This is a genomic window from Litorivivens sp., from assembly GCF_057445395.1.
In genome coordinates, this window is sequence record NZ_JBVBUV010000009.1 from 1 (window position 1) to 57671 (window position 57671).

54 protein-coding genes and 3 tRNA genes (1 of these 57 running past the window's edge) are annotated in these 57671 nt (G+C 54.9%); 41 read left to right on the forward strand and 16 right to left on the reverse strand.

Annotated features, from left to right (window positions below; genetic code table 11):
- Both AC222A_RS04510 and rpoS read left to right on the forward strand, forming a co-directional pair.
- Positions 1–739 (forward strand): peptidoglycan DD-metalloendopeptidase family protein (locus tag AC222A_RS04510; RefSeq protein WP_486774677.1); only part of this gene is annotated, 739 nt, incomplete at its 5' end.
- Between the two features lie 75 nt (positions 740–814).
- Positions 815–1774 carry an RNA polymerase sigma factor RpoS gene (rpoS, locus tag AC222A_RS04515; RefSeq protein ID WP_486774678.1) on the forward strand — a complete coding sequence of 320 codons (960 nt, stop codon included), beginning with the start codon at positions 815–817 and terminating at the stop codon, positions 1772–1774.
- An 89-nt stretch (positions 1775–1863) separates the two neighbouring features.
- Here the strand turns inward: rpoS and fdxA are convergent, their stop codons facing one another.
- Together fdxA and mutS are read right to left on the reverse strand one after the other, a co-directional pair.
- Positions 1864–2187, reverse strand: a complete 324-nt coding sequence (gene fdxA / locus AC222A_RS04520) for a ferredoxin FdxA (protein WP_372748209.1) — start codon at positions 2185–2187, stop codon at positions 1864–1866.
- 115 nt (positions 2188–2302) lie between these two features.
- On the reverse strand, positions 2303–4879 hold the full coding sequence (gene mutS / locus AC222A_RS04525; protein ID WP_372748210.1) for a DNA mismatch repair protein MutS: 2577 nt from the start codon (positions 4877–4879) through the stop codon (positions 2303–2305).
- Positions 4880–5094: 215 nt separating this feature from the next.
- Between mutS and recA the strand changes: the two genes are divergently transcribed.
- A complete protein-coding gene (gene recA, locus AC222A_RS04530) occupies positions 5095–6138 on the forward strand; it encodes a recombinase RecA (protein ID WP_372748211.1) in 1044 nt (347 codons plus the stop codon).
- A 127-nt stretch (positions 6139–6265) separates the two neighbouring features.
- Here the strand turns inward: recA and AC222A_RS04535 are convergent, their stop codons facing one another.
- The 5 genes from AC222A_RS04535 to AC222A_RS04555 form a co-directional block, all read right to left on the reverse strand.
- The gene (locus tag AC222A_RS04535) at positions 6266–8254 is read right to left on the reverse strand and encodes an SDR family oxidoreductase (RefSeq protein WP_372748212.1); all 1989 of its coding nucleotides are present in this window, start codon (positions 8252–8254) and stop codon (positions 6266–6268) included.
- Between the two features lie 82 nt (positions 8255–8336).
- Entirely contained in the window at positions 8337–9725 is a 1389-nt protein-coding gene (locus AC222A_RS04540; protein ID WP_372748213.1) for a wax ester/triacylglycerol synthase family O-acyltransferase, read from the reverse strand.
- Between the two features lie 236 nt (positions 9726–9961).
- Positions 9962–10732, reverse strand: coding sequence for a TrmH family RNA methyltransferase (locus AC222A_RS04545; RefSeq protein WP_372748214.1), 771 nt, complete (start codon positions 10730–10732; stop codon positions 9962–9964).
- Entirely contained in the window at positions 10732–11814 is a 1083-nt protein-coding gene (locus tag AC222A_RS04550) for an AraC family transcriptional regulator (protein ID WP_372758214.1), read from the reverse strand. Before AC222A_RS04550 ends, AC222A_RS04545 begins: the two co-directional genes overlap by 1 nt.
- An 85-nt stretch (positions 11815–11899) precedes the next feature.
- Positions 11900–12814 carry an IclR family transcriptional regulator gene (locus AC222A_RS04555; protein ID WP_372747968.1) on the reverse strand — a complete coding sequence of 305 codons (915 nt, stop codon included), beginning with the start codon at positions 12812–12814 and terminating at the stop codon, positions 11900–11902.
- A gap of 433 nt (positions 12815–13247) precedes the next feature.
- Here AC222A_RS04555 and AC222A_RS04560 point away from each other — a divergent pair, with 433 nt between their 5' ends.
- The 3 genes from AC222A_RS04560 to AC222A_RS04570 all read left to right on the forward strand — a co-directional run bounded on the left by AC222A_RS04560 (position 13248) and on the right by AC222A_RS04570 (position 15722).
- Positions 13248–14510, forward strand: coding sequence for an ammonium transporter (locus tag AC222A_RS04560; protein ID WP_372763630.1), 1263 nt, complete (start codon positions 13248–13250; stop codon positions 14508–14510).
- A 125-nt stretch (positions 14511–14635) separates the two neighbouring features.
- Positions 14636–15472: an FHA domain-containing protein gene (locus tag AC222A_RS04565; protein ID WP_372747969.1), complete on the forward strand. Its 837-nt coding sequence runs from the start codon at positions 14636–14638 to the stop codon at positions 15470–15472.
- A 1-nt stretch (position 15473) separates the two neighbouring features.
- Positions 15474–15722 (forward strand): glutaredoxin family protein, encoded by a 249-nt coding sequence (locus tag AC222A_RS04570; protein ID WP_372747970.1) that lies wholly within the window; start codon positions 15474–15476, stop codon positions 15720–15722.
- 18 nt (positions 15723–15740) lie between these two features.
- On the opposite strand, the gene AC222A_RS04575 is transcribed toward AC222A_RS04570, so the two are convergent.
- Entirely contained in the window at positions 15741–16175 is a 435-nt protein-coding gene (locus tag AC222A_RS04575; protein ID WP_372747971.1) for a universal stress protein, read from the reverse strand.
- Positions 16176–16256: 81 nt separating this feature from the next.
- Between AC222A_RS04575 and AC222A_RS04580 the strand changes: the two genes are divergently transcribed.
- The 5 genes from AC222A_RS04580 (at position 16257) to AC222A_RS04600 (ending at position 20655) form a co-directional block, all read left to right on the forward strand.
- Positions 16257–16757, forward strand: a complete 501-nt coding sequence (locus AC222A_RS04580; protein WP_372747972.1) for a hypothetical protein — start codon at positions 16257–16259, stop codon at positions 16755–16757.
- Positions 16750–16962: a DUF1653 domain-containing protein gene (locus AC222A_RS04585; RefSeq protein WP_486774688.1), complete on the forward strand. Its 213-nt coding sequence runs from the start codon at positions 16750–16752 to the stop codon at positions 16960–16962. The genes AC222A_RS04580 and AC222A_RS04585 overlap by 8 nt, the downstream gene beginning before the upstream one ends.
- Before the next feature lie 145 nt (positions 16963–17107).
- Complete coding sequence (topA, locus tag AC222A_RS04590) at positions 17108–19813, forward strand: type I DNA topoisomerase (protein ID WP_372758216.1); 2706 nt, start codon at positions 17108–17110, stop codon at positions 19811–19813.
- Between the two features lie 3 nt (positions 19814–19816).
- Positions 19817–20296 (forward strand): hypothetical protein, encoded by a 480-nt coding sequence (locus AC222A_RS04595; protein ID WP_372780899.1) that lies wholly within the window; start codon positions 19817–19819, stop codon positions 20294–20296.
- 92 nt (positions 20297–20388) lie between these two features.
- A complete protein-coding gene (locus tag AC222A_RS04600; RefSeq protein ID WP_372747975.1) occupies positions 20389–20655 on the forward strand; it encodes a hypothetical protein in 267 nt (88 codons plus the stop codon).
- 26 nt (positions 20656–20681) lie between these two features.
- Here the strand turns inward: AC222A_RS04600 and AC222A_RS04605 are convergent, their stop codons facing one another.
- From AC222A_RS04605 to AC222A_RS04615, 3 genes are all read right to left on the reverse strand, one after another.
- Positions 20682–21116 (reverse strand): hypothetical protein, encoded by a 435-nt coding sequence (locus AC222A_RS04605; RefSeq protein WP_372747976.1) that lies wholly within the window; start codon positions 21114–21116, stop codon positions 20682–20684.
- A 1-nt stretch (position 21117) separates the two neighbouring features.
- Complete coding sequence (gene lexA, locus AC222A_RS04610; protein WP_372747977.1) at positions 21118–21720, reverse strand: transcriptional repressor LexA; 603 nt, start codon at positions 21718–21720, stop codon at positions 21118–21120.
- A 156-nt stretch (positions 21721–21876) separates the two neighbouring features.
- Positions 21877–22188, reverse strand: coding sequence for a DUF6763 family protein (locus tag AC222A_RS04615; protein ID WP_372747978.1), 312 nt, complete (start codon positions 22186–22188; stop codon positions 21877–21879).
- A 277-nt stretch (positions 22189–22465) separates the two neighbouring features.
- Between AC222A_RS04615 and AC222A_RS04620 the strand changes: the two genes are divergently transcribed.
- Together AC222A_RS04620 and AC222A_RS04625 are read left to right on the forward strand one after the other, a co-directional pair.
- Positions 22466–23605, forward strand: a complete 1140-nt coding sequence (locus tag AC222A_RS04620) for a mechanosensitive ion channel family protein (RefSeq protein WP_372758944.1) — start codon at positions 22466–22468, stop codon at positions 23603–23605.
- Positions 23602–24342: an S-methyl-5'-thioinosine phosphorylase gene (locus tag AC222A_RS04625; RefSeq protein WP_372749387.1), complete on the forward strand. Its 741-nt coding sequence runs from the start codon at positions 23602–23604 to the stop codon at positions 24340–24342. The genes AC222A_RS04620 and AC222A_RS04625 overlap by 4 nt, the downstream gene beginning before the upstream one ends.
- Here AC222A_RS04625 and AC222A_RS04630 read toward each other — a convergent pair.
- Both AC222A_RS04630 and mfd read right to left on the reverse strand, forming a co-directional pair.
- Complete coding sequence (locus AC222A_RS04630; protein ID WP_372758942.1) at positions 24332–25522, reverse strand: CsiV family protein; 1191 nt, start codon at positions 25520–25522, stop codon at positions 24332–24334. The genes AC222A_RS04625 and AC222A_RS04630 overlap by 11 nt on opposite strands.
- Positions 25523–25533: 11 nt before the next feature.
- Entirely contained in the window at positions 25534–28968 is a 3435-nt protein-coding gene (gene mfd, locus AC222A_RS04635; RefSeq protein WP_486774679.1) for a transcription-repair coupling factor, read from the reverse strand.
- 225 nt (positions 28969–29193) lie between these two features.
- Here mfd and AC222A_RS04640 point away from each other — a divergent pair, with 225 nt between their 5' ends.
- The 9 genes from AC222A_RS04640 to nqrM all read left to right on the forward strand — a co-directional run bounded on the left by AC222A_RS04640 (position 29194) and on the right by nqrM (position 37932).
- On the forward strand, positions 29194–30666 hold the full coding sequence (locus AC222A_RS04640) for a glyceraldehyde-3-phosphate dehydrogenase (RefSeq protein ID WP_372749457.1): 1473 nt from the start codon (positions 29194–29196) through the stop codon (positions 30664–30666).
- A gap of 164 nt (positions 30667–30830) precedes the next feature.
- Complete coding sequence (locus AC222A_RS04645) at positions 30831–32165, forward strand: Na(+)-translocating NADH-quinone reductase subunit A (protein WP_486774680.1); 1335 nt, start codon at positions 30831–30833, stop codon at positions 32163–32165.
- A gap of 2 nt (positions 32166–32167) precedes the next feature.
- Positions 32168–33364 (forward strand): NADH:ubiquinone reductase (Na(+)-transporting) subunit B, encoded by a 1197-nt coding sequence (locus AC222A_RS04650; protein WP_372749458.1) that lies wholly within the window; start codon positions 32168–32170, stop codon positions 33362–33364.
- Positions 33357–34139, forward strand: coding sequence for a Na(+)-translocating NADH-quinone reductase subunit C (locus AC222A_RS04655; RefSeq protein ID WP_372782983.1), 783 nt, complete (start codon positions 33357–33359; stop codon positions 34137–34139). The genes AC222A_RS04650 and AC222A_RS04655 overlap by 8 nt, the downstream gene beginning before the upstream one ends.
- A gap of 8 nt (positions 34140–34147) precedes the next feature.
- The gene (locus tag AC222A_RS04660; RefSeq protein WP_372782997.1) at positions 34148–34801 is read left to right on the forward strand and encodes an NADH:ubiquinone reductase (Na(+)-transporting) subunit D; all 654 of its coding nucleotides are present in this window, start codon (positions 34148–34150) and stop codon (positions 34799–34801) included.
- On the forward strand, positions 34802–35410 hold the full coding sequence (gene nqrE, locus AC222A_RS04665; protein ID WP_372760975.1) for an NADH:ubiquinone reductase (Na(+)-transporting) subunit E: 609 nt from the start codon (positions 34802–34804) through the stop codon (positions 35408–35410).
- 49 nt (positions 35411–35459) lie between these two features.
- Positions 35460–36653 carry an NADH:ubiquinone reductase (Na(+)-transporting) subunit F gene (gene nqrF, locus AC222A_RS04670; protein ID WP_372750407.1) on the forward strand — a complete coding sequence of 398 codons (1194 nt, stop codon included), beginning with the start codon at positions 35460–35462 and terminating at the stop codon, positions 36651–36653.
- Positions 36646–37668, forward strand: a complete 1023-nt coding sequence (locus AC222A_RS04675; protein ID WP_372764674.1) for an FAD:protein FMN transferase — start codon at positions 36646–36648, stop codon at positions 37666–37668. The genes nqrF and AC222A_RS04675 overlap by 8 nt, the downstream gene beginning before the upstream one ends.
- A gap of 27 nt (positions 37669–37695) precedes the next feature.
- Positions 37696–37932 (forward strand): (Na+)-NQR maturation NqrM, encoded by a 237-nt coding sequence (nqrM, locus tag AC222A_RS04680; protein WP_372748925.1) that lies wholly within the window; start codon positions 37696–37698, stop codon positions 37930–37932.
- Between the two features lie 56 nt (positions 37933–37988).
- On the opposite strand, the gene AC222A_RS04685 is transcribed toward nqrM, so the two are convergent.
- Positions 37989–38900, reverse strand: coding sequence for a hypothetical protein (locus tag AC222A_RS04685; RefSeq protein ID WP_486774681.1), 912 nt, complete (start codon positions 38898–38900; stop codon positions 37989–37991).
- Complete coding sequence (locus AC222A_RS04690) at positions 38872–39975, reverse strand: 3-deoxy-7-phosphoheptulonate synthase (protein ID WP_372748927.1); 1104 nt, start codon at positions 39973–39975, stop codon at positions 38872–38874. Before AC222A_RS04690 ends, AC222A_RS04685 begins: the two co-directional genes overlap by 29 nt.
- A 141-nt stretch (positions 39976–40116) precedes the next feature.
- On the opposite strand from AC222A_RS04690, the gene AC222A_RS04695 reads away from it, so the two are divergent.
- From AC222A_RS04695 to AC222A_RS04705, 3 genes are read left to right on the forward strand one after another with little or no spacing between them, the layout of a single operon-like run.
- Positions 40117–41367, forward strand: coding sequence for a lipoprotein-releasing ABC transporter permease subunit (locus AC222A_RS04695; RefSeq protein WP_372748928.1), 1251 nt, complete (start codon positions 40117–40119; stop codon positions 41365–41367).
- An 8-nt stretch (positions 41368–41375) separates the two neighbouring features.
- A complete protein-coding gene (gene lolD / locus AC222A_RS04700) occupies positions 41376–42080 on the forward strand; it encodes a lipoprotein-releasing ABC transporter ATP-binding protein LolD (protein ID WP_372748929.1) in 705 nt (234 codons plus the stop codon).
- 4 nt (positions 42081–42084) lie between these two features.
- A complete protein-coding gene (locus AC222A_RS04705) occupies positions 42085–43299 on the forward strand; it encodes a lipoprotein-releasing ABC transporter permease subunit (protein ID WP_486774682.1) in 1215 nt (404 codons plus the stop codon).
- Between the two features lie 3 nt (positions 43300–43302).
- On the opposite strand, the gene AC222A_RS04710 is transcribed toward AC222A_RS04705, so the two are convergent.
- Positions 43303–43827: a DUF2062 domain-containing protein gene (locus AC222A_RS04710; RefSeq protein WP_372748931.1), complete on the reverse strand. Its 525-nt coding sequence runs from the start codon at positions 43825–43827 to the stop codon at positions 43303–43305.
- A gap of 103 nt (positions 43828–43930) precedes the next feature.
- Between AC222A_RS04710 and AC222A_RS04715 the strand changes: the two genes are divergently transcribed.
- From AC222A_RS04715 to AC222A_RS04790, 16 genes are all read left to right on the forward strand, one after another.
- Positions 43931–46186 (forward strand): DNA internalization-related competence protein ComEC/Rec2, encoded by a 2256-nt coding sequence (locus AC222A_RS04715; protein WP_486774683.1) that lies wholly within the window; start codon positions 43931–43933, stop codon positions 46184–46186.
- 71 nt (positions 46187–46257) lie between these two features.
- Complete coding sequence (locus AC222A_RS04720; RefSeq protein WP_372749814.1) at positions 46258–46881, forward strand: MotA/TolQ/ExbB proton channel family protein; 624 nt, start codon at positions 46258–46260, stop codon at positions 46879–46881.
- Positions 46878–47297, forward strand: coding sequence for an ExbD/TolR family protein (locus AC222A_RS04725; protein WP_372749813.1), 420 nt, complete (start codon positions 46878–46880; stop codon positions 47295–47297). The genes AC222A_RS04720 and AC222A_RS04725 overlap by 4 nt, the downstream gene beginning before the upstream one ends.
- Positions 47297–48295 carry a tetraacyldisaccharide 4'-kinase gene (gene lpxK, locus AC222A_RS04730; RefSeq protein WP_372749812.1) on the forward strand — a complete coding sequence of 333 codons (999 nt, stop codon included), beginning with the start codon at positions 47297–47299 and terminating at the stop codon, positions 48293–48295. The genes AC222A_RS04725 and lpxK overlap by 1 nt, the downstream gene beginning before the upstream one ends.
- Positions 48295–49074, forward strand: a complete 780-nt coding sequence (gene kdsB / locus AC222A_RS04735; protein ID WP_372758580.1) for a 3-deoxy-manno-octulosonate cytidylyltransferase — start codon at positions 48295–48297, stop codon at positions 49072–49074. Before lpxK ends, kdsB begins: the two co-directional genes overlap by 1 nt.
- Complete coding sequence (locus AC222A_RS04740; protein WP_372758581.1) at positions 49071–49544, forward strand: low molecular weight protein-tyrosine-phosphatase; 474 nt, start codon at positions 49071–49073, stop codon at positions 49542–49544. The genes kdsB and AC222A_RS04740 overlap by 4 nt, the downstream gene beginning before the upstream one ends.
- Complete coding sequence (gene murB / locus AC222A_RS04745) at positions 49541–50560, forward strand: UDP-N-acetylmuramate dehydrogenase (RefSeq protein ID WP_372797997.1); 1020 nt, start codon at positions 49541–49543, stop codon at positions 50558–50560. The genes AC222A_RS04740 and murB overlap by 4 nt, the downstream gene beginning before the upstream one ends.
- Positions 50561–50564: 4 nt before the next feature.
- Positions 50565–51170: an alpha-ketoglutarate-dependent dioxygenase AlkB family protein gene (locus AC222A_RS04750; protein ID WP_372748942.1), complete on the forward strand. Its 606-nt coding sequence runs from the start codon at positions 50565–50567 to the stop codon at positions 51168–51170.
- A 113-nt stretch (positions 51171–51283) separates the two neighbouring features.
- The gene (locus tag AC222A_RS04755) at positions 51284–51928 is read left to right on the forward strand and encodes a response regulator (RefSeq protein WP_372748943.1); all 645 of its coding nucleotides are present in this window, start codon (positions 51284–51286) and stop codon (positions 51926–51928) included.
- 13 nt (positions 51929–51941) lie between these two features.
- Positions 51942–53768: an excinuclease ABC subunit UvrC gene (gene uvrC, locus AC222A_RS04760; protein ID WP_372783644.1), complete on the forward strand. Its 1827-nt coding sequence runs from the start codon at positions 51942–51944 to the stop codon at positions 53766–53768.
- A 69-nt stretch (positions 53769–53837) separates the two neighbouring features.
- Positions 53838–54395: a CDP-diacylglycerol--glycerol-3-phosphate 3-phosphatidyltransferase gene (pgsA, locus tag AC222A_RS04765; protein ID WP_372748945.1), complete on the forward strand. Its 558-nt coding sequence runs from the start codon at positions 53838–53840 to the stop codon at positions 54393–54395.
- A 126-nt stretch (positions 54396–54521) separates the two neighbouring features.
- Positions 54522–54597 (forward strand) — tRNA-Gly (locus tag AC222A_RS04770).
- 140 nt (positions 54598–54737) lie between these two features.
- Positions 54738–54811, forward strand: a tRNA-Cys gene (locus AC222A_RS04775).
- 257 nt (positions 54812–55068) lie between these two features.
- Positions 55069–55156: transfer RNA gene (locus tag AC222A_RS04780), tRNA-Leu, on the forward strand.
- A gap of 271 nt (positions 55157–55427) precedes the next feature.
- A complete protein-coding gene (locus AC222A_RS04785) occupies positions 55428–55874 on the forward strand; it encodes a BLUF domain-containing protein (protein ID WP_372748946.1) in 447 nt (148 codons plus the stop codon).
- Between the two features lie 411 nt (positions 55875–56285).
- A protein-coding gene (locus tag AC222A_RS04790; RefSeq protein WP_486774684.1) for an amidase crosses the window boundary here: on the forward strand, positions 56286–57671 show its 5' portion. The gene runs 540 nt beyond the window's last position; only the first 1386 of its 1926 coding nucleotides appear in the window; it begins with the start codon at positions 56286–56288; the stop codon falls past the right edge of the window.

Here is a 57671-nt window from a genome sequence, read left to right on the forward strand (position 1 = left end):
CGCGCCTGTTGTTGATTTGCATTCGCCGCCTGAACGAACCCCGGAAAACTATGTGGTGCAGCGAGGTGATACCTTGTATTCCATCGCCTTTCGCTACGGTCTGGACTACCGGGGGTTAGCGTCTGCTAACGGAGTCAGAGGTGGAGCGTCAATTTTCCCGGGTCAGACATTGCGCCTTGTCGACAATGTGGTTGGCAATACGGCGCCGGTAACTAGTACGATTACACAAGCCAGCACCCCGTCGGTTTCAAAGACCCCGTCCGCGCCGAAAGTATCGTCGTCGCCGCCGCGCTCCGCACCTGTTCAGAAGAAATCTACTGTTGCTTCCACCATGCCTAAGCCAGTGCCTGAGAGCTTCACTGGGGAGTGGGTGTGGCCAGTCAAAGGTAAGCTATTAAGAGGGTTCAGTGCTTCCCAGTTCGCTCATAAGGGTATTGATATCGCCGGTAATATGGAGCAGCCTGTAAGTGCTGCTGCAGATGGGGTTGTAGTGTACGCGGGCAGTGGCTTGGTGGGTTATGGCAAGTTACTTATTGTGAAACACAATGAACGGTTCCTGAGCGCATACGCCCATAATAACCGTTTGTTAGTTAAGGAGGGCGATCAGGTAAAGCAGGGGAAGGTGATTGCTCGTATGGGCGACACCGGCACAGACGGTGTGAAACTGCATTTTGAAATTCGAAAAGATGGTAAGCCGGTAGACCCGGTGGCGCTGTTACCAAAGGAAGGAAGTAGGTAGGGGGAAGGACTTGTGCTAGCCGGGCGATAGACTTGTCGGCACAAATAAGAAGGCACGGAGTAGAAGGATGCTGTCATGAAAGCAGACGCTGACGATTTTGCCGTAGATAAAACTGTAAACCCCGTAGAAGTTCTCGCAACACAGGATTCTGATCGCAAGGAGTGTACCGACGGCCCGAAAAAACGTCGTCGTGTAAGTCAGGGAGAGCTAGATGCGACCCAGCTGTACCTCAACGAAATTGGTTATTCTCCATTATTGACCGCTGAAGAAGAAGTGTACTACGCGCGCTTAGCCCGGAAGGGTGACGCCGCGGGTCGCAAGCGCATGATTGTGAGCAATCTTCGGTTGGTGGTTAAAATCGCACGCCGCTACTCTAATCGCGGGTTGACCCTTTTGGATCTGATTGAGGAGGGTAACCTGGGGCTTATTCACGCCGTAGAAAAATTTGATCCGGAACGCGGGTTTCGTTTTTCAACTTACGCCACGTGGTGGATTCGCCAGACCATCGAGCGGGCTTTGATGAACCAAACCAGAACAATTCGTCTGCCCATCCATGTTGTGAAAGAGCTGAATATCTATTTGCGCGCTGCGCGTGAGTTGACCCAGCAGCTAGATCACGAGCCAACGCCGGAGGAAATAGCAGAGCATGTCGACAAGCCGGTCGAGGTAATCCAGAAAATGTTTGGTCTGAACGAGCGAGTCGGCTCTGTAGACGTGCCGATGGGCTGGGATTCTGACCGCCCCTTACTCGATTCGCTGGCAGACGACAATGCACGAGATCCCGCTGACTGGTTGCAGGACGATCATCTAAAAGTAGCCTTGGATAGCTGGCTGGAAGAGCTTAACGAAAAGCAGCGAGAGGTTTTGGCAAGGCGCTTTGGTTTACGCGGCCATGAGCCGGCAACGCTTGAAGAAGTTGGGGCTGAAATAGGCTTGACTCGCGAGAGGGTGCGCCAGATTCAGGTGGAAGGGCTGAAAACCCTGCGTACCTTGTTCGAATGTCGGGGCGTTGACCAGGAGGCAATATTCAGCTAGCGGCTTGTACCGGAAAAACGGAGCCGGGCGAGAGTTGCCGGGCGAAGACGAAAAAAGCGGCGCTAGCGCCGCTTTTTTTATGTGGGGGGTTAGCGTTCCAGGTACTTCAGTTTCCCTTCCACGCCAGCCCACTCTTCGGCATCCGCCGGGGGTTCTTTCATTTCAGTGATGTTCGGCCAGATTTCTGACAGCTCGGCATTCAATTCCAAAAACACCTGCTGGTCTTCGGGCAACTCATCTTCCGAGAAAATAGCGTCTACCGGGCATTCGGGCTCGCACAGCGCGCAATCGATGCACTCGTCGGGGTGAATGACCAGAAAGTTTGGGCCTTCATAAAAACAATCCACTGGACAGACTTCTACACAGTCTGTGTGCTTGCACTTGATGCAGTTTTCCCCAACTACAAATGTCATACGCCGCCTCTTTAATCCTGTCTGAAAATGACCGCAGGTCTTTGAAGGCGGCTATTCTACCACCTCAAATGGAAATGGGTACCACTCAATACCTAACAATCAGTAACAAAAGCGGTCAGCTTTTTTCGAGTGTTTTTAGACGATAGAGCACATCCAGTGCCTGCCGGGGCGAAAGGTCGTCCGGATCCAGTTCCTTCAAAGCTTCGAGGGCCGGGCTCGGCTCGGGAGCCGCCGAGAACAGATCCGGCTGGGCCGGGCTGGCGCCGTTGACGGGTACGGGTGATACCTTCTGCTCCAGCTGGGCAAGTTTGCGCCGGGCATTTTGAATCACGCTGGGCGGTATTCCTGCCAGTTTGGCGACCTGCAAGCCATAGCTCTGATTAGCTGGACCATCCTGTACCGCGTGGAGAAAGACAATGTGATCTTCGTGTTCTGTTGCGTCCAGGTGCACGTTGACGGCCGTCGGGTATTGCTCTGGCAGGGCCGTCAGCTCGAAGTAGTGGGTGGCAAACAGGGTGAATGCACGGACTTCTTCAACTAGCCTGACGGCGCAGGCCCAGGCCAGCGACAGGCCGTCAAAGGTGCTGGTGCCTCGGCCGACTTCGTCCATCAGTACCAGACTGCGCTCTGTCGCATTGTTCAGGATATTCGCGGTTTCGGTCATTTCCACCATAAACGTGGAGCGACCACCTGCAAGGTCGTCGGATGAGCCTATGCGGGTGAAAATTTGGTCAACCATGGGAATGCGAGCGGCTTTTGCCGGCACAAAGCTGCCAATATGGGCAAGCAACACGATCAAGGCCGTTTGCCGCATATAGGTTGATTTACCGCCCATGTTGGGGCCAGTGATCACCAGCATGCGGCGCTGTGCGTCAAATCGGGTGTCGTTGGCGATAAAGGGGCTCTCCAGCACCGACTCCACAACCGGGTGGCGACCACCCTCGATATGAATTTCGCCCTCCGCCATCAATTCGGGTTGGCAGAGATCCAGCGCGATGGCGCGCTCCGTGAGGGTCGCCAGCACATCCAGCTCGGCAACCGCCTCAGCGCATGTCTGCAGTGGCAGCAGGGCCTCGTTCAGGGTTTCCAGGAGGTCTTCGTAGAGTCCTTTTTCTCTGGCCAGAGCCCGGCTTTTGCTGCTCAGGGCCTTGTCCTCAAATTCCTTAAGCTCTGGGGTGATAAAGCGCTCTGCATTTTTCAGGGTCTGACGGCGGGTATATTCAACCGGAGCGTCGGTAGCTTGGGAACGGCTGATTTCAATGTAGTAACCGTGTACACGGTTGTAGCCAACTTTGAGAGTGCTGAGACCTGTGCGCTCACGCTCGCGGGTTTCCAGCTGTACGAGAAAATCACCAGCGTTGGTGCTGATGTCGCGTAGCTCGTCTAGCTCGGCGTCAAAGCCAGGGGCTATCACGCCGCCGTCGCGGATGACCATTGGCGGATTATCGACCAGCGCGCGCTCCAGCAAATCAGTAAGTTCCGGAAACTCGCCGAGGCGATCGGCCAGTTCCTGCAAATGCTGGTTGTCGATGGCGCGCAGTTGCGAAACCAGGGTGGGTACGGCCGTCAGCGATCGGCACAGGCGGGTCAGGTCACGCGGGCGCGCAGAGCGCAGCGCAACCCGGGCGAGTATTCGCTCCATGTCGCCGATCTGCTTGAGTTCCTCACGCACCGGATCGAAGCGGAAATCCTGCAGCAGGCTGGCAATGCTTTGTTGGCGACCTTGCAGTGTGTGGAGGTCGCGCAGTGGGCGGTGCAGCCAACGTCGCAGCAGGCGCCCGCCCATGCTGGTGCGGGTGGTTCCGAGCACCGAATAAAGAGTGTTGTCTTCGCTGCCGTTAAGGTTGATGTCGAGCTCGAGATTGCGGCGGGTGGCGGCGTCGATGGCAACGCTGTCGCTGCGGTTTTCGTGCTGAATGCCGCGAATGTGGGGGAGGTCAGTGCGCTGGGTCTCGCGGGCGTACTGTAGCAGGCAGCCGGCGGCCCCCAGAGCGACGGTCAATTCGCTGCAGCCAAAACCCTGTAGATCTTTAGTGCCAAACTGCTGGTTCAGTAGCCGGTTGGCTGTCTCCAACTCAAACTCCCAGGGCGGGCAGCGGCGAAAGCCACTGCGGGATTCCAAGCGGCTTAGGGATAGCGACTCATTAACCAGCAATTCAACGGGGTTAAGCCGCTGGATTTCTGCCAGCAGGGCGTCTTCGCCGTCGGCTTCCAGCACGACAAAGCGGCCGCTACTGATATCCAGGCAGGCGATACCAAAGATGTTGTTATGGGCGTGAACAGCCACCAGCAGGTTGTCGCGGCGGGCTTCGAGTAGGGCTTCATCGCTGACGGTGCCCGGAGTGACTACGCGCACCACTTGTCGGTCCACCGGCCCTTTGCTGGTGGCCGGGTCGCCAATCTGCTCTGCAATGGCTACCGACTGGCCTTTGCGAACCAGGCGCGCCAGGTAGGACTCGGCGGCATGGAAAGGTACGCCGCACATCGGAATTGGCTCGCCGGCTGACTTGCCGCGGGCGGTCAGGGTAATATCGAGCAGTTCGGCTGCCTTTTTGGCATCATCGAAAAACAGCTCGTAAAAATCCCCCATGCGGTAAAACACCAGCTCGCGAGGGTGCTCTGCCTTGATCTTGAGATACTGCTGCATCATGGGGGTGTGCTGTTCTTGGCGGCTGGCCGTGGCGCTACTCATGGATTTTTATACTGATGATGGTTGGTTGCTGAAGGGTGCGATTGTACGGGCCGGCCGGCTGCAGGGCAAAGGTCTGGGCAGGAATTGTGGTGCGGTGGGTACGCTGCAAAAAAGTTACTGTCAACGGTTGACAGTGTCGCCGGATATACTGATTATATATACAGGTTGAATACTGTATACCAAATCACTCTATTGCTTAAACTTCGGGGGCCACTATGGATGATAACAAGCAGAAAGCGCTGAGTGCAGCGTTGTCGCAAATCGAGCGTCAGTTCGGCAAGGGCTCAATCATGCGCATGGGTGAGCAAGAGCGCGTGGCAGTGCCTGTTATCAGCACAGGGTCGCTGGCGCTGGACGTCGCGCTGGGCGTGGGCGGCTTGCCACGTCGTAAAATTATCGAGATCTACGGGCCTGAGTCCAGTGGTAAAACCACCCTGACGCTGCACGCGATTGCTGAAAGTCAGAAAAAAGGCGGCGTGTGTGCCTTTATCGATGCTGAGCACGCGTTCGACCCGAGCTACGCAGAAAAGCTGGGTGTGGACCTGGATAACTTGCTGATGTCTCAGCCCGACACTGGCGAGCAGGCGCTGGAAATCGCGGAAACGCTGGTGCGCTCCAGTGCGGTAGACCTGATTGTAATCGACTCGGTCGCGGCGCTGACACCCAAGGCGGAGATTGAAGGCGAGATGGGCGATAGCCACGTGGGTCTGCAAGCCCGTCTCATGAGCCAGGCTCTGCGCAAACTGACCGGCACCATCAACAAGTCCAACAGCACAGTGATCTTTATTAACCAGATCCGGATGAAGATCGGCGTGATGTTCGGCAATCCAGAAACCACGACCGGGGGTAATGCCCTCAAGTTCTACTCGTCGGTGCGGCTCGATATCCGTCGCATTGGGGCGATCAAGCAGGGTGAGGAAGTGGTCGGTAACGAAACACGGGTAAAAGTCGTCAAGAACAAAGTGGCGCCCCCTTTCCGGCAGGCGGAATTCCAGATCATGTACGGTCAGGGTATTTATCGCATGGGTGAAATCATCGATTTGGGTGTGCAACAAGGGCTGGTCGACAAGTCTGGTGCTTGGTATGCCTACAAAGGCGATAAAATCGGTCAAGGTAAAGCCAATGCGGCTAACTATCTGAAAGAGCACCCTGAAATTGCCAATGAAATTGAAGCAGGTATTCGCGCAGCGTTACTGCCCAGTGCCAAGCCGGTTGAAAATGGCGAGGCTGCGGCGGCGGTAGAAGAAGAGGACGCTTGATTTCTCGACAGATCTCCTTGGAGATCGCATCCTTTGGGCGCCGTATGGCGCCTTTTTTTTGTTGGCGGTTTGAGAAAAGAAAGGAGAGAAGGACGGGTGACTAGCCCGTCCTTCCGAGAGTGCTGGGTTAAACGTGGATACCCTTGAGCACCGCAGCCAGTGCCACCTGCTCCGATGAGGGCTCGGTGCCAGTCTCGGTACCATCTCCTTTGGCAGCAGCAGAATCCGGGAAGGTTTTGAACACCATGTTCATGATGATCTCGGTTGCTTTTGGCATCAAGGCATTGAGCACTTGCATGGTAATGCCCAGTGGCGTGGCGATCCGTTTGGGGCGTTTCACGATGGCTTCGCCAATCATATTGGCCGCCTCCTCGGGCGTCAGGGTTGGCACGGCCTGGTAGATCGAGGTTGGCCCGATCATGGGCGTGCGTACCAGCGGCATGTTGATTGTGGTAAAGGCAATATTGCGGTCCGAAAACTCTGCTGCCGCGCTGCGCGAGAACGCGTCCAGTGCTGACTTGGAGGCAGCGTATGCTGAGAAGCGCGGTGACGTGCCGACAATAACAGCGATAGAGGAAATGTTGATGACATGCCCTTGTTTGCGTTCCAGCATTGAGGGAGCAAACCCCATGATCAGACGTATTGCGCCGAAATAATTGAGCTGCATAGTGCGCTCAAAGTCGTGAAAACGGTCGAAGGTCAGCTCCAGTGAGCGACGGATGGAACGCCCGGCATTGTTGATCAATACATCCACGTGACCGTGGTTTTTCAGTACGGTCTCAACCAGGTTGTCACAGGAGTCCAGATCAGACACATCGCAGCTGTAAGCAAATGAGGTGCCGCCCAGCGCTTTGATTTCAGACTGGGTTTCTGCAAGCTTTTCGGTACTGCGGGCAACCAGCACCACTTGGGCGCCGGCTTCTGCCAGTTGCAGCGCGGCAGCCTTGCCAATGCCAGAGGAGGCGCCAGTGATGACAACCACCTTGCCTGAAACGTTCCCCTTCAGAGTGCGGTCTTTAAAGAGACCCGGGTCGAGGTGGCGTTCCCAGTAATCCCAGATGGCCGGGGCATAATCTTGAAGGCGGGGCACAGTGATACCGCTGCCTTTCAGAGCGCGTTCTGTTTCCCGTGTATCGTAACGGGTGGGCATATTGGCAAAGCGCAGGGCGTCAGCCGGAATGCCGAAATCGCCGAGTACCGCTTGCATGATGCGTTTTATGGGTGGCAGATTTCCAAGCATGCCGCGGATGCTATCCGGTATAAACGCAAACATGCGGGTGTCGATTCGCAGCGCCATTTTTGGTGCGTGTCCGGCTTCGGCAAATATGTTCAGTACCTCGCCCACGCGCGCCCCGTTGGGGTCGGTCAGGTGAAAGCAGGTATTGTCGAGCTTGGGTTTGTGGGAAATGTGATCCAGTGCGTCGGCCACGAAATCTACGGGCACGATATTCATCTGACCGCCTTCAATGCCAATCAGAGAAACCCAGGGCGGCAGCATGCGGCGGAATTTCTGCAAGACCTTGAAGAAGTAATAGGGGCCGTCGATTTTGTCCATTTCGCCGGTTTTCGAGTGCCCCACCACCATTGATGGACGATAGACGCGCCAGGGGATCGAGCACTCATTGCGGACAATGCCTTCGCTGACATGCTTGGTACGAAAATAGGGGTGTGACAGACCTTCGGCTTCTTCAAACATGTCTTCGCGGAAGGTGCCTCGGTACATGCCGGCGGCGGCAATCGAACTTACCAGATGGAAACACTTTGCCTGCATTTGTTCGGCGCAGCTTACGGCGTGGCGGGTGCCTTCGACATTGGCAATTTCTTGGCTCTCGGCGTCGGCCTTCAGGTCGTAAATGGCGCCCAGATGATAAAAGTGGTCAATATTGCCTGTGAGGTTTTTCATGTCTTTGGGGGTAATGCCGAGACGCTTCTTCCCCAGATCACCAGTAACCGCAACGATTTTGCTTTTATCGACGCCGCATTGTTCTATCAGTTTTTCGATTTTGTGTTTTGAACTTTTGCGCACTAACACGTAGATAGTGCCGTCGCGCTTGCACAGGTTTTGAATCAGGAATCGGCCGATAAATCCGGTTCCGCCGGTAACAAAGTAGTTCATGCGCTGCTCCTCGGTACTGAATGTTGTTGTTACTGTTTATATTCCATCGCGATTCGCTAACGATCAGTTGTTCGGTTCTGATCTAGCGGTAGGCATTTACTGCATCTTCTAATTCTTTGAATGCGTCGTGTATATAGCCGCCGAGTGTGTCCAGGTTGGGCAAGGCGTGTGACGCCACCAGTCCAAAATGTAAGTGCTGGTCGTAGCTGTACAGGGTGATATTCATATGGTTGCTCGGCGTAAGCGCACTGATCGGGTAGCTTTCTTCGAGTTTGGCACCCCGCATATACAGTGCCTTTCTTGGGCCGGGTACATTCGACACCAAAGTGTTTCCTAACGGAGGAAGTACATCGCTCATCTTCAGCAATTCTGCAAGCTGTGCAAATATTCCCAGCGTTAGTGTATAAGCGATTACAGAAGAAGCTGCAACACCGTCAACCTGATAGCGAACATTGCGTAGGGTAAAGCCGATTTCGCGCAGCCGCTCATAGGGGTCAGTGGTTTTACGCGCCAGATCCACCAGGACAATGCCTATTCTGTTGCCGCCTTCTTCGTCGCCTTCTGCGCGCAGGTTGACAGGCATTTGTATGGTGATCGGTTCTTCGAGGTCACTGCCGCATTCCTCGAGGTAGCGGTGTAAGGCGCCATCAATGCAAGTTAGAGCAATATGATTAAGGGTGGATCGTGTCAACTTGCGTAAACGATTGACCCGTTCCATTGGTACGGTTGCGGTCGATACCTGGCGGCCGGCAGACACCTGTCCCGTCAAGACGGTTTTGTGCTGGAGCTTGAAAGGTACTGCAACTGCATTTTTGGTGAGATGTACCTGTTCCAGCACTAACTGGGCACTCAGCTTTGACAGCCCGGCCAGCATTTTTGCCTGGTCTCGTGATTTGCGTAGTAGTAGTTTCGCAATGGTTTTGAACGAGAACGACTGGCGGTCACGTGGCGAGCGGTCAGAGGGCACCGACCAGACGGGTGTCAGCTTTCTGGTTTTTGCGGATTCGGAAAAGCTTCGAATGGTCCAGCGGGTAATCGTTACGCCGTCGGCATAGGCGTGGTGCAGTCGTGTATACACGGCGAAGCGGTTGTCATCCATGCCGTCGAGAATATGAAATTCCCACATTGGCCGGCTGCGATCCATCTTGGGGGTGTGTAGCTCACCGGCAAGGCGATTGAGCACCCGGCGATTGCCTGGTGCCGGGAGTTCCCGGTAGAAAACATGATCTTCCATGCGTAAGTCGGTGGCGGTGCGCCATTCCGGAAGCCCAAATCGCGACCAGTGAATGATCTGGTTGAACGGTGCTTTAACCTGATCGGCGGTGGCCAGCAGCTCTGTGTAAAGTTGGCGAGCAAAATCCGGTGATGCATTTTTTGGCTTACGAAATATCATCAACCCGCCAATATGCTTGGGGCTGGCTTCCGTTTCGGTCAGAAAAAAGGCCAAGTCCATCATGGACAGTTTGCTCATACTACCCCCAGTCTACTTATGGCTATTTACGGATGAGCCAAGGCTGACCTGGTCATCAGTGTAAATGAGTCTACGGTTAATGTTGGGTATTCTCCAAATCCATAAGTTTATAAACATTATTTTTGTTGTTGATGATGCAAGGTGCCATAACTTGACACCTTAACGCATTATAGAGGCCGCACCACTTATGCGCTAAAACGGCTAGCCGACAAGCCGCCCCCTTGGAAAATTGGAAGTCAGGGGCGTTGATAGAATGCAATGAGTGCGGCAGTAATCGCAACATTTAACGACTCTACACCGTTGTGCATGGGTATGGCTAGTTGTACCGCGCAGCGCTTGGCTATCCCGCTTGAAACGCCATCTGTTTCATTGCCCAGTACGTAAACGGAGCGCTGAGCTGGTTGGTGGTCGAGTAGAGATTGTTTTGCATGGGAAGAAAGGGTTGCCAGTGAAAACTCAGCGTTAGCCAGCGCTTCGAGGCAGGCCCCGAGCTCGTCGCAGTAATAAATTGGGGCTTTGAACAGTGTGCCGGCGCTGGCTTTGGCGACCAGCGGTGATAGGCTGGCGCAACCGTTTTTCGGTAAGATCAGTCCGGTTATTCCGCTGGCCGCAACACTGCGAATAATCATTCCCAGATTTTGCGGGTTGGTAATTCTGTCCAATGCGATCAGGCGCTGGTTCGACTTCTCTGATGTCAAAAGCGTCTGGTAATCACGGTAGCTGGGCAGTTGCAGGTCGAGGGCTACCCCCTGATCCTGCTTGCCGTTGCGCGAGATGCGTGACAGGGCCTGACGGGAATGATAAGCCACGGTAATGCCGCGCGAATCTGCCACGCGTTTGATCTCCGAGATAATGCCATCGTCGCGGTTGCTGTCTGCAAGGTGCAGTTTGTAAGCCGGCAGCGTGCTGTCGCTAAGGGCTTCTAATACCGGTTTGCGCCCATAGATGGTCAGCATCTGGTCGTAGAACTGTTTGCGTGAGCGGTATTCGCTGGAATCTGTTGGCATTACGAGGGGGTTCCCAGTTGCTGGCGATATTGTCCCGGAGACATGCCAGTCCATTTTTTGAATGAGCGATGAAACGCACTGCTATCCTGAAAGCCCATTAACAGGGCGATCGCGTTGATACTCAGCTCCCGTCGATTCATATAGGTGATTGCGGCATCTTTGCGGAAGTCGTCCTTGAGCTGCTGATAACTGGTGCCTTCCTTTTGAAGGTGTCGGTGCAAGGTCCGAACCGACATGTTGAGATGGTCCGCAATCACTTGTGCGGAAGGTATTTCCGATCCTAGTTCATGAGCAAATATAGCTTTTACTTTTTCCTGATATTCGCCGGCATTTAGTGTTTTGCGGCGGCTAATAAGGGGGTAGGGCGCCGTGCGCAGAAATTCATGGAGAGTACTTTCAGTCTGCACGAGCGGCATGGCGAGACTGTCCTTGGTAAGCGTGAGGGTGTATTCGGGCTGGTTCAGTTCTATGGGGGCGTCGAACAATGGTTCGTATTCACTGATCAGACGTTGGTCACCGCCAACGAGTTGTACCGAGTGCAGCGGTAGGTTTTGTCCGACAAACCAGCTGAATAGTCGGTACATCATATACAGAGTAGAGGCTTCGGATGCCGGATTGTCGGTGCCAGCCGGCATATTCGGGTTGTCGAAACGCAGCCTTGCCAGTCCTTTGTCATTCAGTTCGCTAATGGGCTGGCGTCGGCGCACGGTGCTGCTGCGAAACTGATCGAAGTAGTCTAGAAATTCGGCATAGCGTTCTATCGCCTGCTGTAAAGTTCGGCAGTGCACAATAAAAAGGCACATCATGCGGAAGGTTCCGGGCGGCGCGCGGTCCGGCGTCATCATGCCAAAGGCTTCATCTTGAAGCATGATCATCAGTTGCCGATAGAGTTTGCTGTACAGCCGGGTGGGGATATCGGTGAGGTGCTGATATTCGGGTAGTAGTGGGTTGTATTGGAGGCCGATGGTCTCGAGCACTTCGTCGACGCTGTAACCGTGGTTGGCAACCACCCGCAGCAGTGAGCGAAATGCCTTCATCGGCATGGAGTCTTTTAGGGGTTGTTTACTGGCGGTGCGAGTCACGATTGATGCTTCTGGCAGTACAGCATGGCGATGGCATGGTACTGCGTGGCCGCCTCAATCGCTACTGTCCTCGTCATGGTGCGCATTACCTTTGTGGGCGATTGTAGGCGCGCGCGGCTGCTTGCCGCGCACGCTCTGCTGCAGATTTGAGCTGTTCTGCGATATCCAGTATTTCCTGGCCGCTCAGGTCGCGACTATAAGAGCCGCTTGAAAAGATAAGTTCAGGTAATTGATCGTATCCAAATACAGGAACAGTGATATTGCAGACCGGGTAGCGGGTGGTCGGGTCAATCCGGTCCAGGTGATAGTGTGACTGCAATAGGGCGCGTTGATAGTTGCCGGTAACCTCTTCCAGTGCGTTCAGATCCCATATTCCGCGTAAGCGGGTGAGGTCGGCGTTCAATTGTTCTTCGGCCTCGGTGCGTAGGGTGACTTCAAAGCCTCGGGCGCGGATGGCAATCACCGAAATGCGCAGCTGCTGGTCAAGCTTTTCGTCAAGTGTCCCACCGAGCTGCTGTTCACCGCTATCCAGCCAGCTTTCCAGTTGCTTTGCCGGGGACCAGGCAATAAAGCTGGCTCCCAAAGGCGCCATAAATGGCAGGCGCATGCCCAATTGGAATGGCGAATGGACTGGGTTGGAGTGGCCATAGTGAGCCAGTAAAACAATGTTGCGGCCACTGCGGCCGGCGGCACCGCAGCCCAGTCCTGCCGATTGTGACAGGGCTTCCAGTTCAGCGCGGGCATATTCGAGTACAGGAAACAGGGCGTGAGCGGCGTTGCCGGCTGCAACGATATTGGGCCCTAATCGGTAGGCTTTGCTGCGCGGGTCCTGAATCAGAAAGCCGTAATGAGACATGGTGGTCAGAATGGCATGGCAGGTGGCCTTGTTAAGGCCCAGCTTGCGGGTGATGTCGGTAAGACCAAAGGATTCCTGTGGGTTGGCTGTCAGTAAATCGATTATGGCCAATGCCCGGGCTGTGGGCTTGGAAAATAACGCCATGATAATCCTTAACTTTGCAGTCGCTGCGCGTGCCTGTGGTTTAATTCTTTTAACTTCTCCAGCATAAAAATTTAAACCATGACTGGCTACGCCTCAAATGAAAAGTCGGTAATTGTCGGCCTGCAGGTGCTGGTTTGGCGCGCACCTTGGTGGCACACATATTGCACCAAAGGGGATCATTGCGCGATGCAGTGAGCCGATATTGTGCGCTTTTCGGGGTCAGGTAAGACCTGACCTCGGGTTTTAACGGGTACACGACGCTTTCATGTGCAAAAAGTGTGCGGGCTGCATCGACGTGTCGAGACTACTCATTAAGGTGCAAGTGCACCAAAATTGGGTTTTTTCTTCTATTATGCACTCATGTGGTGCGCTTAATGTTCTGGGGAGAGCGATGAGAAATATAGTGAATGGTTCGTGCCGGTTTGCAGCCGCGATGTTGGCACTGGTGGCATCGAGTTCCGTGATGGCGGATGAGTTGAATGGCGCAAATACCGCTTGGATATTGACCTCGACGGCACTGGTACTGTTTATGACCCTGCCGGGGCTGGCGCTGTTTTACGGCGGTCTGGTGCGCAACAAGAACGTGCTAAGCGTCCTGATGCAGTGCTTTACCATTGCCTGCGTAGCGTCAGTGTTGTGGTTTGTGGTCGGTTACAGTATCGCGTTTACCGAGGGCAACGGTTTTATGGGTAGCCTTAGTGCTCGTGCATTCCTTGCAGGGGTAGGCGAAGATACCTTGGCTGGCGATATTCCTGAAACCCTGTTTGTCATGTTTCAGATGACTTTTGCTGTTATTACGCCAGCGCTGATAGTAGGCGGCTTTGCCGAGCGTATGCGTTTTTCCGCCGTCGTTCTATTTTCGGCGCTGTGGCTGCTGGTGGTCTACGCCCCGGTAACGCACTGGGTGTGGGGCGGCGGCTGGCTGGCAGAGCTGGGGCTGCTGGATTTTGCAGGTGGTGTTGTTGTGCACATTACAGCGGGTGTTGCAGCGCTGGTTGCTGCGCTTGTGCTGGGTAATCGCAATGGCTTCCCGACAACGGCTATGCCTCCTCATAATCTTACGATGACAATGACCGGCGCTGGCATGCTGTGGGTTGGCTGGTTCGGTTTCAATGCCGGTAGTGCACTGGCGGCCAATGGCGATGCGACTATGGCGATGCTGGTGACGCATTTATCGGCAGCAGCCGGTGCCTTTACCTGGTTAAGCATAGAGTGGATTCGCTTTGGCAAGCCCAGTGCCCTGGGTGCGGTGACTGGTATGGTCGCGGGTTTGGGTACCATCACGCCTGCGTCGGGCTATGTGGGACCGGCGGGAGCGTTGGTCATTGGTATCAGTGCCGGCATCGTCTGCTTCTACGCGACGATGACTTTAAAGCAGGTATTGAAAATCGATGATTCTCTTGACGTGTTTCCGGTGCATGGCGTGGGCGGGATTCTCGGTACATTTATGGCCGGTATCTTTGCCAGCGACCAGCTCGGATTGTTCAGTGGTCAGGGCTACGCAGATGGCGTGACAATGGGTTCTCAGGTCAAGGTTCAGCTAATTGGTATTGTGGTTACTATCGCCTACACCGCTGTGGTTAGTTTTATTCTGCTCAAAGCTGTGCAGTTGATCACTGGTTTGCGAGTGTCGCCCGAAGAGGAGACCGAGGGCTTGGATATCGTTGGTCATAACGAGTCGGGTTACGATCTCTGATTGACGTTTACAGCGCTTAAAAACGCCCGGCTTAACGTCGGGCGTTTTTAATTGTGTGGCTGGTTTGAGATATACTGCCTGGAACAATTTTAAAGCACGTGTTACGTGAGCTTGGGGGCGGGGTAATGACAACGAAGTATCTCTTGGTATCGGTCAGCGATGGCGAAGAGTTTGCGATGCTAAGTGGCGCAAGCTACACCATTGGGAGAAGCCCGGAATGTGATCTGATTGTGAGCAATGGCTACCCGTCCAGAAACCACGCAAAAATCACAGTGACTGACGATAACGTCATCCTTGAAGACTTGGGGTCGACCAACGGTACTTTTGTTAATAAGCGTCAGATCGATGCGCCAACACACCTAAAACCGGGTGATGTGGTGAAGTTTGATTCAGCGGCCTACCACGTTGTAGCTCCGGAAAGTGGCAGCTCCACACTGGTCATGCGTAACCTCGATAGTTCCAGCCAAGTTCCTGAGTCGTCCTCAATTGTTATAGAAGAAGAGCAAGATGTTGGTAGTGAAACGGCTTTCCATCAGGCCTTTCCCTTGCCTGCAGACTGGGCCGAAGCCGAGGAGGGCGGCCACACGTTTTCAGCCAACGTATTTTCAAAAGAGAAGATTGATCAGCTCCTTGACCAGTGCCTGCCAAAAGATCGCAAGGTAAGCGCCGCTTTGGTGATTACCTCTGGCAATCATAAGTCGCGTGTCGTGGGTCTGATTCCTAAAAAAGAGGTTCAGCGCTGGACAATTGGTCGCAGCGCGAAATGCCAGTTTCCGCTAACCGATCCCAGCGTAAGTGGCCAGCATGCGTTGCTGCAGTTTGCCAATGGCGCGTGGGAAATCAAGGATACAGACTCAACCAACGGGTTAAAAATCAACGGGCGAAAGGAGTCTCAAGGGCGCTTGCGTGACGGAGACAAGGTGTCACTGGGACAGGTGAATATGGTTTTCCGGTTGCTCTGATATGGCGGTAGAAAAGCTTATCTTATACGGCACCTCCGCGTGCCACCTATGCGAACTGGCTGAAGCCTTGCTTGTTGAACTGCAGTCGGGCGGGCTGGCATTCACATTGGAAAAGGTGGATATCGCAGACGATGACACGCTGATGGAGCGCTATGGCATCGTTATCCCTGTTGTCAGGCGCAGCAACGGCAGTGAGCTGGGCTGGCCTTTCGATGCTCAGGCCGTTGTGCACTGGTTAGCTGCGGCGTGATCATGCACCGGTCTGGACTTATTGACCCACCCGGACCGCAAGAACATCGCAGTGGGCGCCATGCAATACGCCGTTAGCGGTAGAGCCCAGGATCAGCGCAAGCCCTTGTCGGCCGTGACTTCCAACGACAATCAAGTCGGCACTGATATCATCTGCCAGCTGATGTATTTGGCTTTCAGGTCTGCCGATCAGTAAGTGTAGACGATCAGACGGGAGTGTATAGCGCTCGCCGAACTGCCGCAGTTGTTTCTCAGCCTGCTCTTGCAATTGATCCTGCACGCCGGAAAAGTCCATGGGAATATCGCCGCCGTAGGCGAGGCTAAGCGGCTCTATCACATGGACTAGGTGGAGTTCTGCGGAGTTGCGGGCCGCGATATTGTTGGCGCGGTCGACCACTGCGGCGGACTCTTCGGAAAGGTCGATGGCTGTTACAACACGCTGGTAGTTTTGCATATAGTATCGCCCTCCAAATGTAGGCTGTAATCTAATTAAGGATGAAATTTCCGTGCGCGTCCAGTTTTCGAGGGTCAAATTGTGGGTTGGTTGATTGGTTTTATCGTTGTCGCCTTTGTCGTGGCCCCCATCATGTGGGTCATGCCGAGCCCGGCGCAAAAGCGACAGGCGCGTTTGCGAGAGCGGGCGCAGCAGCTGGGTTTGGCTATCAGCTTGGTAGATTTGCCGCAATCGCATCGCAGCAAGGTACGCAAGGAGGCGGCAGCTAAAGGCGTCGCGTATAGCTTGCGGATGCAGCGCGAACGCAACCGAATCCGCCCGCACTGGTTTGTTTGGCGGGAGGCGCCAGACGGCGAGAGGGATATTGATGGTAGCTGTCCTGAGGCGGTTGTGGATGCTCTCCCGGCATTGCGCGCCAGGATGGGTGCCGATATGGTGGGCTTTGGTTCAACACCTGAAGGTTACGTGCTCTACTGGCGTGAGCGCGGTGATGAAACTACGGTAGAGCAGGTCGCAATGCTGCTTGAAGACATACGACAATTGGCAGGGGGAACGGCAATTGGCCGAAAAACAAATACCTAAGCCTGGGCGATATCGTCATTATAAAGGGGGCGATTACGAGGTGCTTGGTACTGCCCGACATAGCGAGACGGAAGAGCTCCTGGTGGTATATCGGCCGCTCTATGGTGAGCGCGGGTTGTGGGTGAGGCCATTGACCATGTTTACTGAAAATGTACAGGTTGGCGAAGCGTCGGTGCCGCGTTTTGCCTATGAATCCGCTTGCTGAATCAGATTGTCTTGTGTGGGTTGCGCACCACAAATTCCTTGCCAAATTCGGACTTGCGCTTGACCCGCCGCAAGTGAGGTCTTATATATGTCGCCTCTTCGACGTGGCAACAGTCACCGGATCAGCATGATGTTAGAAGGATATTATGGCCAAATCGCTGGTAATCGTGGAATCACCCGCGAAAGCAAAAACGATCAACAAGTACCTGGGCCCCGACTTTGTGGTCAAGTCCAGTGTCGGCCATATCCGGGATTTGCCTACCAGTGGTGGTGGCAAACAGGCTGTTGATCCCAAGGAGCGTGCCAAGGCTGCCGCCAAAACTCGCAAAATGTCGCCGGAAGAAAAGGCGGCTCATAAGCGCAAGAAATCGCGAGAGCAGCTGATCAATCGGATGGGGATAGACCCCGAACACGATTGGAAAGCCAAATACGAAATCCTGCCGGGCAAGGAAAAGGTGGTCGCCGAGCTGAAGAAGCTGGCGGCAGACGCCGATTACGTGTACCTCGCAACGGACCTTGACCGCGAAGGGGAGGCGATTGCCTGGCACCTGCGCGAGGCTATTGCTGGCGACGAATCTCGCTATCGTCGGGTGGTGTTTAATGAAATCACCAAAAAGGCGATCACCGAAGCGTTTTCCAAACCATCCGAGCTCGATCTGAACCGCGTTAATGCTCAGCAGGCACGCCGTTTTCTCGATCGCGTTGTGGGCTACATGGTGTCGCCGTTGCTGTGGTCAAAGGTTGCCAGGGGCCTGTCTGCGGGGCGGGTTCAGTCGGTTGCGGTGCGTTTGATTGTAGAGCGCGAGCGTGAAATTCGGGCGTTTATTCCAGAAGAATTCTGGCAGCTCCATGCCGATCTAAAGCATGACAACGGCCCGCTGCGTCTAGAAGTAAAAAAGCAGGGCGATGCGAATTTCAGGCCCGGTAATGAAGCGCAAACGATGGCAGCGGTGGATGCTCTCAAAGAGTCCACATTCACCGTGGCAGATCGGGAAGACAAACCCACTAGTAGTCGCCCATCCGCACCCTATATCACCTCAACCTTGCAGCAGGCCGCGAGTACGCGCATGGGGTTTGGGGTTAAGAAGACCATGATGCTGGCTCAGCGGCTGTACGAGGCTGGCTACATCACCTACATGCGTACCGACTCCACCAACCTCAGTAATGATGCGGTGGCCCAGTGTCGCGACTATATCGAGGGAGAATACGGCAAAAAGTATCTGCCGGAGTCGCCTAACCGTTACAGCAGTAAGGAGGGTGCCCAGGAAGCGCACGAAGCGATTCGCCCCTCGGACGTCACTCTGCTACCAACCCAGCTTAAAGGCATGGAGCGTGATGCGGAGCGGCTGTACACCCTTATTTGGCGGCAGTTTGTCGCCTGTCAGATGGTGCCGGCCCAGTTCACTAGTACCAGTGTGACCGTTAAGGCCGGAGAGTTTGAGCTGAAAACCCGTGGCCGGGTTATGCGCTTTGACGGCTACCTGCGGGCCCAGCCACCAGCTGGCAGCAAAAAAGAGGAAGACACCGAGCTGCCCGATGTTAACGTCGGAGATACCCTGGCGCTGGTCAAACTAGACCCTTCACAGCATTTTACCAAGCCGGCACCGCGTTTCACCGAAGCGTCGCTGGTTAAAGAACTCGAAAAACGAGGCATAGGTCGACCGTCTACCTACGCATCCATCATTTCCACCATTCAGGATCGCGGTTATGTGCGGGTAGAAAACCGCCGGTTTTACGCTGAGAAAATGGGCGATATTGTGACTGATCGCCTGGTGGAGTGCTTCAGTGATCTGCTCGATTACAGCTTTACCGCAAACATGGAAGAAGCCTTAGATGAGGTGGCCGGCGCTAAAAAAGACTGGCGTGCGCTACTGGATGAATTCTATTCGGATTTCTCCAGCAAGCTTGAGCAGGCGGAATCCGACGACAACGGCATGCGCAGTAATCAACCGTCGGAAACCGATATAGCCTGCCCTGATTGCGGTCGAGCCATGCAGGTGCGCACGGCCAGTACCGGCGTGTTTTTGGGTTGCTCGGGCTATGCATTGCCCCCCAAAGAGCGCTGCAAGCGTACGATCAACCTGATTCCCGGTGACGAAGTGGTTCGGGCGGACGCAGACGACGAAGAAGAATCGCGGCTGTTGATTAACCGCCATCGCTGCCCCAAGTGCAATACCGCCATGGACAGCTACTTGATTGACGAATCTCGCAAGCTCCATGTCTGTGGTAACAACCCGGACTGCAGCGGCTTCGAGGTGGAGCAGGGACAGTTCAAGATCAAAGGCTATGATGGCCCTGTCATCGAGTGTGATAAATGCGGCGCCGATATGCAGTTGAAAACAGGCCGCTTTGGCAAGTATTTCGGCTGCACCGCTGATGAATGTAAAAATACTCGTAAACTGTTGCGCAGTGGAGAACCGGCGCCGCCGAAAATGGATCCGGTGCCTATGCCTGAACTGGCCTGCGAAAAAGTGGACGATTACTACGTGCTGCGCGACGGTGCTGCTGGTCTGTTTCTGGCAGCGAAGGGCTTTCCGAAAAATCGTGAGACGCGCGCGCCACTGGTGGCTGAAATACTGCCACACAAAGAGGAAATTGATCCGAAGTACAGCTACCTGTTCGATGCTCCCGTAGCTGACGACGCTGGCTTACCAGCGGTAATCCGCTACAGTCGCAAGAGCCAGGAACATTATGTCCAGACAGAGGATGGCGGAAAGCCAACAGGCTGGGCTGCTTACTACGTAAACGGTCGCTGGGACGTGCAGAAGAAGGTCGCGAAGAAAAAAGCGCCCGCCAAGAAAAAAGCGGCGAAGAAGAAAGCTGCCGCAAAAAAGACGGCTAAAAAGGATTAAGCGGTGGCAGCTTCAGTACGCGCACATGCCAATCTGGAATTGTTTCTCGCGCGCAAATGTATTGCCCGATTTTCACAGCCGCTTGATCCGTACTGGGGTGAGCACAGTGATACGGTAGACCGGCATCACGCGATATTTCATTTACAACTGGCGTATCGCTGCCACCTAGCGGATTTGTGTGAGCAGCGTGAGATTTCGCTGCGGCCGGTGTCTGCTCAACACGGTTGTGCCGAGCTGGAGCGGATGGGGCAGACGATACCTGAGATGGTCGAGTTGGCCGAACGGGAAGTGCATCAGCCGTGGCTGCAAAACCTGCTGGCTGAAGACTTTTTGCCTCTGGCAGTCAGTACTGCCAGTGCCGCAGATGACGTGATAGCAGTATCTACTGCCGGGCGCGTTTGGGATGAAACCACGCTGAATAGCGTGGCGGATGAGCTGCAGTCTCTGTTTGACCGCCATCGGGACGGCCAGCAGGAATACTGAAGGCTGCCAGACTTTCATTGGCTCCTGTGAGCTGGGATTGTTACAATTTCCCCAACCAAAGGGCTTGGCCCTGAATCCAACAAGGTGTCAGTGTGTTTTCCTACCTCGAACTCGTGGAACTGCCGAACGGGGATATCGTCCTGCAACGCTCCGATGACGACAGCGAACCGCTAGTTGTTATCAGCTTTTCAGAGGCCTCTCGTCAGTTTATGGCAGCCCCGCCCCTAGAAGTGGCTCGGGCGATGATACAGGCTGGCATTGAAGTTGCCTCTGAAGCCCCGGAAATCACCATGGAAGAGGAGATCGAGGGTGAAGAGCTGTTGGATATGACGTCGCCGGACAACAAAACGGTTCACTGAAGCCGTGTGTCCGGCGCCTTATCAGGTCACTGCGCGCTGTCGAGATAAATCAACAGGCATTCCGCCTGCCCCTTCCTCGCTGCCCATTCTAGCTGCGCATAATCGGCTCTGCTCAGGGGGGCGTGTGCCAGCATCACGACAGTATGGCTACGGCCGCCCTGAAGGGCGCGCAGGGCGAGGGGCAGTGTGCCGCTGGCGTCTCGGGCCAGTACCTGAAGCAGGTGGTGGCCTCTGCGTCGTGCATCTGCGCTTAGAAAGCTTTTGACTGGCGTATCGGCAATCCAGCAGACCCACCGGTTATCGTCGGTGTCGTTGAGCTCGCGCAGAATGCCGGTCAGCAGTGGTTGGCTGGAAAGCGGGTTGCTCGCCGGGAGATGTAATTCTGCAATGCGACTACGGTTAAGGTTGAGAACATCGGCCGATGCCGGGTTCACTGCGAACATTTCGTTTTGAGTTTCCATATTAATGTCTCCGCAACACGCCGACGCTGAGGCCTTCAATGGCAAAATCCTGTTCCCTCAAATCCACTTCAATGGGCTCATAGTCGGGGTTTTCAGGTAGCAGTAAAATCTGGTATTTGCTTTTGGTGGGTTTAAAGCGTTTTACCGTCACTTCATCGTCAATTCTGGCCACGATAATATCGCCGGCATTGGCTGTGCTCGTGCGGTGCACGGCGAGCAGGTCATCTTCGTAAATGCCAATATCAATCATGCTGTCGCCGCGTACTCGCAAGAAGTAATCGGCGCGGGGTTTAAAGGTTGAACCCGGCATGTCGCAGTACTCTTCAATGTGCTCCTGAGCCAGGATGGGATTGCCGGCAGCAACGCGGCCCACCACGGGGATTCCGCTGGAGCCCTCCGGCAGGCGAATACCGCGCGAGGCGCCAGCAATCATCTCGATAGCGCCTTTGCGCGCCAATGCTTTCAGGTGTTCTTCTGCGGCGTTAGGGGAGCGGAAACCCAACTCACGGGCAATATCAGCGCGTGTGGGAGGGTAACCGGTTTCTTCTATGTACTGCTTGATTAGGTTGAGAACTTCCTGTTGCCTGGCGGTCAGTGTGCTCATTGTTATTCCTGTTCGGATATACAGTTACTGTCAGTATATACAGGAAGTCTGGCTGCGCAAGTTTTTTTTAGCGCGTGAGTGTGGGGTAGAGACGACGGGTCAAACAGAATAAGGGGGGCAGCCATCACAGGGATGGCTCAGAGGTACGGTAAAGGATCAGAAATCGTCGAGTAGACCGTTGATGGTGTCAGGTTCGATTTCGCTCAGCGGGTCGCGCCAGCTGCCAGCGGAGGAATAATCGCTGGAATCGCGGTAGTCATCGTCAGAGAGCTCAAAGGGACTACGCCAGTCCTCGGGTTCCTCTACGTGTTCGAGTACTAGCTCTTTCCAGCTATCGTGATCGTATTCGCAAATTTCACCGTCAACCATTTGCGTTTCGATGGCATCGTCGATAGCGACCACTTCAAAGATTGCGCCGAGTTGCAGGTCTTTATACCAGCTCCCAATTTGGGGCCTCACATTATTCATTGCGTACTCCTTCAAAGATGAAGCGACAGCTACAAAGTAACACCAGTGCGGGTGCTGTCTAGAGGCCGATTTCAGTCAAAATTTCACGTGGCTATGCGTACGTACAAATACCTAAGATGTGTAAAATAGTTTGCTTTTCATCTGGTTAAGCGTCGATCCTGCGAACTGGTCCCGCCGTAACACCGGTTTTTTATTCGGTGGCCTTATAAGCAGCATGCCTTACGTAATAAAATAATCTAGCAAGAGACTTGTCTGGAAAATATTGGGGATTGGAGCAATGTTCGAAAACTGGCTACAGAAAGTCCAGATAGAAGATTACCCGTGGTTGTGGAAAGTGTTCGCAGCGATACTTGTTACAGCGCTGCTCAATTATGTTGTCGGCAAGCTGCTGGATCGCCTTAAAACCAAGCTTGAGAAAACACACACCGTATGGGATGACGCCCTGTTAGCTTCAATACGTCGGCCGGCATACTGGATGATCTGGCTGGTGGGCTTCAGCTACGCCTTGCAATTGATACTGCAAACTTCCGACGCGGAAATATTTTCGGTGCTAAATAACCTGCGTGCGGTGTTGGCGGTGCTGATCATCACCTGGTTTCTGGTAGGGCTGGTGCGAGAGGTGGAAGGCCGCTTATTGTCCGGAGAGTACACCAAGCAGGAAGAGCCCTTCGATCCTACCACCGTAATGGCCATTGGTAAGCTGGTCAAAACGGCGATAATCATTACTGCGCTGCTGGTGGCTATGCAGACTCTGGGTTATAGCATTTCCGGCGTATTAGCCTTTGGCGGTATCGGTGGGATCGCGGTAGGTTTTGCCGCGAAAGATCTGCTCGCGAATTTTTTTGGTGGGCTCATGGTGTACCTGGACCGGCCCTTCGCTGTGGGTGAATGGATTCGTTCCCCTGACCAGAATATCGAAGGTGTGGTGGAAAATATCGGTTGGCGCCAAACCCGCATTCGCACTTTTGATCAGCGGCCTCTGTATGTGCCCAATGCCACGTTCACGCAAATATCGGTGGAAAACCCGTCACGGATGCTCAATCGCCGGATCTACGAAACGATAGGCGTACGCTACGACGACGCTCGCAAAGTGGCGGATATCGTCCGCGATGTTAAAGACTACCTCGCATCGCACGATGATATCGATCAGAACAAAACCCTGATTGTAAACTTCAATAGTTTTGGCCCGTCGTCGCTGGATTTTTTCATCTATACCTTCACCAAAACAACCAACTGGGTGGCCTACCACGAGATCAAGCAGCGGGTGCTGCTCGATGTGCTGGGCATTATTCATCAGCACGGTGCGGATGTCGCTTATCCGACAACCACCGTTAAATTACAGCAGGAAGTGGCTGATCAGATAGAGCAGGGGGGCGCCGAACAGGGCGCCACTGCGCAACAGGAGACATCGGCGTGAGTGAAGCAGTAGCCATCATCGGCGGAACCGGGTTATGTGATTGGGATGGTGCCGAAGTGTTAGCCGCCAGGGTGGTGGATACGCCTTATGGTGAAACCAGCGCGCCACTGCGCGACATGCGTTACGGCGGATCCCGTTTTTACTTTCTGCCCAGGCATGGCGACGGGCACCGTTTGCCGCCGCATAAAATCAACTATCGGGCCAATATCTGGGCCTTGCAGCAAGTCGGCGTGAAAGCGGTCTTTGCGGTAAATGCGGTGGGGGGCATCACCGCGCGTTGCGGTACCGGCGCACTGGTGGTGCCTGACCAGATTATCGATTACAGCTGGGGGCGAGAGCATACTTTTTTCGATGGCAACGATGGTCGATTGGACCATGTCGACTTTGGCTCACCCTACAGCGACGATTTGCGTGCGCAGCTGTTGAACGCAGCCGCCAAGCAGGCCATGGTGCTGGTTGAGGATGGGTGCTATGCCTGCACCCAGGGGCCACGCCTTGAGACAGCCGCCGAAGTGCAGAAATTGTTACGTGACGGGGCTGACGTGGTGGGCATGACGGGTATGCCGGAGGCGGCGTTGGCCCGGGAATTGGGGCTCGACTACGCTTCGTTGTGTCTGGTGGTGAATCCCGCTGCCGGCCTCAGCGATGAGCCCATTACTATGGCTGATATCCAAAAAGTAATCGACAGCGGAATGCAAAGCGTGAAAAACCTGCTGGCCGCGACCGTTAGCGGTTAAGCGCGGCGGTTTTGTCGCTGTTGCTTTTGGGCGCTGTAATCGGCGTGATCTTGATCAATACACCGAATAGTGGGTGATCAAGGTAATGTACTTCACCGCTACGCATGCGCCGGTTCTGGCGCATCACCACGGTGCGTTCTACATAGTAGCTACTGTCTTCAGCCATGAGAATGTCGAGGTTGCTGCTGGGTCGGCGCGGCATCTCGTTGTCGTCCCTGAATGACTCATCAGCATATTGCTGCTGGGCATAGCGCTCGGCTGCACGCTGCTGCCGTAATCTGGCCGCACTGTCGCGGTCGTTGACAGGAAAGGGGGTTGGCAGGGCCGGAAACTCGTTCATGCGCGGGGTTTGCGGTTCGCTGCGGTAGGCTCCTGAGCCTGTTTGCGCTTGGCCATTGTAGCGGCTGAGCCACAGATCGGTGTCGATGTGTAGGTAGCGTTCGAGGGCGATTTTGACGTAACCCTCCAGCTCAAAATGACGGCCAACCTGATTGCCGCCCTGAACCAACAGTGGCGTGGCTTTACTGCGGGTTTCCAACTGTTGCGGCCAGCTGCCACTGAACAGCATGCGGTAGCGGTAGGCACCTTTAAGTTTCTTTACCATTTCTGCAAATTCAGCGTCCGGCACCTGTGGCGCCAGTACGTAAGGTGTCAGCGTTGTAAGGGCGCTGCTTGTTGCTGCTGTTGTGTTGTCACCCACCATTTCACGCGCAGAGGCCACGGTGGCGTCGGCTCGGGCTTTGGCCGTTTCTGCGCCGCTGGCCGGAAAACGCTCTGGATAGCGTTCTTTGCAGGCGGGGTCCAGTGGTTGGGCCGGTGTCGGGTTTTCGTAGCTGTCAGTGGGGTAATCTTCGCCGGCGTCAACCCGCTCAAGTATGTCCAGTAGACGGTTTTCGCTAGCGTTTACGCTGGGGTCGGGTTCTGAGATGCCACATAGGTCGGCGAGAAACTGCTCGCGTGTTTTCAGCCGTATTAATTTGGGCGGATACCTCAGTTGCAACTGGTTGCGCCACAGTTCGTCGTGTTCACCAGCGTCCCCACGATGCTCAAATACCGCCATGTGAACCTGGTACCAGCCTTCCGTCGACCCGGATTGGGAGCTTTGTGCTAGCGCACTGCTAGCAGACCCTAGGGCCAGCAGTAGTGCGGTAAACGGCCGGAAGTAACGAGTTTTTATCATCGGGCGGGTTTTCATGCGGCGGGTGCCAACTCTCTTATCAGGGTTTCAACAAATTCGAAGCGTTGTTCATTATCAGCCAATGGTTCGGAAAAGCGCAATGCCGTTGCGCCTTCCAGACGGTAACGCGCCGGTTTGGTCTGCACCAGTGTGACCAGATTGGCTGGATCTATCCGGGGTTCGTCGGAAAATTCGATGCGACCGCCCTGGGCAGATGCTTCCACTTTGATAATGCCGAGGCGGTCGGCTTCCAGTTTTAGCTGGGCTAGCCGGAACAGGTTTTTGGTGGCGTCTGGCAGAAGTCCAAAGCGGTCGATCATTTCTACCTGCAGTTCCCTCAATTCATGGTCGCTGGCGGCGCTGGCAATGCGCTTGTAGAGAATGAGGCGGCCCTGTACGTCTGGCAGATAGTCGTCGGGAATCAGAGCTGGCAGGCGCAGATTGATATCCGTGCTCACGGCCGGCTTTTCAAGGTCTACCGTGCGGCCCTCCTTGATGGCGGTCACCGCCCGCTCCAGCATTTCCATATACAAGCTGAATCCTACCGAGCTGATCTGGCCGCTCTGCTCATCGCCGAGCAGTTCGCCCGCACCACGGATCTCCAGATCGTGGGTGGCCAGGGTGAAACCGGCCCCGAGGGTGTCAGCTTCACTGATGGCGGTCAGGCGCTTTTCTGCATCTGCGGTCATCTGCCGAGCGGGAGGTGTCAACAGATAGGCGTATGCCTGGTGGTGGGAGCGGCCAACGCGCCCACGCAGCTGGTGCAACTGCGCCAGGCCAAACTTGTCGGCGCGCTCGATGATGATGGTGTTGGCATTGGGTACGTCGATGCCGGTTTCAATGATGGTTGAGCACACAAGCACATTGAAGCGTTTGTGATAAAAGTCGCTCATCACCTGTTCCAGCTCGCGCTCGCGCATCTGGCCGTGACCGATGGCAACGCGAATTTCCGGAATGTCTTCCTGCAGTTCACGAGCCGCCTTTTCGATGGTTTTCACATCGTTGTGCAGGTAGTACACCTGCCCCCCGCGCAGAATCTCGCGCAAGATAGCTTCTTTTATCAGGGCGTCGTCGTGTTCGCGTACAAAGGTCTTTACCGACAGACGACGTGCGGGCGGCGTGGCGATAATCGATAGGTCGCGCATGCCAGACATGGACATGTTCAGGGTTCGGGGGATCGGAGTGGCGGTCAGGGTCAGAATATCTACCTCGGCGCGCAGCGCCTTGAGCACCTCTTTCTGACGCACGCCAAACCGGTGCTCTTCATCGATGATGACCAACCCGAGATTCTTGTATTTGATATCGCTGCTGAGCAGCTTGTGGGTACCGATGAGTACATCAATCTTGCCCGCGTTCAGCCGGTCGATGATTGCGCTTTGTTCGGCTTGGCTGCGAAATCTTGATACAACGTCGACGGTGATCGGCCAGTTGGCAAAACGATCGCGAAAAGATTCAAAATGCTGTTGAGCCAGCAGGGTAGTGGGCACCAGAATGGCTACCTGGCGATTGTTCTGTACCGCGACAAAGGCGGCACGCATGGCCACTTCGGTTTTGCCGAATCCGACATCACCACAGACCAGCCTGTCCATGGGGCGCGGAGCGCGCATATCGTTGAGTACTGCTTCGATGGCCTGTTCCTGATCGGGGGTTTCTTCGAAGGGAAACTCACTGGCAAAACGCAGGTAGTCTTCACGTTCCAGCTGGTATTCGTAGCCAGTACGGGCTTCGCGCTTGGCGTAGATGTCCAGCAGCTCGGCGGCGACATCGCGGATTTTCTCGGCCGCTTTTTTTCGGGCCTTGCTCCATTGATCTGTGCCGAGCCTGTGCAGTGGGGCTGTGGCTTCATCGGCACCGCTATAGCGACTGATCATGTGCAGTGCGCTCACCGGTACATAGAGCTTGGCACCGTCGGCGTATTCCAGAGCCAGGAACTCTTCTACCTGTTCGCCGACCTCAAGGCTTTGCAGGCCCTGGTAGCGTCCGACGCCGTGGTCTATGTGTACAACCGGGGCGCCGATGCGCAGTTCGGCAAGGTTTTTAACTGCCTGGTCAACTGCCGTGGTCGCTTTACGCCGCCGTCGACTTTGGGCCACGTGGTGGCCAAACAGTTGGCTTTCGGATACCAATGCCAGCTTGTCGGCGGCCAAAACTGCGCCGTGTTCCAGTGCTGCCGTGGTGACACACAATCCGGCGGAACTCTCGAGAAAAGCCTGCCAGCCGGACACTTGCTGGGGTTTCATCGCGTGACGTGACAGGAGTTCAATCAGCGCTTCGCGACGGCCGGCGGATTCGGCACACAACAATACCCGGTTGGATTGGTTGAACTGCCGTAGCGCCGCTGCAGGGTCGTCGCCGTGGGCGTCAATCTGTAGCGCCGGCGGTGGCGATGACGGCAGGTTGTGACCACCGGTGCCCTGAGGGAGGGGGTCAGTGTGGATAACCAGCTGGGGCCGCGGTTTAATTCGGGCAAACAGTTCGTCAACGGTCAGGAAGATCTCTGTTGGCGAGAGAACCGGGCGCTGGCGATCTCCGGCGCGCTGCTCGTAACGTTGCCGGGCATCTTTCCAAAAGTGCTCTGCAGACGCCTCTATACCGGCGATAGTGGCAATGGCAGTGTCGTCTGGCAGATAGTCGAAGAGGGTGGCGCAAGTGTCAAAGAAGAGTGGCAGGTAGTATTCAATACCGGCGCTGGCAATCCCTTCACAGATATCTTGGTAAACTGGGCACTGGCGGTGATCTACGTCAAAGCGGGCGTGCCAGCGGTCACGAAAACCCTTGATGCCCGCGTTATCCAGGGGGTATTCCCGGCCAGGCAGGAGATCTACGCTGTCAAACTGTTCCAGGCTGCGCTGGGTTTCAGGGTCGAAACTTCGCAGCGTGTCGATCTCGTCGTCAAATAAATCTATGCGGTAGGGCGACCGGCTGCCCATGGGGAACAGATCGAGCAGAGCGCCGCGCAGTGTATATTCGCCGTGCTCGTAGACCGTATCGACATGTCGGTAGCCACTTTTTTCCAGTGTTTGGCGCATGGCGTCCAGATCGAGGGTCTGTCCCTTGCGAAGCTGCAAGCTGTGACCATGCAGGTAATCCATCGGCGGCAGGCGGTGCAGCAGGGTGGTAACCGGCACCACCAGTATGCCCTGTCGCATTCTCGGTAGTTCTGCCAGGCAGCGCAGCCGCTCGGAAATAATGTCCTGGTGTGGCGAAAACAGGTCGTAGGGCAGAGTCTCCCAGTCCGGCAGGAGGTGGGTGTCCAATTCAGGGGCGAAAAAGCGCAGTTCCTGTTCCACTCGGTAGGCTGTCGCGGTATTGTCGGTGACCAACACCAGCGGTGATGCCTGATTCTGGGCGATTTCCGCCACTGATAGGCTTTGTGCGGCGGCATGGGCGGAGCCAAGGCGTAGCTTGAGTCCTTTGCGAAGTGTCAGGTCTAAACCAGTGGTCAGCACGTAAAACGGGTCCGTTGGCAATGAATAGTGGAGTAGGGCGGCGGCATTTTAGCGCGCCAACCCCATAATTTCACAGAATGCTGTTGATGCCTTTGGTGAATGAAGGCTGGTGTCAAGGGCTGCGAAAGTCTTTGTTATCGCCCAAACACGCAGTTCCGGTTGAACTTGGGGGGCGGAATAAAGATAATACGCGCACATTTTTCCGCGCAATCAACAGGGTACCCCATCGTGACCGAGAGAAAACGTGCACGTCCGGCTGACTATTTTGCTGACTGGAAGGAGCGCGAGGCGCTTGCTGAAGGCATGATACCGCTAGTAGGTCAGCTCTACCGCAACAACAATGTGAAGACCTATATCTACGGTCAGAACCTCGTTAACAAATCGGTACTCGAAATCATGCAGGCGCATCGCTTTGTGCGCCAGGTGGAGCAAAACGAGCTCTCCGAATTCGAAACCTTTCCCGTCATCAAGTCGCTGGCGACGCTGGATCTGGGTACTGCCCATATCGATGCAGGCCGGATTGCCGTTGGTTATGAAACTGATGGCAAGGCTCAGGGCATCTCCGTAGATGAGTACGTCAAGAGCCAGGTTTCTGACCTGATCGGTACATCGGCGGAGCCGACTCGGGAGCCACGCGATGTCATTCTGTACGGCTTTGGTCGTATCGGTCGCCTGATGGCGCGCCTGCTGATCGAAAAGGCCGGCGGCGGCGAGAACCTTCGTCTTAAGGCTGTTGTTGTTCGCCCCAGCGGCAAAGAAGACGATTTGGTGAAGCGCGCCAGTCTGTTGCAGCGCGATTCAGTGCATGGTCAGTTCAAAGGTACCATCAGGGTTGACGAAGAGCGTAGCTCCTTCGTTGCCAACGGCAACGAAATCAAAGTGATCTACGCCGGTTCGCCCCAGGAAATTGATTACACCGAATACGGTATTAAAGATGCCATCGTTGTTGATAACACGGGTAAATGGCGTGATGTTGACGGGTTGTCTCAGCACCTGGCCTGTCCCGGTGTCAGCAAGGTTATCCTGACGGCACCTGGCAAGGGCGATATGAAGAATATCGTGTACGGAATCAACGACGGTGAGATCAGCGACAACGACACCATCATCTCTGCCGCCAGCTGCACCACTAACGCCATCGCCCCGCCGCTGAAAGCGCTGGACGACGAGTTTGGGGTGCTCAATGGTCACGTGGAAACGGTTCACGCCTATACCAATGACCAGAATCTGATTGATAACTACCACAGCGCCAAGCGCCGTGGTCGCAGCGCCCCGCTGAACATGGTACTCACCGAAACCGGTGCCGCCAAAGCCGTAGGCAAAGTACTGCCACAAATGCAGGGTAAACTGACTGGTAACGCGATTCGAGTACCGACGCCAAATGTTTCCATGGCGATCATGAAACTCAACCTCGCGCGCGAAACTACCGTTGAAGAAGTGAATGAGTATATGCGCAAGGTTGCGCTGCACTCACCGCTGCGCAAGCAAATCGATTACTCAAACTCGCCAGAGGTGGTGTCCAGCGATTTCGTTGGATCGCGCCATGCCTGTATCTACGATAGTGAGGCTACCATTGTTAATGGCAGCTCAGCTGTGATCTATTGTTGGTACGATAACGAATTCGGTTACAGCTGCCAGGTACACCGTATTCTGGAAAAAATGGCAGGCGTAGATTACGCCATCTACCCCAAAGAGAGTTAATTTATGGCCGGTCGCGATCTGGGGAGCTCGCGGCTGGTACACTACTCTCCGGCAAGTTTGCAGCGCCAGGTTCGCCAGAGCGCTGCTGAGTGTCGTCCCCCTCTAACGTATGGCGTGCGCTGCGCGTCAATTGGCTTTCTCAAACATGAGTGCTAGGCAGGCTGATGATCAAGATTAGTAAAGGTCTGGATTTGCCCATCACCGGCGCCCCGGCTCAGCAGATAGATGCTGGTCCGAAGGTGCGCACGGTGGCCGTGGTTGGATTCGACTACGTGGGTATGAAGCCGACTATGGAAGTGTCGGTAGGGGATCGGGTTAAAACCGGTCAATTGCTGTTTACCGACAAGAAAACGCCTGGGGTGCGCTATACCGCGCCGGCAACCGGTGTGATTTCGGCGATTAATCGCGGTGAACGTCGTGTGCTGCAATCTGTCGTTATTGACGTAGAGGAAGACGACTACGTTGATTTCGGGAAGGTTGACGCTGGCCAGATCGGTTCACTGGAAGAAAGCGCGCTTCGCGACAAGCTGGTGGAATCCGGTTTGTGGTGTGCGTTGCGAACCCGACCGTTCAGCAAAACGCCGGCGCTCGATGCAAAGGCCGCTGCGATTTTCGTTAATGCCATGGACACTCGACCGCTGGCAGGCGATCCGCAGGTGGTTATTGGCGAATATCGTGAAGATTTCGTCAGTGGGTTGGCAGCGCTGTCGCGTCTGAGCGGTAAGGTTTTTGTCTGCAAGGCACCGGGTGCTGATATCCCCGAAGCTGCAGGCGTTACCACCGAGGAATTTGCCGGTCCGCATCCGGCAGGTCTGCCGGGCACCCACGTACACTATTTGCTGGGGGCATCCAGTAAGCAAGTCGCCTGGACAGTGGACTACCAGGACGTGATTGCCATCGGTAAGTTGCTAACTACCGGCAACCTCTGGACAGAGCGCGTAGTGGCACTGGCTGGCCCACAGGTTGATAACCCACGCTTGTTGCGTACCCGTCTTGGTGTGCATTTGGAAGAATTGGTTGCCGGGCAGGTAAAAGCTGAGGACAACCGCATTATTTCCGGTTCTGTGTTGGGCGGCCGCACTGCACGTGGTCCCGTTGCCTATTTGGGTCGCTACCACACGCAGGTCAGTGTGTTGAAAGAAGGCACTGAGCGCGAGTTTATGGGCTGGCTGTCACCGGGCACCCAGAAACACTCCACGCTGCGCATTTATCTGTCCCAGTTTGCACCCAAGCGCCTGTTCAATTTCAACACCAACACCAACGGTAGTGAACGTGCCATGGTTCCGGTAGGCGTGTATGAAAACATTATGCCGCTGGATATTCTGCCGACCCAGTTGCTGCGTTCGCTGATTGTGGGTGACACCCAGATGGCGCAATCACTGGGAGCATTGGAGCTGGATGAAGAAGATCTGGCTCTGTGCACTTACGTGTGCCCGGGCAAGTACGAATACGGTCCGATTCTGCGTGAGAACCTCACGCGCATCGAACATGAGGGTTAATGATGGCGTTGCGTAAATTACTCGATTCTATGGAGCCGCACTTTCACAAGGGCGGCCGTTACGAGAAGTGGTACGCCCTCTATGAGGCGGTCGATACCATCTTTTATTCTCCGTCGTCGACAACCAAGACGACGGCTCACGTGCGCGATGGCATTGACCTGAAACGCATCATGATTACTGTGTGGTTCTGTACCTTCCCAGCGATGTTCTTCGGCATGTGGAACGTTGGCTATCAGGCCAACTCCATATTGCTGGAAACCGGCGCGGCCATGAACGCCGACTGGCGTACACCGTTGATCGCCGCACTGGCGGGTAACGACCCGGCGAGTTGGTGGGATAATTTCTGGTACGGCTTCTGGTACTTCGCGCCGATCTATTTTGTCACCTTTGTGGTTGGTGGCTTTTGGGAAGTGCTGTTTGCCATGAAGCGTGGCCACGAAGTTAACGAAGGTTTCTTCGTTACCTCCATACTGTTTGCCTTGACCTGTCCGCCCAGCATTCCACTTTGGATGGTGGCGCTTGGGATCACTTTCGGTGTTGTGGTTGGCAAGGAAGTGTTTGGCGGTACCGGCAAAAACTTCCTTAACCCGGCGCTGACCGGCCGTGCCTTCCTGTTCTTTGCCTACCCGGCGAGTATGAGTGGCGACGCGGTATGGACAGCCGTAGATGGCTTTACCGGCGCAACGGCACTGTCAATTGCCGCCAGCGATGGTCTGGCCGCGCTGCAGAGCAGTCTCAGCTGGTGGAATGCCTTTACCGGTTTGATGCCGGGTTCTATTGGTGAAACGTCTACTTTGGCTATCTTTATCGGCGGTGCCTTCCTATTGTGGACCCGCATCGCCTCATGGCGCATTGTTGCCGGCGTTATGCTGGGCATGATCGCGCTGTCGACCCTGTTTAACAACGTCGGTTCTACCAATCCCATGTTTGAACTGCCATGGTACTGGCATATGGTCATTGGCGGTTTTGCCTTCGGTATGATCTTTATGGCTACTGATCCTGTGTCAGCGTCTATGACCAATACCGGTAAGTGGATTTTTGGTGCATTGATTGGCGTGATGGTGGTTCTGATCCGTGTCGTAAACCCAGCCTTCCCAGAAGGCATGATGTTGGCGATTCTGTTCGCTAACCTGTTTGCGCCTCTGATCGATCACTTCGTTGTAGAAGCAAACATCAAGCGGAGGCTCGCGCGTGGCTAGTAACGACACTATCAAGAAAACGCTGCTGGTCGCCGTTGCGCTGTGTATCGTCTGCTCGTTGGTGGTATCCAGTGCAGCGGTACTGTTGAAACCAGCGCAGGTGAAAAACAAGGCGCTGGACCGCAAGAGTAATATTTTGGCGGCGGCAGGTATGCTTGAGCCAGGTCAGAGTGACGCTGAGATTGAAGAGGAATACGCCTCCAAGATCACGCCGCGTATTGTTGACCTGACAACTGGCAGATATACCGACCAGTTTGACCCGAAAAACTTTGAGCAGCGCAAAATTGCCAAAAACCCGAAAACATCAACCAATCTGAGCGATGCCGACGATCAGGCCAATATTTCGCGCCGTGAGAATTACAGCATTGTCTACCTGGTAGAGACTAACGGTCAGCTCGAAAAGATCATTCTGCCGGTTCACGGCTATGGCCTGTGGTCGACGCTGTACGGTTTTCTGGCGCTGGAATCTGACCTCAATACTGTCGCTGGCTTTGGTTTTTATGAGCATGGCGAAACCCCAGGGCTTGGCGGCGAAGTCGACAACCCCAAGTGGAAATCGCTGTGGCAGGGAAAAGAGGTTTACGACAATGGTCAGGTTGCTCTTGGCGTAGTCAAGGGTGCTGTTGACCCCGACAAAAACGGTTCCGAACATAAAGTAGACGGCCTGTCGGGCGCGACACTGACCAGTAACGGGGTCACCAACCTGGTGCAGTTCTGGATGGGTGAAATGGGATACAAACAGTTTCTGGCTAACTTGAAGTCAGGGGAGGCGTAATCGTGTCGATGAAGGAAACCCTCACGGGACCGGTATTCAACAATAACCCGATTGCCTTGCAGATTCTGGGTATTTGTAGTGCGCTGGCGGTTACCTCCAGCATGAAAGTTACCCTAGTGATGTGCGTATCGGTTATCGCTGTTACAGCCTTTTCCAGTATGGCGGTTTCAAGTATCCGCCATCATATTCCCAGCAGCATTCGAATCATCGTGCAGATGGTTATTATCGCTTCGTTGGTTATCGTGGTAGATCAGCTACTCAAGGCCTTCTTTTTCACCATCAGTAAACAGCTGTCGGTGTTTGTTGGCCTGATCATTACCAACTGTATTGTCATGGGCCGCGCTGAAGGCTTTGCCATGAAAAACGGCCCCGTTGCCAGCTTTGTTGATGGTGTGGGCAATGGTCTGGGATACAGTGTCGTGCTCCTGTTCGTCGCCTTCTTCCGTGAGCTGTTCGGCTCCGGCAGCCTTTTCGGTGTCCAGCTGCTGGAAACCGTAAACAATGGTGGCTGGTATGTGCCTAACGGCCTGATGCTGTTGCCACCCAGTGCATTCTTCCTGATTGGGTTCTTTATCTGGGCGCTGCGTGCCTGGAAAACTGACCAGGTGGAAGAGCCTGAATTCAAGATTTGCTCCAATACCCGTGCACAGGAGGCCGTGTAAATGGAATACTATCTGAGCCTCTTTATACGCTCGGTTTTTATCGAGAACATGGCCCTGGCGTTCTTCCTCGGCATGTGTACTTTCCTGGCAATTTCGAAAAAGATTCAAGCAGCCATTGGTTTGGGTATCGCTGTAATCGTGGTGTTGACCATTACGGTTCCGGTGAACAACCTGATATACACCAATCTGCTGGCCGATGGTGCTCTGGCCTGGGCCGGATACCCTGACGTCGACCTGAGTTTTCTTGGTTTGCTGAGTTATATCGGTGTAATCGCAGCCATTGTTCAGATCATGGAAATGTTTCTGGACAAATATGTGCCCGCGCTTTACAGCGCACTGGGTGTGTTTCTGCCGCTGATCACGGTTAACTGTGCCATTATGGGGGCTTCCCTGTTTATGGTAGAGCGCGACTACAACCTTGGCGAATCCGTGGTGTATGGCGCTGGCGCTGGCACAGGCTGGGCCTTGGCCATCGTTGCTCTGGCGGGAATTCGTGAGAAAATGAAATACAGTGATGTTCCCGAAGGCCTGCGTGGTCTCGGTATTACCTTCATCACCGTTGGCTTGATGTCGTTGGGCTTTATGTCCTTCGGCGGCATCGACCTGTAACCGAGAGGAGACTGACGTAGTGAATACAGTAATCATTCTCGGTGTCACCATGTTCACCGCGGTTGTATTGTCGCTGGTGGCGGTGATCCTGTTTGCCCGCTCCAGACTGGTTAGCTCGGGCAATGTGAATATCGAGATTAATGGCGAGAAGACCATCACAGTACCTGCAGGCGACAAGCTGCTCGGTACATTGGCTTCCAACAACCTGTTCCTGGCATCTGCTTGTGGCGGCGGCGGCAGCTGCGCCCAGTGCAAATGTATTGTGAGTGAAGGTGGCGGTTCGTTGCTGCCGACCGAGGAAGCTCATTTTACACCGCGCGAAGCCCGTGAGGGTTGGCGCCTGTCCTGTCAGACTCCAGTCAAGCAGGATATGAAAATTGAAATCCCTGAAGAGGTCTTTGGGGTCAAGCAGTGGGAGTGTACGGTTGAATCCAACCCCAATGTGGCGACCTTTATCAAAGAACTCACACTGCGGTTGCCTGAGGGTGAGAATGTAGATTTTCGCGCCGGCGGTTACGTGCAGCTGGAATGTCCTCCGCATCTGGTGAAGTACAAGGATTTCGATATTCAGGAAGAGTATCTGGATGACTGGAAAAAGTTCGGTTTCCTGGATCTCGAATCCAAGTGCAACGAGACGACGATTCGCGCTTACTCAATGGCCAACTATCCAGAAGAGAAGGGCATCGTTAAATTCAACATTCGCTGTGCGACTCCGCATCCGAGTGACCTGACAGTCCCTCCCGGTATCATGTCTTCGTGGGTATTCAACCTGAAGCCCGGTGACAAGGTGAAGGTCTACGGTCCATTTGGTGAGTTTTTCGCCAAGAAAACCGATGCTGAAATGGTGTTTATCGGCGGTGGCGCCGGTATGGCCCCAATGCGCTCGCATATCTTTGACCAGCTCAAGCGACTCAGCAGCACCCGCAAGATTTCGTTCTGGTACGGTGCCCGCTCTATGCGCGAAGCCTTCTACGTCGAAGAGTTCGACAAGCTGGCGGAAGAGAACGAGAACTTTAAGTGGCATTTGGCGCTGTCAGATCCGCTGCCGGAAGACAACTGGAACGGCCTGAAAGGCTTTATCCACCAGGTCTTGTACGATAACTACCTGAAGGATCACCCAGCACCGGAAGACTGTGAGTTCTACATGTGCGGACCGCCCATGATGAACGCAGCTTGTATCAAAATGCTGGAAGATCTCGGTGTTGAGAAAGACAATATTCTGCTGGATGACTTCGGTGGCTGATTTGTTTTCATCGATACTGCAAAGGGCAGCCCTCGGGCTGCTCTTTTTCGTTATAGCCGGCTGCAGTCAAAAGCCGGAACTGGTCAAACTCAGCGGCGATACCATGGGTACGCGCTACAACATCAGTTTGATGGCCCCGGGGGACTTCGAGGCAGAGGCGGCACAGCAACAGCTTGATGCGTTGCTACAGGCGTTCAATCAAATAGCGTCAACTTACGAGCCGAAATCGGAAGTGAATGCGCTGTCGGCGATGACGCTAGAGGATTGGCACGATATCAGTCATACCCTGTCGGATATGCTGTTGATCAGTCTTGAGGTCAATTGGCTGACCGGCGGAGCCTTTGATGTAACGATTTCGCCGCTGGTGGAATTGTGGGGGTTCGGTGCTGAACGCCGTCGGCAACATGTGCCTTCACAGAGTGCGATCGATGCGGCGTTGGAAGAGACGGGCTTTCGGCATCTGCAGCTGGACCTGACTGAGCCTCGTATCAAGATTAAGCAACCGGTCACGGTAGACCTATCGGGTGTCGCCAAAGGTTACGGCGTGGATATGGTTGCGCAGTGGCTGGAGCGCCAGGGCGTGGCGAACTACCTTGTGGAAATTGGCGGTGAAATCCGCGCCGCAGGTCAAAGTGCTCGTGGCGATGTCTGGCGTGTGGGCATTGAAAAACCTCAGGGCCTTGCCGCCGGCGTGCAACAGGCGATTCGAGTCAGTGGTGTGGGACTGGCGACATCTGGTGACTATCGCAATTATTTCGAGGATAACGGGACGCGGTACTCCCATACCCTTGATCCCAAAACCGGCTATCCGATCAAGCACCGCACCGCGTCCGTGACTGTGATTGCAGAAAACGCTGCCTATGCCGATGCCCTGGCTACCGGTTTGTTGGTGCTGGGTGGGGACAAGGCACTGAAACTCGCGGAAACTCACAATCTCGCGATTTTTGTGATTGAGAAAACCGATAGTGGCTTTGAAACCCGCTGGAGCAAAGCATTTGAACCCTACCTCGACTAGGGCGTATGGTAGAGGAGAGGTGATTGTATGAAGATGTTACTCGTTACATTTGTTGTCATGCTGTTTCTGGTGACGATTATGGCCATTGGTGTACTGATGGGGCGCAAGCCCATCAAAGGCTCCTGCGGGGGCGTTGGTAATGCGCTGGGTGACCCGGATTATATCTGCGACCTGTGCGGCAATGATCCGAAAAAGTGCGAGGAAGAAACTGAGAAGGCGGCGAAAGCGGCAGGGTCGAACGGTAATTTTTACGACGCCAGCTAAGACCTCTCCTGTGCGCAGGCGGCCAGGCCGCTGCGTCGCAGGGGAAATAGCCGGTCTCAGTTAAGCTTGTACTTTCTTTTCAGTTCCCGCAATACGTCAGCGATTTCTCCATCCATGACCCGAAAGCCTGCCACCGGCTGCGGAAAAGTGTCGCTGGCGTGTCGCTTCAATCCCTTTGAGAAGACGCCCAGATTGATCCACACATCGCCGCGGATGCAGACCGGAGAACAGCCGGAAACGCCGTAGTCTACCTTGCAGCTTGCGTAGCCTGTGTGACCCTCGGTGCGCTCTATGCTCAGTAACTCACAGTTTTCTTCCAACATGCGCTGACCCTTGCTCACCCCTTGATCGAAGTGGTAGCACATAAACTGCACATCGCGACGGCATTGGTCGAGAACTTGCCGATCAAGTGGCTGCGTCGGCAGGTAGGGCAGGGTACTGGCAAAGCGATGGCTGTCATTGAACTGACAGCGCGGTGCGCGCAATACCAGCAAGGCCCAGTCGTCGATTTCATCGCTGTTCCAGCTCAGGCGGGGGCTAGCGGCAATTTCCTCCGGGTTTACCCAGCTGCCATCGGGGAGTTCTACCTCAATATCTGCGCGATTTGCGAGTCGGCTGAAGCGCTGGTCAAGCACGCTGTGACCAGCAGTTGATGCGATCCAGTAGCAATCTCCCCCGGCGATCAGCGTGGCGTTACTAAAGGATTCGCGACCGTTGCTTTTTACACGGCGCAATCGGGTGAACACGGCAGGATCGACGGGAGCTTCCACGACAGAGATACGTCGCCGCCGGGTGTTTTCAGAGGCGCTCTCAAGTGTCAGGTAGATTTGCTCGAAGCGTGTCTGCTCGGTGTCACCCAGGTTGATGGTGCTGGCGTAGCTGGCACCGCTCGCGCTCAGCGCCAGTACGCAAAGCAGTAGGAGACGGCGATAGCTGGAGTTATTGCCAGAGCGCACGACGCTTCTCATAGGTTTCCCGACACAGTGCAACGTCGGCCAGGAACTTAGGAAGCTCGCTGAGCAACATAGCCTGGGGCCCATCGACCAATGCTTTCGGCGGTGCTGGGTGAAAGTCCACGAGAATCATATTGGCACCGGCGATCACGCCTTGGGCGGTAGCGTGGCAGATATCCATGACTCCGTCGGGGCTCAGGTCGCGAGTACCAACCGAGTGTGACGGATCGATACACACCGGCATGCGTGTCAGTCGTTTCACCACGGGAATGTGGGAAAAATCCACCATATTGCGGTGCGGTGCGCCGAAATCGCTTTTCATGCCGCGCAGGCAGAATATAACCTGGGTATTGCCCTCGCTGGCGAGGTATTCCGCAGCATTCAACGATTCGTTCAGGGTGATACCAAAACCGCGTTTCAACAGGGCTGGATAGCGTTGCTGGCGCCCAATGGCTTTTAGCAGTTCAAAATTCTGAGTGTTGCGCGTGCCAATTTGAAGAATGACCCCGGTTGGGCGGCCACATTTTTCCAGGCAGGTATCAATTTCTTCAATATGAGACTCATGGGTGACTTCCATCGCAATCGCAGCAATATTGTGCTTTCCGGCCAGTTCAAATACGTACGGAAGGCAACCCTTGCCATGCCCCTGGAATGCGTAGGGATTGGTGCGCGGCTTGTATGCACCCATACGGGTGCAGCGCTGGCCGTTGTCGGCCAGTGTCTTCATCATAATATCGACGTGCTCGGGATTATCCACTGCGCACAAGCCTGCGAAAACGTGCAGCGTGTCCTGACCGAAGCGCAGCCCTTGGTAATCAAAGCCGCTGATTCGTTGGTCGTCGTGATGGCGTCCGAGGATGCGATACTCTTCGGAGATGCGGATGACACGCTCAACTGCGGGCAATGCTTCCATGTCAGCCGTATCTAGTGGCTTGGTTTCGCCGATCAGATAGATTTCTGTCAGTTGCTGTTGCTGGCCCTGAACCACGTGTTCTTTAACCGTCACGCCGGGCAGCGCATTGAGGTGGAGTAGCGTGGCTTTGTATTCATCTGACTGATGGTCAATGTCCGGGTGCAGTATTAACAGCATGCGTTAGCCTCCAGTAATCATTGAGTGAATGCCGGTTTTTCGGGCATTGGTTCTGCTGCCCCTGAAGTTCGCGTATGATGGGCGGCACTCTTGCAGCACTCTTTGCAAACTACTATAAGCCAAATACACGATCACGCGCCAATGGCCCAGACTTCTTCTCTGCTTTATTCCCTACGGATCGGCTTACGCTACTTTTTCTCTCGGCGCCGAGACCGCTTTCTCTCCCTGGTATCCTGGATATCACTGCTGGGCATGGCGGTGGGTATTACCTCGCTGATCGTGGTGATGTCCGTTATGAACGGGTTCGAGGCAGAGCTTCGTGGCCGGGTGCTGTCGCTGGTGCCTCATGGTTTTGTCGATGGCCCTGAGCGCCGTCTTGATGACTGGCAGTCGCTGGCAGCTCAACTTCGTAAGCAGGCGGGCATTGTTGGTGTGTCGCCGTATGTCGGAACCGCCGCGATGTTGATGCGCGGCGATCGTCTGCGCGGTATCGAACTGTTGGGAATTGATCCGCAGGCAGAGACAGCGGTGTCGGCCATACATGATCAGCTGGTGGCAGGGCGATATCTGGAAAATCCCGACTTTGAAATTCTGTTAGGTGATATTCTCGCCAGGCATCTACAGGTGACCGTAGGCGATAATGTTACGGCGGTATTGCCAATGGTCACGGTCACCCCGCTGGGCATCTATCCTCGTGAAAAAGTCTTGCAGGTCGTTGGTTTATTCAGTGCAGGTGCCGATATCGACGGCAATACCGCGTTCGTACACCTTCGAGATGGGCAGCGCCTGCTGCGTTTGGGGAATGCAGTGAATGGCCTGCGGGTCGAGTTTGACGACCTGTTTGCTGCGCCACAGCGCTTGGCTGCGTTGTCAGGGCAGATGCCAGACGGCACACAAACACGTTCCTGGGCCGAAACACAGGGCAGTCTTTTTCAAGCGGTGAAAATGGAAAAGAAGATGATCCGCTTGCTTTTGTTTTTTATTGTGGTGATTGCTGCCTTCAATATCATTTCTATCTTAACAATGGCGGTTTCACAGCGGCGCACGGCCGTAGCCGTGTTACGCACAATGGGTGCAACACCGGGAATGGTCATTGGTATTTTTCTCTGTTATGGATTGATGACAGCCTTGTTGGGTATCAGTCTTGGCGGCCTGCTGGGGGTACCGTTGGCGATGAATGTGTCGGAGATTATCGGCTGGCTGGAATCCTTTGCAGGGATCAAGGTCTTTAACCCGGATGTCTACTTTATCAGCGCAATTCCCTCTGAATTCCGCTGGGTAGATTTTACCGGCATTGTTATTGCGGCTTTTGTGCTGAGCTTGTTGGCGACGCTTTATCCGGCCTGGCAGTCGGCGCGCATTCAGCCCGCTGAAGCGCTGCGTTATGAGTAATTTTCGCTATGAATGAAAAAACTGGGGATTCAACCGTGAACGTGCTGACCTGTCGTGAGCTGCACAAGGAATTTAAGCAGGGGCCTGAGCTGGTGCGCGTGCTTGATGGCGTGGACTTGACGGTAGCGCCCGGCGAGCTGCTGGCGATTGTCGGGCAGTCCGGTTCAGGCAAAACGACTTTGTTGCAGTTGCTCGGTGGTTTAGATAAACCAACGTCTGGACAGGTTCATGTGATGGGCGAACCGATAGCAGAATTGTCGGAAAAGGCGCGTTCTGCACTGCGTAATCGCGCACTGGGTTTTGTCTATCAGTTTCACCATCTATTGCCAGAATTCAGCGCTTTGGAAAACGTGGCCATGCCACTGTTAATACGGGGCATGAGCATGCGTGAGGCACAAGCGAAAGCCGCGCCGCTACTCGAACGTGTGGGCCTGTCCCAGCGCTTGAAACACCGTCCGGCAGCGCTCTCAGGCGGCGAACGGCAGCGTGTGGCGATTGCGCGGGCCTTAGTGGGAGAACCCGGTTGCGTGTTGATGGATGAACCCACGGGTAACCTGGATGCCGATAATGCAGCGTCAGTTCAGGCGCTGCTGCTTGAACTGAATGCCTCGGTTAACACCAGTTTTGTGATTGTGACGCATGACCTAACGATGGCCCAGAAAATGGGAACGGTTTACCGGATCGACCACGGTCGATTGTCGCGGGAGCGCTGATATCGTGTGGCGCTTTATTGGAATTCGTTACAGTCTTGATCGCAATGCTGACCATCTGCTCGCGTTTTTGTCGCGTCTTTCCACTGCGGGATTGGTGCTGGGCGTTGCCTTACTGATTGTTGTGCTGTCGGTGATGAATGGCTTTGACCGGGAAATGCGCGAGCGCATTCTGTCGCTGGTGCCTCACATCACCATCATTCCCTGGTCAAACACAGAAGACTGGCAGGAACTCGCCAGCACGGCTCAACGTCAGCCCGGTGTTGCGGCGGTAGCGCCGTATATTGAATTGCAGGCCATGCTAGCGAAAGGGCGAAGCATGGAGCCTGCATTGATCTATGGTGTTGACGCCGAGATGGAAAAGGGCGCTTCCGGTCTGGCGCGCTTTGTTGATCTGGACGCGTTAAAAGCGGGCGGAGAGTATCCCGCGATCATTCTGGGGCGCGCGCTGGCAGATAATCTCGGTGTAGACGTTGGAGATAAAGTAAATGTGGTGCTTCCGGCAAGCCCTGAAAGCTCGCAAAACGTACGTTTCCAGCGGGTTGAAGTAACACAGCTCCTCAATTCGGGTACTGAAATCGATCAGCGGCTGGTGCTGCTCGATCTTTACGCGGCCCGTAGCCTGGCACCCGCGGAGTCTATCGGATTACGTATTACCGTGCATGATGTGTTCGCAGCACGGGCAATAGCCTGGGAGTTGCGCAATACCCTGGGTTTCCACTATCGGTTTTCAGATTGGAGCAGCAAGCTCGGCAATCTTTATCACGCCATTCAGATGTCGCGTAACCTTGTAGTGATCATGTTGCTGGCCGTGGTGGCCGTAGCCGTATTCAATATTGTGTCCACGCTCGTCATGGTGGTTCACGAAAAAGAAGGGGATATTGCGATACTGCGCAGTCAGGGCGCCGCACCATCCCAGATCATCAAAACCTTTTTGCTTTACGGTGCGGTAATAGGACTGATCGGCGTCGCCATCGGTGGGGCTTTGGGCGCGCTGGCAGCCAGTTGGATTACCGAAATGGTGGCGGCACTGGAAGCTGCGTTGGGTATGCAGTTTTTGCATAGCGACGTGTATCCCATCAGCTATTTGCCGTCGGACCTGCGCTGGGCAGACTGGTGGCTGGTGTGTGGCGTGTCCTACGCCATTTGCCTGTTGGCGACGCTGTACCCGGCCTGGCGCGCGTCGAGAGTGCAACCAGCCGAAGTGCTCAGCTACCGATAACCGTTATTTGCGGTTTGCCCGGTCGCGTTTGCGCTTGCGCCAGCGCCGGATGGTGTGGATGCGCCAAAGGGTGTGAATGGTTGCGGCGCTCAGCAGCCCAAAAAACATACCCATGATCGTGCAGCCGACCACTAAGGGTTTCCATTTATAGACCAGCTCAAATTGCACCCAGTGCCAGCTCAGCTCGAAACTGAAGGGGCTGGGTTTGATATCCAGTAGCACAGTGCCGAGTTTGTAGGCGAGATAAAAGAAGGCAGGCATGGTGACCGGATTGGTTATCCAGACCAGGCTTACAGCTAGCGGCAGGTTGGCGCGTATTACGATCGCTGCCAACGCTGCAATCACCATCTGCCCGGGCAGCGGCACAAAGGCGGTAAACACGCCAATAAAAAACGCCAGCGACACAGATCGCCTATTCAGGTGCCACAAGTTCGGTTCGTGAATCATGGGCCCCAGCCACTTTACGGACGGGTGATGACGCACCTTGTCGGGATGTGGCATGTATCGTTGAAAAATTTTGCGGGGCATAATGCTGATGCGCTGATTGCGTTAGGTTCGCTGGCGGGGATATTCCCGGCACGACGGGCGTTATTATGCCTATTTAGAAACCCTATAACCACCATGGATGGCTATGGCATCACGGATGATTGCCTGCGCGGGCGGCATTGCCGCGGTCGCGTGGTTCCCGAAACTTCTTCCTCTATCACTGTTGCTGGTTGCGCTGACGGTTCCGCTTGTGTTGTGCCGGACTGGCGCTCGACGTCTGGCTGTTGTTGTGGTTTGGGTCAGTGTCGGGTTGATCTACGGTACGGTCAGTGGGCTAGCACTCGAAGCCCGGATTTTGCCAGCGGCCTATGAAGGTAGTGATCTTCAACTGGTTGGGATTGTGGTGGGTGAGCCAAGCTATTCGCCGCATCATGGCGGCCGCTGGCGATTTACCGTTCGAGTTGAGCAGTGGCAGTCGTTGACCTGCTGTGAGGCCCGGCAACTGCGTTTAAGCTACCGTTCTTCGCAGTTGGTGGAGGCTGGCCAGCGCTGGCGGATGACGGTTCGCCTGAAGCGTCCCCGTAGCTTTGCCAATCCCGGTGGTTTTGACTACGCGCGCTGGTTGGTCAGTCGAGGTATCCATGCGTCCGGTTATGTCAGGCAGGCAACCCTGTTGGGCCAACAGGTGTCGGTGCGCGACGACGTGGTGCGGTATTTACGGGAGCAACTGCAGTCGCGAGCCCAGGGCGCAATATTGATGGCATTGGCGGTCGGTGAACGGCAGGGGATTACCGATCAGCAGTGGACGTTATTTCGGCAAACCGGGCTTTCCCATTTAATGGCGATTTCCGGGTTGCATATTGGTATTGCGGCTGGGCTTGGCTATTTCCTCGGACGCCTGCTTACGTTGGCCTTGTCACGCTGGTTGTCCGGCAGCATGCCGCTGCCAGCATTACTGGCGTTGTTCACCGGTTTGCTTTACGCGTGGCTTGCCGGGTTCAGCATACCCACTCAGCGCGCGTGGTTGATGTGCCTGATAATGGTGGGTTCGGTATTGCTGGCTCGGAAAGTGGGGCGCTGGACGTGCTGGGCCTGTGCGCTGCTGGTGGTGTTGATGGTGCAACCTATGGCGAGCCTGACGCCAGGGTTTTGGTTGTCGTTTATCGCGGTGGCTATTTTACTGCTGGTTTTCGAGCGTGAGCACCGCTGGCGCTCAATCGTGCGCGCCCAGTGGATGCTGTTGATTGGGTTGATGCCGCTGGGGCTGGTGTTCTTCGACTTTTTTTCGCCGCTAAGCTTTCCAGTTAACCTGATTGCTGTGCCGCTGTTCAGTGCGGTGATTGTCCCGTTGATTCTGTTGGCACTGTGTTTTGAGCTAGTCTCTGCTTCGCTCGCCCAGTGGCTGTGGAGCCTTGCGGACGCACTGCTTGCGCTGTTTATGAATGCGCTTACCGCCGTGGTCGGCCGCCTCGATTTTGTTGCTGTGAACTATTGGCCGGATGCGTTGTCGCTACTGGTTATCGTCTTGCTGGTTATGCTGCTGTTGCTACCTCGCGCGGTGCCAGCGCGCTATCTGGCTTTGCTACTGTGTGTGCCGCTCGCGGCGCGTTGGCTAGAGCCTGTGGAAAATCCGGCCCTGGCCGCAGGTCAGTTTGAACTGCAGGTACTGGATGTCGGGCAGGGACTGTCGGTGCTAATAAAAACTCGCAATCATGTGCTGGTATACGATGTCGGGCCAGCCTTCGGACCAGATTTCAATCTGGCCGAGGTTGCGGTGTTACCGGTGTTGCGTGCTGAACAGGTACGGAAAGTGGATGTACTGGTGGTCAGCCACAACGACAATGATCATGCCGGGGCCTATTCCATTGTGCGTGCGGCTTATCCCGGTGCGGTCCTGTATGCGGGTGAGTCGCTGCCGGAAAGTCGTCCCTGCTTAGCAGGGCAGAGGTGGCGCTGGGATGGCGTCGATTTTCAGTTCCTGCACCCGCAATCTAAGGCGGTTTTGGCAAACAATGATTCTAATAATCAATCCTGTGTTTTGCTGGTGCGCAGTGGTGAGGGCATTGCGCTCGTGCCGGGCGATATCGAGGCAAAGGTAGAGAGCTTGCTGTTGCCTACCATGCCCAGCGATATCAGCGTATTGGTAGCGCCGCACCACGGTAGTAAAACCTCATCGTCAGTGGCTTTCGTTACGCAGTTGCGCCCGGCATGGGTGGTGTTTTCTGCTGGCTACAAACACCATTTCGGACACCCGGCGCCTGCAGTGCAGCGACGCTATCAGATGGCCGGCAGTATGCAACTGACCACTGCCGAGGCAGGGCGGGTTAGTATGCTTATTGGGGAGCGAGGCGTGGAGAAGGTGTCAGCCTGGCGTGACGGGCACCGCTTTTACTGGCAATAGCCGGCTTTCGCCTGTCGCTTCAAGGCTCAGAGTACGTATAATGCGATCAAACCAGAATAAGAGGTTGTACCGTGTTCGAGATGGTAAAAGCTGGCGGCTGGCTGATGCTGCCCATTCTATTGTGTTCTGCTGCAGCGCTGGCAATCTGCATAGAGCGCTGGATCGAGCTTAACCCGAAAAAAATCGCACCGCCCAACACTTTTCCTCAGGTATCCGACTGGTTGAAAAACAATCAGATGGACGCGGAAAAGCTGCGTCGTTTGCGGCAGTCCTCAGCACTGGGCGAGATTCTCGCAGCGGGGCTGGCCAACGCCCGGCACGGCCGGGAGGTGATGAAAGAAAGCATTGAAGATGCCGCCTCTCATGTAATTCATCGCCTTGAGAAGTATCTCAACGCGCTGGGCACGATCGCCGCGATTACCCCGTTATTGGGTTTGCTCGGTACTGTGATCGGTATGATTCGGGTGTTTTCCGAAATCATGCTGCAGGGCACGGGTAACGCCAGTGTTCTGGCGGGAGGTATCTCCGAGGCGCTGATAACCACAGCCTCTGGGCTGAGTGTGGCGATCCCGGCACTGATGATGCACCGCTACTATGTGCGCCGGATTGACAGTATTGTGGTGGAACTGGAACAGGAAACCATCAAGCTGGTCAACCACATGCATCTGGTGGCCTCGAAGGGCAGCAAGTCGTGAATTTCAAGCGTCAAAAACTGGAGGAAGTCTCGGTCAACCTGACTCCACTGATTGATGTGGTTTTTCTGTTGCTGATTTTCTTTATGGTGTCCACAACCTTTACCAAAGAGAGTCGGTTGACGCTGGAGTTGCCTGAAGCCAGTGGTGATCCCGCTCCACAGGAAGTGGCGGTACTGGAAATCGTGGTGGATGCACAGGGGCAGTACATGGTTAACGACCTGTCGGTAACCACACCAACGCTGAAAGGCTTGATGGCCGCAATCAGCGACATCGCCGGAGAGCCCTCCGATACACCGGTGGTCATAACAGCTGATGCGAAAGCGCCGCACCAGTCAGTGATTACCGCCATGGATGCTGCGGGTCAACTGGGCTTCACGGCGCTGAGTCTGACAACACGAGAACCCAAGTCTGAGTAATGAATCTGGCCGCCCGCATTGAACGTGCCTGGTATCGCAAACGCGCCGTTGGCCTGCTGTTACTGTGGCCGCTGGAGTTGCTGTATCGCCTTCTTTCGGCGCTGCGCAAACGCTGGTTGATTAAAAAATCCATACCCCAGCTGACGCCGGTCATCGTGGTGGGCAATATCAGCGTTGGTGGAACAGGCAAAACACCCCTGGTGATCGCGGTTGTACGCTGGCTTCAATCGCAGGGCTACAAGCCGGGCGTTATCTCGCGGGGCTATGGTGGCGAGGCGCCGGAATATCCCTGTGCGATCACTGACACTTCATCGGCCAGGGAAGTGGGTGATGAACCCCTGCTGATAGCGCGCACTGCACAGTGCCCGGTGGTCGTTGGGCCGGATCGCGTCGCGGCGTTGGCTCGCATAGAGAGTGATTTTGGCTGTGATATTGTGGTCAGTGACGACGGCTTGCAGCATTACGCCTTACAGCGGGATGTAGAAATTATTGTGGTCGATGGCATGCGCGGTATGGGTAATGGCCATTGCTTGCCCGTTGGTCCGCTGCGTGAGCCTCCCAGTCGACTGGCCACAGCTGACCTTTTGGTGGTCAATGGTGAAACCACTGAGCAGTGGGGGCGCAGTGGTCATGTTATGCGCTTGGAACCTGGTAAGTTGGTCAATCTCGTGACTGGTGAAAAGCGCGGGGCTGACGATTTTCCTGTGCATGTTCACGCGGTTGCCGGTATCGGCAACCCCAAACGTTTTTTTACCACCCTCGTCGAGCTTGGGATGCGGCCTGTGCAGCACCGCTTTTCCGATCACCATGCGTTTACCGCCCAGGATTTTAAGTTTAAAGAGCCGCTACCGGTCGTGATGACCGAAAAAGATGCGGTAAAATGTCAGTCTTTCGCCCGCGACAATTTCTGGATGCTGCCTGTGACCGCCGCGTTGCCTGCGGAGTTCTTTGTTGGCCTTGATAAACAGTTGAAAACTTTAACAGAGGAAGCTCGTTGATGAGTTTTAGCGTCATCATTCCCGCCCGTTTTGCTTCCACTCGCCTGCCGGGCAAACCACTGCTGGATATTGGAGGTAAGTCAATGATCCAGCACGTTTGGGAGAGAGCGAGCATGAGCGGTGCTAGTCGAGTCATTGTGGCAACCGACGATGAGCGGGTATTCAGCGCCTGTCAGGAGTTCGGTGCCCAGGTGTGCATGACCAGTGAAGCGCATCAATCGGGTACGGACCGGCTACAGGAAGTTGCCAGTGTGATGGCAATGGCTGACGACGAGATTGTGGTCAATGTGCAGGGCGACGAACCATTGATTCCGCCTGCAGTGATCGATCAGGTGGCCGCCAATTTAGCGGCTCATCCTCAGGCCAGAATGGCAACACTGGCAGAGCCTATCGAAACGCTGGCCGCCCTACAAAATCCCAACGTGGTAAAAATAGCCAGAGCGGTAGATGGTTTCGCCCTGTATTTTAGCCGTGCCTGCGTGCCGTGGGCGCGGGACGAATTTGCAGCCGCACCAGACAATCTGCCCGCCGATATTCCGTTTTGGCGTCATATTGGCATTTATGCGTACCGGGTAAGTTTGCTTAACGATTTCGTCAATTGGCCCATGGGGCAGCTGGAAGCGGCTGAAAAACTGGAGCAGCTGCGGGCCATGGAAAATGGTGTGCGTATTCATGTCGATGCTGCCAGTGCCGCCATTCCCGGTGGTGTGGACACCCAGGCCGACCTTGATGCTGTGCGTGAGGTTGTTGGGAATACGCAGGCTGGGGGTGGTCAGTGACCCGGGTACTGTTTGTTTGTCTGGGTAATATCTGCCGTTCCCCAACGGCTCATGCTGTCTTTGAGCACATGGTGCAACAGCGTGGATTATCGTCGCAAATAATGGTGGATTCAGCCGGCACGGGAGATTGGCATATTGGTCATTCGCCGGACAAGCGGGCAACGGCCACGGCCAAAACCCGTGGCATCGATATGACTCATTTGCGCGCCCGGCAGTTTACCCGAGATGATTTTGCCCGCTTCGACTATGTGCTGGCGATGGACAATAGCAACCTGAAGGATATGCTGGCGTTGGAGCCGGCAGGGCATACCGCGACGGTCAGGCTTTTCCTGGAATTTGCTACACGCTTTACTGAACGTGAAGTTCCTGATCCCTATTACGGCGGTGACGAGGGCTTTGAATACGTGTTTGACCTGGTAGAGGATGCCTCTCTGGGGCTTATCCGGCATATCCAAGAGACGTCTTCTTGAAACTTCAGCAGGCCGTTTCACTGCAGCCCTTTAATACACTTGCGGTGCCAGCGCGAGCCCGCTACCTAGTGGCGGTTGATTCGTTGGGCGCCCTTCAGGAAGCCGTCGATTATTCCCGCCAGCAGGATCTGGAACGCATGGTCTTGGGTGGTGGCAGTAATATCGTGCTGGCTAGCGATTTCCCCGGGTTAGTCATTCAACTGAATCTACGGGGCTCGGAGATTTTGGAAGAACGCGCTGACGCGGTAACGGTTCAGGTGGCTGCGGGCGAAAATTGGGATGATTTTGTTCGATTCAGTTTGGATCAGGGTTGGTATGGCCTGGAAAACCTGAGCGCCATTCCCGGCAATGTGGGCGCGGCGCCCATCCAGAATATCGGCGCCTATGGGGTGGAACTCAGCTCGGTGCTAAAAGCAGTGGTCGGCTACGATATTGAAGCGGGGACGATGCGGCGACTGGAGCGTGAGGCTTGTGAACTCGCCTATCGAGACAGTATCTTCAAACATACGCTCAAGGATCGCTTTGTGATAACGGCGGTTGAGTTGCGGCTTTCGAAAATAGCGCAGCCGGAAACCAGTTATCCTGCCCTGATGGCCGAGCTGGCCGATGAAACGCCAACACCGGAGGCTGTTGCGCAGGCGGTACGTCGCGTGCGCGCCAGAAAACTGCCGGCGCCGGATACGCTGCCCAATGCCGGCAGTTTTTTCAAAAACCCTATTGTTGATCAGGCCTGCTATGAGCGGCTGCGCAATGCGCATCCTGCGATGCCGGCCTGGCCAGTCGCGTCAGGAGTTAAGCTCGCGGCAGGTTGGTTATTGGAGCAGGCGGGTTGGAAAGGCTATAGGGGCGAGGGCGATCTCTCCGGTTTGGGTACCTATCACGAGCAGGCGCTGGTGCTGATTAATCCGGGGCGAGTTGCAGGCCAACAGGTGTTAGCTCTGGCTCGGGCCATAACAGAATCGGTAAGCGAACGTTTCGGCGTAGAGCTGGACATCGAGCCCAGAGTCTACGGTTAGTCCGATGTCAGATCTGTTTGCCGAAGAATCCGCCATGCAATGGATAGCATTGGGGCAGAGCAGGCTTGGTATACAGAGGACCTTTTTGAGTGACCACCAGTCTTGGTACGAACAGCTGGTGCGAGAGGTGACTTGGGAACAGCCGGAAGTCAATCTCTACGGAAAACGGCACAAAGTGCCACGATTGACGGCTTTTCAGGGCGATGAAGGGGTAAGTTACCGGTATTCGGGCCTGCGCCATGAGGCCAGCGGTTGGAGCCCAACGTTACACTTGATGAAAAATCGTATCGACAGTCTGCTTGGGACACGATTTAATACCGTGTTACTCAATTGGTATCGAAATGGACTTGATACCATGGGCTTTCATGCTGATGACGAGCGCGAACTGGGTGAAAACCCGGTAATAGCGTCAGTCAGTCTGGGTAGTGATCGCCGTTTCGTGATAAAGCGGCGCGATAATAACAAGATTAAACGAGAAATAGTGTTAAGCGGGGGATCGCTGCTGGTAATGGCGGACCGTTTTCAGCGTGAATGGCTGCACGGTATTCCAGCGGACAAACGGCTGACAAGTGGCCGTATCAACCTGACCTTTCGCCAGGTTCTGGTTTAACGTCCCCCGACGGCTGCACCGGTTATACGCGGGCTGGTAGCGGCGACAACTACAAACACAGGGACAGTGGCAAGCGCCGGCAGGGATGAAACGGCGATGCAGGAGTATCGAGCATGGTCAGTATCCTGTTGGCTGACGATCACGAATTGGTTCGTTTTGGTGTCGAAAAGATGCTGGAAGCCGAGCAAAGCTACCAGATTGTCGCCACCGCAAGAACGGGTGAGGAGGCAATTGAAGGGGCGAAGCAATACCGCCCGGATATTGTGCTTATGGATCACCAGATGCCGGGCTTGGGCGGTCTTGGCGCCACCCGTCGCATTGTGCAGACCTGTCCGAGTACCAAGGTTATTGGCCTAAGTGTGTATTCTGACGAACCTTACCCGTCCCAGTTTTTGAAAGCCGGTGCCAGTGGTTATGTCACCAAGGGTTCCAGCTTTGACGATATAGTCAAAGCGATTAAGACCGTACTGCGGGGAGGGTGCTATATCAGTCCGGAAGCCGCGGGCAACATGGCGCTGCATAGCCTGGGTGAAAAGTCGTCACCGTTTGATTCCCTGTCGCGGCGGGAGCTGGAAATTTCACTGATGCTGGTGAATTGTGAAAAAGTGGCCAGCATTTCGCGGGTGCTCAATATCAGTACAAAAACGGTGAATACCTACCGTTATCGTATTTTTGAGAAGCTTAACGTGAACAGCGATGTAGAGTTGGCGTGGTTGGCATTGCGGCACGGTGTGGTAGAGTTGCCCACGACATCCTGACCTGCCACGGCACATGAGCAGTACCTCCTTCGACCACGAAAATTTTCTGAAAAATGTTACTCGCAAAGCCGGCGTCTATGTGATGCAGGATGCCGAGCGGGACATTCTCTATATTGGCAAGGCTAAAAACCTGCGTAGCCGGCTGGCGAGTTATTTTAGGGCTTCAGGGCTGGCGGCCAAGACTATGGCGCTGGTGCAGCGCATTGCGCATATTGATGTGACAGTAACAGCGACCGAAGGTGAGGCGCTGCTGCTGGAGCAGAACCTCATCAAGCAGTACAAGCCGCCGTATAACATCCTGTTGCGGGACGATAAATCCTATCCTCATATTTATGTGTCTACCCAGCATGACTATCCGCGAATCAGCGTTCATCGCGGCGCCAAAGCTGCGGACGGGCGCTATTTCGGGCCCTATCCCAGTGCCTCGGCGGTGCGCGAAAGCCTGAATTTGTTACAGAAAGTGTTCCGGGTGAGGCAGTGTGAAGACAGCTACTTTGCCAACCGCAGTCGCCCCTGTTTGCAGTACCAGATAAACCGTTGTACCGGACCGTGTGTCAATAAAATCAGCAAGGATGCGTACGGCGAAGACGTCCGTCATACCATGATGTTTCTGGAAGGCAAAAATGCCTCGGTGATCGAAGAGCTGGCGGATCAAATGGAAGCTGCGGCCGAGCAGCTTGAGTTTGAGCAAGCGGCCCAGTATCGCGACCAGATATCGCAGTTGCAGAAGGTGCAGGCAAGTCAGTGGATCGAGGGTGAAGCTGGCGATATGGATATTGTTGCCGCCGTTATTCGCGCCGGGCAGGCCTGTGTGCAGCTGCTTTACGTTAGGGCCGGCCGCATTCTCGGGAGTCGCAGTTATTACCCTAAGCTGCAGTTGGAAGAAACCGAGGGTGAAGTGCTCGAAGCGTTTATTGCACAGTATTATCTGGCCAGTAATCGCGACATGCCCCGGGAGCTGGTAGTAAACCGGCCTCTGCCAGATGCTGCATTGCTGGCCAGCGCCCTTACTGAAGCTAAGGGGCAGAAACTCAACATCTCGCTGAACGTACGCGCCGCACGGGCCAAGTGGCTCAGCCTCGCGGAAACCGCCGCAGAACAGAATCTGGGCACCCGGTTGGCGACCCAGGCCAATACCACAGCGCGCTACGAGGCTCTGCAGGCCGCCTTATCGTTGGAAGAGATGCCTCAGCGCCTCGAGTGCTTTGATATCAGCCACAGCCAGGGCGAATCCACTGTGGCCTCCTGTGTGGTTTTTGACGGCAGCGGGCCGTTAAAGTCTGACTATCGGCAGTTCAATATCGATGGCATAACCGCAGGGGATGATTACGCGGCCATGGCGCAGGCGCTCACGCGGCGCTACAAGCGGGTAGCGGCGGGGGAGTTCCCGGTGCCCGATATCTTGCTTATCGATGGTGGTAAAGGGCAGCTCGGGGCGGCAAAAAATGTTCTGGAAGAAATGAATCTGCCGGATATGTTGTTGCTCGGTGTGGCCAAAGGTAGTGACCGCAAGGCGGGCTTGGAGGTGCTGATACGTGGCGATACCGGTGAGGAGCTGAGGTTGCCTGGCAATAGCCCGGCGCTCCACCTGATACAGCATATCCGAGATGAGTCCCATCGCTTTGCCATTACCGCACATAAAAACCGTCGCGACAAAAAGCGACGGCAGTCCACGCTAGATAGCATTCCGGGTGTTGGCGCCAAGCGTCGCAAGGAGCTGCTGCGCCAGTTTGGGGGCTTGCAGGGCATACGCTCAGCCAGTATTGAGGATTTACAGCGGGTGCCAGGTATCAGTGCCAAAATCGCCCAAACCATCTATGACAGCCTGCGAAGCGAGTAACACGAGTACTTCAGTAGCTTCTCGGGCTAAAGCTCCCTAAAATGGGGGGACTACGCAGTCGGATCATTCATGAATATTCCCAATCTTTTAACGCTGTTCCGGATTTTCCTCATCCCGGTATTTGTTGTGCTGTTTTATCTGCCGCTGGAGTACCGAGCGTTTTACACGGCGCTGGTTTTTTCCATCGCCGGCATTACTGACTGGGCGGACGGGTATTTTGCGCGCAAGCTGGGCCAGTTTACGCCGCTGGGGGCATTCCTCGACCCGGTGGCGGATAAACTGATGGTGGCGATAGCACTGGCGTTGCTGATTGAAGCCTACGATGCTTGGTGGTTCACGCTGCCAGCGGTAGTGATCATTGGCCGCGAAATCGTGATTTCTGCGCTGAGAGAGTGGATGGCGGAGCTGGGTAAGCGCACCAGCGTCGCCGTGTCGTATATCGGCAAGTTGAAAACCACGGCGCAGATTATTGCGATCATCGGGCTATTGCTGTTTCAGGACAGTCGGGACGGTGTGTTGTATACGATCAATATGATTGCGCTCTATGTGGCGGCCCTGCTCACTCTGTGGTCAATGATTGTATATCTGCGTGCCGCATGGCCTGATCTTCGCCCGGAAAAGCCGTAACGTTCCTTTATTTTCAACCAATTGCGGTTCATCGCTTGACTCACAGCCCCCAGTGAATAGAATAACCGCCTTCGCTGATCAGGGCGCCAAGCGTGGCTCTGTAGGCTGGCCGAAAGGCCAAAGCATGCGGGAATAGCTCAGTTGGTAGAGCGCAACCTTGCCAAGGTTGAGGTCGCCGGTTCGAACCCGGTTTCCCGCTCCAAGCTCCTTGTCGTGAGGGGTTTAAAGGGCGCAGTAGCAGACTGATTAGGTAGCGGACTGCAACTCGAGCGCCTGCGACGAGTTAAAAACGAGGGTTGCAGAACCTGTGTGCTTAGCTCGGTTGCAGACAGAAAGATTACAGGCGCGGTGGCAGAGTGGTTATGCAGCGGACTGCAACTCCGTGTACGCCGGTTCGATTCCGACCCGCGCCTCCATTTCTCTCCCGACAGTGACATGTAAGCCGACCGCTGTTCTCTACAGCAAGAAGTCGGGGTGTCAACGAAGTCGGTTCTCAAAAAGAACGGTTTTTGCTTCTTTGCTCAGTAAATACGTTTGGTGGATACCTTTGTGTCTGCGTGTCAGATTTACATGGGAACCCTAAAACCTGCGGTAATAAAACTGAGCGGGCCAAGTTCTTGATCTGACGTTAGGGCTGCTGTAGCATCCTGCCCTCATTTCTATCGCCCTGTCTGCCCGGATGGTGGAATTGGTAGACACAGGAGACTTAAAATCTCCCGCCTATTGCTGGCGTGCCGGTTCGATTCCGGCTCCGGGCACCAATCACACAATAATTCGACTGCCAGTCGTGGTTTTCGCGAAGGGGCTCTAGGCTCTGCGGCTCTGCCCCATTAACGGGGATGGTGCTTATCCGGCGCTGTTGAATATTTCTTCTCAGCCGCAACCGCAGCAGTGATCGGAGCTGCCGAGGGTTTCTCGGGGGTTGGATGGCTAACACAAGTCCAGAGAAAAACAGCTTTGGGTAATATAAAATCAGGTGTTGGGAATTTGCTTCTACCTGTTTTAAAGTTGTTATTATAAGCAGGGGGCCTCATGACAGTTGATCAGCATTCTATTCGTCGCGTTGTGTACTGCAGCCGAGCTACGCAGGCTATGGATCACGACACCTTAATGAAAATTCTCCATGACGCCCGCTCGTTCAATGCCATGGACGATATTAGCGGGATACTGCTACACGACCGCGGCTATTTTCTTCAGGTGCTGGAAGGCCCTGCAGAAGCGATAGAGAACCTTCTTGCCACCTTGCGTGCTGATACGCGCCATGAGCAGGTACAAGTACTTGTCGATAGCGAAGTTGATGAAAAGCTTTTCCCGAATTGGCAAATGGGTTTTGGTGATCTTGCTGACCCGGTGTGGAGTTTCGTACCGGGTATGATCGACGACGATGAAAAGCAGGGCCGTTTAGAATTACTGGCTCAAACGATCCCTGATCTGGCCGAACATCTCAATAACGTGATGGGCAAAACCCAAGGCGAGTAACGGCCCTTTAGTTATCGTAATACTTCTTCAGCGCTTTGATAGATGGAGCGCAGCCCCAAACTTGTCGAATTTCCGCGACCAAAACGCCCCCGTCTAATTCCCTAAATTCAGGCCTCGCGACCTGTAGCCGCCTTCACTATTTGTTTGCCCATCTTGCGCTTGCGACGTTAGTGCGTAATGCATGTTGTTGGGTGATTGCGACGCACCGCCTGCGCCAACTTGGGGCGACTAGGCTTGAAAACACCCCAGTTAGCCCAGTAATAGCCGATGGCATCAATCTTGCTGCTACCTCTGGTTGTCTTTCAGGGTAAAGGATTTGCCGTTGGTAGGGATGTGGAAAGACATTCGTTAAGTAATGCACTGCAACGTACCGTCGGATTGGCGGAACGCGGGTGCACAGGAGTGATTTTCATGCGGTTTTTGGTTCTGTTTTTGGCATCGATCACGATGTTTCTGGTTGGCTGTAACAGTGGCAGTAGTTCTTCCTCGTCGTCCCCTGCATCCTCTTCTTCTGCAGGCTCGGGGTCGGAAGATTCTGGTTCAAACGGTACCGATGTAGAAGATACTGAAACAGAAGAGGAGCCCTTTGTTGACGAAAATAACAACGGCATTAGCGATCAGCGGGAGTTTGCGCTGGTTGAGGCCACGATGGCTGATGTGCATGCGGTGCTTGCCGGAGAGATGGTCGCTGAGAATGGCGAGGCGTTAACCTGTGTTGATATCACGCAGATGTATATCGACCGAATACTAGCTTATAACGATACACCACAACAAAATGGTGGTCTCCCTATTTTGGGTGTGTTGGCGATCATGCCAAACGCACTGGAACAGGCTGCTGTGCTAGATGCCATGTACGAGCGGGACCGAGGTATTGGCGATCGTTTTCTGCATTGTATGCCGGTGTTGTTGAAGGATAACTACGACACCTTTGATTATCCGACAACACAGGGCTCGTATTCTATGTTGGGGCACCAAGCTGGTGTAGATGCCCACTCCGTGGACGGTCTGCGACAGGCTGGCGCAGTAATTCTTGGCAAAGCAAATCAGGATGAGTTCGCCTATTTCACCACGGGTTTTTCCGCCCGAGCGATTCAGGTCAGAAATCCCTACAACACACTTGAAAGCCCCGCAGGTTCATCGTCGGGTACTGGCGCTTCCATTGCTGCCAATTTTGCACTCGGAGGAACCGGGTCTGACACCTGCCAATCAATTCGACACCCTTCTTCGGTCAATGGGTTGGTGGGTATTCGGCCCAGCCTTGGTGTGATTTCCCAGCACGGAATTTACCCTCTGTCTCATGAGCGCGATACCGGCGGTCCGATGACACGAACGGTTACCGACGCGGCGTTAATGCTCAGTGCGATGGCGACCTACGATTCCAGAGACCCAAAAGCGGCATGGTATCCGGAAACTGACCGTCCCGGTGATTACACGCAATTTCTCGATAGAGCCGTATACGGAGTGGCAGGGCGCAATATCGGTGTGGTTAGGGATCTGGGCGGAAGCACGAGTGCGGCTGGCACTGGCGTGCAGGGTGAGCTGATAGCTGCTGCTGTTGCGAAACTTGAAGCGATGGGGGCGACAGTGTACGACGTGTATTTGCCCGACTTTGCCAGCTTGTCTGCCGGCTCCCGACACTACGATATGAACCAGTATTTTGTTGGCTTTGAGGCCGAAGGTGGCTCGAGCCCGCGCCGCTGTCTTTCGAGTGCGCGCGCGACGGATACCAACGACCGGGGTGATTGTGCGGGTATCGACGGCATTCTCGAAACTGGTCGGGTTGGGCCGCGAACCGCT

Coding starts and splice junctions, on each gene's coding strand:
- AC222A_RS04660 (WP_372782997.1), top strand. CDS start 34,148: ATGAAGGAAACCCTCACGGGACCGGTATTCAACAATAACCCGATTGCC.
- nqrM (WP_372748925.1), top strand. CDS start 37,696: ATGAAGATGTTACTCGTTACATTTGTTGTCATGCTGTTTCTGGTGACG.
- lolD (WP_372748929.1), top strand. CDS start 41,376: ATGAATGAAAAAACTGGGGATTCAACCGTGAACGTGCTGACCTGTCGT.
- recA (WP_372748211.1), top strand. CDS start 5,095: ATGGATGATAACAAGCAGAAAGCGCTGAGTGCAGCGTTGTCGCAAATC.
- AC222A_RS04545 (WP_372748214.1), bottom strand. CDS start 10,732: ATGCCAACAGATTCCAGCGAATACCGCTCACGCAAACAGTTCTACGAC.
- AC222A_RS04540 (WP_372748213.1), bottom strand. CDS start 9,725: ATGAGCAAACTGTCCATGATGGACTTGGCCTTTTTTCTGACCGAAACG.
- AC222A_RS04565 (WP_372747969.1), top strand. CDS start 14,636: ATGACAACGAAGTATCTCTTGGTATCGGTCAGCGATGGCGAAGAGTTT.
- AC222A_RS04710 (WP_372748931.1), bottom strand. CDS start 43,827: ATGCCCCGCAAAATTTTTCAACGATACATGCCACATCCCGACAAGGTG.
- AC222A_RS04555 (WP_372747968.1), bottom strand. CDS start 12,814: ATGGCGTTATTTTCCAAGCCCACAGCCCGGGCATTGGCCATAATCGAT.
- AC222A_RS04560 (WP_372763630.1), top strand. CDS start 13,248: ATGTTGGCACTGGTGGCATCGAGTTCCGTGATGGCGGATGAGTTGAAT.
- rpoS (WP_486774678.1), top strand. CDS start 815: ATGAAAGCAGACGCTGACGATTTTGCCGTAGATAAAACTGTAAACCCC.
- AC222A_RS04690 (WP_372748927.1), bottom strand. CDS start 39,975: ATGCTGTTAATACTGCACCCGGACATTGACCATCAGTCAGATGAATAC.
- nqrF (WP_372750407.1), top strand. CDS start 35,460: ATGTTCACCGCGGTTGTATTGTCGCTGGTGGCGGTGATCCTGTTTGCC.
- AC222A_RS04575 (WP_372747971.1), bottom strand. CDS start 16,175: ATGCAAAACTACCAGCGTGTTGTAACAGCCATCGACCTTTCCGAAGAG.
- uvrC (WP_372783644.1), top strand. CDS start 51,942: ATGAGCAGTACCTCCTTCGACCACGAAAATTTTCTGAAAAATGTTACT.
- AC222A_RS04570 (WP_372747970.1), top strand. CDS start 15,474: ATGGCGGTAGAAAAGCTTATCTTATACGGCACCTCCGCGTGCCACCTA.
- AC222A_RS04715 (WP_486774683.1), top strand. CDS start 43,931: ATGGCATCACGGATGATTGCCTGCGCGGGCGGCATTGCCGCGGTCGCG.
- AC222A_RS04630 (WP_372758942.1), bottom strand. CDS start 25,522: ATGATAAAAACTCGTTACTTCCGGCCGTTTACCGCACTACTGCTGGCC.
- AC222A_RS04645 (WP_486774680.1), top strand. CDS start 30,831: ATGATCAAGATTAGTAAAGGTCTGGATTTGCCCATCACCGGCGCCCCG.
- lpxK (WP_372749812.1), top strand. CDS start 47,297: ATGAATCTGGCCGCCCGCATTGAACGTGCCTGGTATCGCAAACGCGCC.
- AC222A_RS04620 (WP_372758944.1), top strand. CDS start 22,466: ATGTTCGAAAACTGGCTACAGAAAGTCCAGATAGAAGATTACCCGTGG.
- kdsB (WP_372758580.1), top strand. CDS start 48,295: ATGAGTTTTAGCGTCATCATTCCCGCCCGTTTTGCTTCCACTCGCCTG.
- AC222A_RS04750 (WP_372748942.1), top strand. CDS start 50,565: ATGTCAGATCTGTTTGCCGAAGAATCCGCCATGCAATGGATAGCATTG.
- AC222A_RS04785 (WP_372748946.1), top strand. CDS start 55,428: ATGACAGTTGATCAGCATTCTATTCGTCGCGTTGTGTACTGCAGCCGA.
- topA (WP_372758216.1), top strand. CDS start 17,108: ATGGCCAAATCGCTGGTAATCGTGGAATCACCCGCGAAAGCAAAAACG.
- AC222A_RS04685 (WP_486774681.1), bottom strand. CDS start 38,900: ATGAGAAGCGTCGTGCGCTCTGGCAATAACTCCAGCTATCGCCGTCTC.
- AC222A_RS04695 (WP_372748928.1), top strand. CDS start 40,117: ATGGCCCAGACTTCTTCTCTGCTTTATTCCCTACGGATCGGCTTACGC.
- AC222A_RS04535 (WP_372748212.1), bottom strand. CDS start 8,254: ATGAACTACTTTGTTACCGGCGGAACCGGATTTATCGGCCGATTCCTG.
- AC222A_RS04650 (WP_372749458.1), top strand. CDS start 32,168: ATGGCGTTGCGTAAATTACTCGATTCTATGGAGCCGCACTTTCACAAG.
- AC222A_RS04605 (WP_372747976.1), bottom strand. CDS start 21,116: ATGGAAACTCAAAACGAAATGTTCGCAGTGAACCCGGCATCGGCCGAT.
- AC222A_RS04755 (WP_372748943.1), top strand. CDS start 51,284: ATGGTCAGTATCCTGTTGGCTGACGATCACGAATTGGTTCGTTTTGGT.
- pgsA (WP_372748945.1), top strand. CDS start 53,838: ATGAATATTCCCAATCTTTTAACGCTGTTCCGGATTTTCCTCATCCCG.
- fdxA (WP_372748209.1), bottom strand. CDS start 2,187: ATGACATTTGTAGTTGGGGAAAACTGCATCAAGTGCAAGCACACAGAC.
- mutS (WP_372748210.1), bottom strand. CDS start 4,879: ATGAGTAGCGCCACGGCCAGCCGCCAAGAACAGCACACCCCCATGATG.
- nqrE (WP_372760975.1), top strand. CDS start 34,802: ATGGAATACTATCTGAGCCTCTTTATACGCTCGGTTTTTATCGAGAAC.
- lexA (WP_372747977.1), bottom strand. CDS start 21,720: ATGAGCACACTGACCGCCAGGCAACAGGAAGTTCTCAACCTAATCAAG.
- AC222A_RS04615 (WP_372747978.1), bottom strand. CDS start 22,188: ATGAATAATGTGAGGCCCCAAATTGGGAGCTGGTATAAAGACCTGCAA.